This window comes from Agrobacterium sp. CG160-95 (assembly GCF_053521725.1).
Map to the genome: position 1 here is coordinate 936203 of NZ_JBNWDU010000001.1, position 56260 is coordinate 992462.

The following is a 56260-nucleotide window of genomic DNA, read 5'->3' on the forward strand; positions in this document are numbered from 1 at the left end:
CCGCTGCTCTCTCGCCCTTTTCGTTCTTCAGATTGGTGGTCATGCGAATATAATCGCCGGCCTTGGCTTCAAAAACCGTCGCGATGCCGCCATTACCGGCAGCCGTGCGGTCGACGAGATCATTGTCGCGCAGTGTCCCGATGCTGGCGCGGCCGATACTCTTGAGCTCTCCATCCACCATTTCAAGGGCCACGCCGCCGACCTTCATCTCGTAAAGGATCGCCATGCCGCGCATCGCGCTGTGCGTGTCACGCAGCGCAGTGGTGATGATATTGTCCTTCAGGCGAATGTATGTCGAAAAACCAACTGCCGCGACGCTGAGCGCAATCAGGCCGATCGTCAGCACGACGACCTTACCCGCAACGGACTTAAAGAGCCGGTTGTGCATGAAACAGTTCCCCAAAACCAAACTTATAAAAGTTCTAGTTGGCAACTGTTAAAAAAACGCGAAGTACCGATAGCAGCTTTTAGGGTGGATTATACAAGCGGCGCCAGCGCCTGCCGGCTTACAGGGACGGGAAAGCCCGCCCCCTCCCCCAATCAATGGATATAGCCGAGCCGGATGGCCTTTGCGATCGCCTGGATACGGTTGACGGAATCGAGCTTGATCGTCGCTGAACCCAGATAGGCGTTGACGGTGTGTACCGAAAGCCCGAGCTTCACCGCGATTTCTTCGCTGATACGGCCATCACCCGCCAGTTGCAGACAGGCGATTTCCCTTTCGCTCAACGCTTCAGACGGTGCCACCTTGCGCTCATCCAGCGCCAGCATATCGACCATGATCTCGCAGCATTTGATGTGCTGTTCGATGACGACCTCGTTGTCGAGAACGAGGTTGCTGCCACAGAAAACGATGTAGCCGTTGCCAATCGTGCCGAGCCGCACCGGCAAAGCCAGTCCCGCATAGGGCAATGTATCGTTCTCGATCCGGCGCATCAAAGCCGGCACGTCAGGAAGATCGGCAAAACCGCCGGCATTCTTGTTACGCCAGATGACCGGCAGCAGCGATGTCTCGATATGATCCAAAAGAATATCGCCGACCGCGCGGATGAACTGCGCGCTCTGTTCGGCGGCATTCATGCCCCAGTTCTCCAGCTCGCAGGTCAGCTTCTTCTTGTTGGGGAAGCCGGAGGCGGCAGCCTTCGTCACCACGAAATTACGTGCGCCGACCAGTTTCTGCATGGCGACCAGCTTCGGAAACAGATCCGACCGGCTTGTCACAACAGGGCTGCGGTAAAACATACCGCTGCTTTGACTCGTACCCTCATTATCTTTCGTCTGTACCATGGGTCCCGACCATCTATACGAGGTTGTTGCGCACGGCGTAGGCGATTGCCTCCGAGCGGGTTTTCGTCGCGGTTTTCCGCATCACGCTTGTAATGTAATTATTGATCGTATTGCGCGAAATGCCAAGTATCATCGCAATTTCGTCGCTTGTCTTGCCTTCCGCGATCCAGAACAGGCACTCAAGCTCACGTTCTGTGAGGTCGATGTCCCGCACGGCCTTTGCTTCGCTGGCAATGCCGAAGCTGACGCAATAGCCGGTCAGAAGCGCGATTTCGCGCAGACGGTCCGGCGAAGGAACCGAGTGTTCTGGAAACAGCAGCAGAAGCGAAAGACGAATGCGGCCCACACAGAAGGAAAGCGCCGAATATTGCCGGTCGATGCCGAAAGGGACAGAAACGTCGTCCGGAAGAACAAGCAATCGCGGCTGCAGAAGCGAAAGGCATTTTTCCATTTCGCTCGATCTGTTCTGGCTGTTGGCGAGTTCGGCACCAAGCCTGCGCACCAGATCGAAAGGCCAGTCGGATGTGATGATGAATTTCAGTCCGGTTTCTTCGAGAAGATCCTCCCGCGCCAGCAGATAATGCGAGGCGCCGGCGTAGGTTACGAGCAAATCCAGCGCGCCTGAAACGTTGCCGGCAGCGGCCGAGGCTGCGACGTTCTTGGCAAGCTGGTCGCGTGGCAAGGGCTTACCCATGCCCTCCATAGGCTTGGCAGACAGCCTGCGGATATCAACATCGACTTTCAATCGCCTACGCCCTCTTGCTCCCAATGGGGAGATTATACCTCGGGATGGAATCATTCCATTCGAGAAGCTTACCAAAATGGGATGGTGAGCCCCCGGAGACCGAATCACTTCATTTTATGGAACGGACTGGGATTTGCCATTACCTGACACCAGCCTTTCCACGTATTTCCTTGTTCGTCTATTCCTAAAAAACATACTGAAAAGCTGACCAATCCATAAACGGCATTCTCAGCCTATTCCCAGCAAACTGTATCGTTGCTGAATTTTTTGTAAACAGTGTCCCAAAGCGGGAATGCGACGGCGCGCGGCGCCAAGATACCAAAGAACCCGGAAATGCGCAAAAGGCCGGGATAACCCCGGCCTTTTTCAAAATCATGCAGCTTTTTCCACGGCCCATTTGCGAAGTATCTTGGCTGCGCGTTCTTCGCTGATTTCCACCATGCGGGAGAGCCTGCGCTCGGGTCCTTCGCGAACCCGGCGGTTGAAGGTGCCTTCGCTGTCGCCACCCGCCAGAAGATCGTCGGTGCTGTCGAAGCCGAAATCCGCCCCAAACCCTTCCATGAGACCACCAGCACCCGCATCCATGCCGGGAGAGAAATCCGGCAGTTCGAGGCCTGCGGTCTCCTGGCTGATCTGGCCTGCTGCCGCGCCGTTGCCGGTGACCGTACGAACCAGAGGGCGTACACCGAGCCAGACCACGAGGAAAGCAACAGCGACGAAGGCGAGCGAGTTGATGATGCCTGCCGAATTGCGGCTGAGCACTTCCATGATGCCCGGCCCGCTTGCGGCTTCGTCGAGCAGCTGCGTTTCGAGGAAGTCCATCGCCGTCAGCGTTACGATATCGCCGCGATCGGAGGAAACCCCCGCAGCCGAGGTGACGATCTTCTGCATTTCGGCAAGATAGGCGTCGATCTTGGCCTGGTCGACGGGTTCGCCGACCATCTTGGCGATGCGACCCTTGTTGACGACTACGGCGACCGAAATCTTCTCGACGGTATAGCCATTCTTGACGGTGGCGACCGTTTTGGAATTGATTTCGTAGTTGGTCTGCTCTTCCTTCTTGGCCGACTGGTCGGAAGACTGCGGGCCACCTGCGCCGCCCTGGGGCGCTGCCTGCGGTACGTTCTGTTCCACGGTCGCGGCCGTATCGGGCTGCGTTTCCTGGGATTTCTGGTCTTCCTTAACGGTGCGGACGGAGCGCTCGACGCGCGATTCCGGATCGTAGACGGTTTCCTGAATCTGCCGGCTGTCGGTATTGAGCTGCGCCGTCACGCTGGAGCGGAAATTGTCCATGCCGAGGAACGGCGCCAGCGCCTTGTCGATATTGGTGGTGATTTCCTGCTGAACGTTCTGCGCCAGCGTCAGCGAGCGGTTCATGGCGGCGTTGGTGACGTCGTCACCGGAAGCGAGGAGCTGGCCGGTGGAATCGAGCAGCGTCACGTCATCGACCTCGAGGCCGGGAACGGCCGAGGCGACGAGATGACGGATGGAAGCGGACGCCTTGCGCCCGGCGGTGGCATTGGCTCGAATCATGACCGATGCGGTGGGCTTCTGCTCACCGCGGCGGAAATTACCGACATCCGGCATGACGATATGGACGCGTGCGGCCGCAATTCCGTCGATCTGCTGAATGGAGCGACTGATCTCACCCTCAAGCGCGCGAACCCGGGTCACTTCCTGCATGAAGGAAGTCAGGCCGAGAGAACCGACATTGTCGAAAAGCTCATAACCGGCATTGGCACTGTCAGGCAGGCCGCGCTCGGCCAGAAGCAGCCTTGCCTTGCTGGTGAGGCCGACCGGAACCTGGAGGCTGGCGCCATCCGTTCCAACCTGAAAGTCCAGCCCCGCTTCGGCGAGTGCAATGCTGATCTTGTTGAGGTCGCTTTTTTCAAGTCCCACATAAAGGGTCTCGTAAGCGGGACGGTTCACGTAAAGTGCTGCTGCAAGGATAATGGCCATGGACAAAATGCCCACGCCGCCCAGCATCAACAACCGTGTCTGACCCAGCGCCGCGAAATTCTTCAAGACCTGAGGGATTTGATTTAACAGATTCATTCTGTTCCGCACCGTCATTCATAGAGTCCGAGACCTTTTGGCCCCGTAATGACAATAGGGTGCGAAGCTTGCGCGAGCGTTGCCTTTATCCGCAATCCGCGAAAGGAAGGGAACGGCCAGATGAATGCTGTCTAGAACAGATCGAAGTCTCCGGCGACCTTGTCCAGCGGCTGCGAATGGCCATGGCGGATGGCTGCGCCCAGCGCCTTTTGCATTTCTGCCAGCTTGACGAGGCTGAGCGCGGTCGAGACATCCACGATCCAATCACCGGGAATAGAGCCGGTGACGGTATCGATGAACTCGGCAAGGCCGCGGGTTTTCTGGACGGCAAGGTCGATGCCCTGCAAGAGCTTGACGCCATCGCTGGACAATTCGCCGCTTGTCGCTTCCAGCAGTTGCGGCTCGATGCGCTCGATCAGATAGGCGACATCGTGCAGTTCCGATACCACGCGCATCAGAACGTCGGGCAAGGCTTCTTCGAACGGAGTGGTGCCGGTGTTGTTTGCAATCTGCATTGGAAACTCCGTGACTAGAAAAATTCGATGTCGTTGGCGACGGGCTTGGGGGCCGGCACCGGACGCGTTTCCATGGCGACCGTCTTCTGGGTTTCCGCGCCGCTCAGCGGATGCTGTCGTGCACGGCCCGAAACCGGCCAGAACTCGATCTTGCGGCCATGATCCCCGCCCGTGGAGGAGCTGATGACCGGTATGCCTTCATCCTTCAGAAACTGCATGGCAAAGATGGCGTTCTGCTCACCGACATTGGAGAAGCTGGCAATCGTTTTTGCGCCGCCGAAAACCTTCGCCTCCAGCCGGTCGCGGCGTGCGCCCTTCTTCAGAAGACCGTTGATCAGCAGTTCCATAAGATGCACGCCATAACGCGTCGCATCCCCACCGGTCACGTTGCCCGTTCCCGGCAGCAGGAAGTGGTTCATTCCTCCAATGCCGGCAACGGGGTCTCTCAGACAGGCGGCCACGCACGAACCGAGTATCGTCGTCATGACCACGTCGGGATCGCTGACAACCTTGTACTCGCCCTGAATGATATGTACGCGCTTGGCCGCAGCTTCAATCATTTCAGCGATCCGAAAACCGCTTCGATGGCTGCGCGCATCTTGTCGATGGTGAAGGGCTTGGCCAGCACGTTGTTTGCGCCGAGCTGCGCTGCCTTCTGCACCAGCGCACGGTCGCCCTGTGCGGTGAGGATGATGAAGGCCGCCTTTTTGAGGGTCGGGTTGGCCCGCACGGCGTGCAGGAAACCGAGACCGTCCATCTTGGGCATGTTGAAGTCGGAGATAACGAGATGATGGGGCTGCTGCTCCATGATCTTCAATCCCTGCTCGCCGTCGCCAGCGGCAGTGATCTGCTTGAAGCCGAGCTGTGTCAGCGCATCGCTGAGCAGCAGCCGGCTGGTCACCTGATCGTCGACGATCAGAACTTTGATCTTTTCTGCGAGAGACATTAGTCAGCACCTTCTTTGCGGGCAGTGGTTAGTTTCAGGATTTCTTCGCCGATTGAGGCCAGCGGCAATTGCAGTTCAACGGCGCCAAGTTCAAAGGCCACTCTGGGCATGCCGTAGACGACACATGTTTTTTCGTTCTGGCCGACGGTTCGCGCACCGGCATGCCGCATTTTCAGCAGCCCGGCCGCGCCATCGCGGCCCATGCCGGTGAGAATGACGCCGACGGCGTTGCGTCCGGCAAGCTCGGCGACCGAATCGAACAGCACATCAACTGAAGGGCGATGGCCGTTGACGGGATCGCGCTCGATAAGCCGGCAGCAGGGCGCGTTACGATTGGAAATCTGCAAATGGCGTTCACCGCCCGGCGCAAGGTAGATCTTGCCGGTCTGCAGGCGCGCGCCATCCGTCGCCTCTTCCACGACGGGTGCGCAGATGCGGTTCAGCCGTTCCGCGAAACTCTTGGTGAAAGTAGGCGGCATGTGCTGGGTGATGACCGTCGGCGGACAATTGGCCGGAAACTTCTGGAGCACGGCAATCAGTGCCTCGACACCGCCGGTGGAGGACCCGATGGCGACGACTTTGCGGCCGGCACGATAATCGCTGACCGGGGTCGGCTGGGCTGCGACAACGGGTTCCGGGCGCGCCGCGCGGTAGGCTGCGTGTTGCGACCGTGCGGCGGCCTTGACCTTGTCGGCCAAGTCGCCGAAGGGGCGCGCATCGCCTGGAGCCGGCTTGCCGACACAGTCGAAAGCACCGATTTCAAGCGCGGCGAGCGAGGCATCCGCGCCGCGGTGCGTCAGGGACGAGACCATGATGACCGGCATCGGCCGCAGTCGCATGATCTTTTCGAGAAACTCGAGGCCGTTCATTTCCGGCATCTCGATGTCGAGCGTCACGACATCGGGATTGAGCTGCTTGATGGCGGCGCGCGCTTCCATGGCATTGCCGGCCTGCCCAACCACCTCAACCTCCGGATCGGCCTTGAGGACGGCGGAAATCAGGCCACGCATGGTGGGGGAATCATCGACGACGAGGACCCGTGCGAGTGCGCTCATGCCTTCCTCCCGGACGTGTGACCAATGTAGCGGTAGGTGGTAATGCCGGTATTATCGAACAGGTTCTTGGCGTCGCCGGACACTCTTTCGGAATGACCGATGTAAAGATGACCGCCTTCCGGCAGCAGGCCTGCAAAACGCGTCCAGATACGCATCTGGGTCGGCTCGTCGAAATAGATGACGACGTTGCGGCAGAAGATGACGTCGAAATTGCCCTTGAAGGGCCATTGCGTCATCAGGTTCAGTTCATTGAACGTGATGAGGCGCTTGACCTTGTCATCGATGCGGAACTTGCGGCGACCGCCGGCATCAACTTCCGTGAACCATTGCTTGCGCATCGCGGGAGACACGGTTTCGAGAGCGTTGTCATCGTAAACGCCTGCACGGGCCTGCGCCAGGATCTTCGGATCGATGTCCGTCGCCAGGATCTTGAAATCGTAGTCCGCCGCATTGGGAAACATGGCGAGCACGGTGAGCGCAATCGAATAGGGCTCCTGCCCGTCTGAGCAGGCGGCCGACCAGATGCGGACGCGCCCGCCGGTCTTTGCCCTTGCAATGAGGCCCGGCAGGACCTCGTCGCGCAGGTGTTCGAAATGGTGGTTCTCGCGGAAGAAGCGCGTGAAATTCGTCGTCAGGTGCGACAGCATTTCGCGGCGTGCAGCCGCTCCATCGGGCGATGACACCAGTGCGCAATATTCCCGAAACCCGGCCAGTCCGAGATTGCGGATATGCTTGGACAAACGCGAATAGACCAGCGACGCCTTGGTGTCGTTGAGATAGATGCCCGCATCCGCGTAGATCATCGCAGCGATCTCCGACAAATCGCGTCTTGTCAGCGGATATTCGCCGCTGGCAAGAACGTCATCGGGAGACTGTCGCTGATCGCTGAGATTAAGTGCTGCCATTGGATATCCGCCTTCAACCCGTCGCCGCGAGTGACATTTCCTGTTTCAGTGGCTGCCCGCGCGAAGCGCTGACGATGGCGTCGACATCCAGAATGAGCGCAACGCGTCCGTCACCCAGAATGGTGGCGGCGGCAATGCCTGGAACATGGGTATAGTTGGCTTCCAAAGACTTGATGACGACCTGGCGCTGTCCCTGGATCGCATCGACCATCAGGGCGCGCTGGCCGCCGCCTTCCGATTCCACCAGAAGCGCCACACCTTCCACAGGATCGGCCTGGGTCGGACGGAAGTTCAGAACGCGTCCGACATCGACCAGCGGGCAGAAAGAGTTGCGGATGGAAATCAGCCGCTGGTTGGCGCCGAAGGAGTGAATGTTCTTCGCTTCCGGCTGCAGGGTTTCCACGATTGCCGTCAACGGAACCACAAGCGTCTGCCCGGCCACGGTTACCACCATGCCGTCGAGAACGGCAAGCGTCAGCGGCAGGCTCATGGTGAAGGTCGAGCCAAGACCGGGGCGCGAGGAGATGTTGATGCGGCCGCCGAGCGCCTGAATGGAACGCTTGACCACATCCATGCCGACACCACGGCCGGAAATGTCGGAAATCTTGTCTGCGGTAGAGAAGCCCGGCGCGAAGATCAGATTGTCGATCTCCTCGTCCGTGAGGTTCGCATCGGCGGCGATGAGATCGTTGTCGATCGCCTTCTGGCGAACGCGCTCGCGGTTGATGCCCGCGCCATCGTCCTGAAGCTCGATCAGGATGCGGCCCGACCGGTGCTTGGCCGAAAGCTTGATGGTGCCTTCCGGGTTCTTGCCAGCGGCTTCGCGTTTTTCCGGCGTTTCGATGCCGTGGTCCACCGCATTGCGGATCATGTGCGTCAGGGGTTCGGCCAGCTTGTCGATGACCGTCTTGTCGACTTCCGTGTTCTCGCCTTCGGTAACGAGGCGGATCTGCTTGCCGATCATGTCGGCAACTTCGCGAACGATACGCGACATGCGCTGGAAGACAGGCTTCACCGGCTGCGCACGGATCGCCATGACGCTGTCCTGGATTTCGCGCGTCAATTGCTGGAGTTCGTCGAGACCCATGTTGACGGCAGACGTGCCGCTCGCATCGTTTTCGATGACGCTCTGCGACAGCATCGCCTGATTGATGACAAGCTCGCCGACGAGGTTGATCAGGCGGTCAACACGGTCGAGATCGACACGGATGGTCTGGCCGGCGCTTGCATTGGCCGCGGCATTGGCATTCGCCTGCGCTGCGGCCGGCGCTGCCGCAGCCTCACGCTTTTCGATGGCGGCGTTGACGCTCTGGGCGATCTGCGTCGTTGCGACGGCAGCCTCGACGACTGCGGCAACGTAGGGCTCTTCCGCCCCGGCGGTCACAACGGCCGGTTCCCCTTCCGCATCACCGTCGAGAGCCGACAGGTCGAACGGAACCGGGATCATCGGCAGCTCTTCCGCATCCGCGGCAGTTTCCGAAAGAATCGGGGTGATTTCGAGATCGCAATCCCATTCGGCGAATTCGAAGACGCTGCGGATACCCTCTTCACCCTTGTCGGTCGAGATCGAAACCGTCCAGGAGAAATAGGACGCTTCTGGATCGAGCTTGTCGAGCGAGGGCAGTTCCGACAGGTCGCAATTGACGCTCATCTCACCGATGCGCGAGAGATCGCGCAGGAGAAGGGCTGCTTCATTGCCTTTCGAATAAAGCGATGCGTGCGGCTTGAAGGTTATCTGGAAAGACGGCGTCTCCATCAGCGGCGTCGTTTCATCGGCAAAGTCCGAGAAGGAGAACGGGATCGGCTCGAAACCGCTATCGTCCGTCGGCTTTGGCGCAACGGGTTCCGGCATCTTTGCGACAACCGGCGCTGCCACCGGCGCGGATGCGTGGACGGTTTCGCCGTTGGCCAGGGCTTCCAGTTCCTTGACGAGGCCACGGGTGCGGCTTTCGTCGACGCTGCCGCCGTCTCTTGCCGCATTGGTCAGGTCCGCCAGCACGTCGGCGGAACGCAGCATGACTTTCAGGACGTCCTGTGTCGGTTCCAGCTTGTTGGAGCGAACGCAGTCGAGGGTCGTTTCAAAAACGTGGGCGAAGGCCACGAGATCATCCAGACCGAAGGCACCCGCCCCGCCCTTGATGGAATGAACGGCACGGAAAACGGCGTTGACGGTTTCCGGATCACGGTCACCGTCATTCAATTTAAGAAGCCCCGATTCCAGTTCCGCGAGTTGTTCCTCGCATTCCTGGAAAAAGATTTCCTTGATTTCGTTCATATCCATCGTGAAATGTCCCGTATCAGGCAGTTACGCGTTCAATGGCATCGATGAGCTTCGCAGGATCGAACGGCTTGACGATCCAGCCGGTCGCACCGGCCTGACGGGCGCGGTTCTTCTTCTCTGCGTCGCTTTCGGTCGTCAGAACGAGGATCGGTATGGCCCGGTACTTCTCGTTGCGACGCACACCCTCGATGAAGCCGAAACCGTCAAGACGGGGCATGTTGATATCGGTCACGATAACGTCGGGGTTGCTCTGCTCCAGCACTTCGAGACCCTCAATGCCGTCTTCGGCCTGAATTGTCTCGAAACCGGCATTGTTGAGCGTGACCAGGAGCATGTTCCTGATCGTTCTGGAATCATCCACGGTAAGAACTTTTTTCTTCACTTCTTGATCTCCTTCAGGAGCAAATGATCGATTTCGACGCCTATCAGTTTCATGGTCTTGTCGAATGCATCGGACACTCTGGCAAAACCGAACGGCTTGCCGTCCTCTTCCCAGGACTTCGCACCGGCCATCAGGACCTGGGCGCAAAGCGCACCGATACGTTCCACCTCGGACGCATCCACCGACAAAGGTGCTCCTCTCAGCGTCATCAGCTTGCCGTGCAGCGCCGATGCCTCGTTGAGATCCAGCACCGGTGACAGTTTCAGCGTCGCCTCAGCTGCTTTTCTGGCTGCCATTACATGACTCCTTGGCGTCTGAATTGTTGGTAATCCTGGCCGTAATCCGTGCGGTTATCCGCACGGGCCACAAATGATGTGTCCTGCCGAGCCGTAGCGGCGACAGCTGCCGCGTGTCCCTGACGGGCAATGCGGAATTCGCGAATGGTGCGGCCGAGTTCCAGAATGACAGTGTGAAGCGTATCGGCCTCCGAGGAGCCATTGCCCATATCGGCAAGGTTCCGGTCAGCCTGTCTTTGCTGTTCACCGATGTCGGCAGCGACTGATTGCAATTCGCCGGCGTGCTCTGCCGCGTGCCGGGAGACCTCAGTGATCATGTCGTTGATGCCGGATACCTGCCGGACAACACCGCCGATTGCGTCCTGCGTGCGGTTGACCATGTGCACGCCGCCTTCGACCTGCTTTTTCGTGGAGCCAACGAGGCTTTTGATCTCTCTTGCAGCGTCTGCGGAACGCTGGGCCAATGCCCGGACCTCCTGCGCGACAACGGCAAAACCGCGTCCGCTGTCACCGGCGCGTGCTGCCTCGATGCCGGCGTTGAGGGCGAGAAGGTTCGTCTGGAAAGCGATCTCGTCAATCGTGCCGATGATCCGTCCGATCTGCTCGGCGGATTGCTCGATATCCGACATGGCGTTTATCGCCTCGCCGATTGCCTTGCCGCTTTCGACCGCCGCCTCACGGGCATGGGAAACCGCCGTCTCCGCCGCCGAAATGCGGGCGCCGTTTTCGGCCACATCCCCGATCATCGTCTGGATCGCACGGGAGGTGTCGGCAAGGGCTGCGGCCTGCTGGCGGGAGCGCTCCGCCATGGAACGGCCAATGTCGGCAAACCGCGCGCTCAGCGCCTCGGCTTCACCGATGCTGTTTTGCGCCGATGTCAGTGACGCGCCAATCGTCTCGAGTGCCGCATTGAAAGTGGCAGCAACGTCGCGGTAGGCGTCGGGCACGTCGCCGCCGATGCGGGCCTGCAAATCGCCTGCGGCAAATGCCGTCAACGCTTCGCCCAGCAACCTTGCGGCTTCAGAGCGGTCATTGTCGCGCTGTTCTGCCAGTTCCCGGCCATGGCGCAGGCGCAATTCATTGAAGCGCAACGATACGGCAATCTCGGTATCGACCATCACCAGACGGACGACGTTCTTGACGGCTTCCGCCAGTTCGCGGCTCTTTTTGCGGTTGCCGGGCAGGATGGAGCGCGGCGCGTGCTCAGTCACCAGACCGCCCAGCAGATGTTCCAGAACGACGGCGTGGCTGGCGATCTGCCAGCGCGGATCGAGACCCATGCGACCGGCATTGTCGGAAAGCACTTTCACCCGCTCGGCATAAAGCCCATCGAAACGCGCATCGGTCAGAACGCTCCAGTGCGAGGATTGCAAATCGTGCAGGCGGTCGAGCTGGTTTTCGCTTTCGAAAGACGGCGAACAGTCCGGCATGGACTGGAAACGGTTCATCACATCGCGCAGGCCGGCCTTAACGTAAGGCTCCAGCATGCTGCGATAATTGCGCAGGAAATCGGATTGCGTCTCGTCGAGGCCGGCAAAGCGCAACCGCCCCGCCAGGCTTGCGCCTGCCGATCTCCGCGCTTGTTCTGATGGCAAGTCCTGCCCCAACCGACGACCCCAATAATATGACGGCCGGTAAAACCCGGCCAAATGGCAAGGTTCAGAACGCCAGCACCCTTAAGGGGGATTTTTGAACGAACATACCCATCGCGGACGATGCGGTATCGACGCTTGCCTGACCTTCTTGAACCAAGAAACGAAATACCGGATCGGGCCCGGTACGGCAGTGCGGCGTCATGCCTGGAAGGGGAGATAACCCCATTCCGCCGTGGAAATACCATCAATCTTTATGGTTAATTCCTTGCTTGAAAGTTAAGAAACATCAGCACCGGCGTCAAACGGTAAAATTTGTAAAAGCTTTTAGCCATTGTCGCCCCTACTTTGCCGCAAACGGGCAAAAACGAAAAGGAATCGGACGCGACGGGCGGTTTTTCCAGCCTGTGCGCTGGACAAGCGTGTCCGCCTTCCCCTAAAACAAATCAACGGGATATTCGCTCAGCGGTGATGCTTTAGAGAGACCTTTACGATCAAGGAGACGCCAACTTGTTACGGATGGAGAAATGCCGCTGTTCAAGGCGCCATCCGCAAGTGTTGATCGGTCTTGTGGTTGCGAGCCTGCTCGTCATCATCGGCTTTCAGGCGCCATCCGGCATCAAGGCAATCTCAAAGATCAGCCGTCTGGAACGATTGCAGACGGCTGACCTAAGCCACTCCCCCTCGCCTCGCGATAAGGACTGCACCACCGGCGACGATCACGGCTGCAAGGCTCACAACGGTGCTTCGGGGCTTCGCCCCGTCGGTTTTCCCTCGACCATCCTGCGGATCGTGGCTGACGCCAAACCGGCCGTCACGCCTGTTGCCATCGCGCCACAAACTTTCCGAGACTTTGCGAACGTGGTTCCAAGAGCACCTCCGCATATTATCTCTTAGTCATTCCGGCGGTCCTCATCATTCGGTTCCTTGCGAACCTTGAGGGATCGGAGTCGTCGGAAACCCGCCGTAGGCTCCAATTCCAGAGAGAAAACCGCCGCCGCATATGACACTTGCAACCGTTCTACCATTTATTATCGCATTGCCGTTCGTCGGCGCTCTCATAACGGCCTTCATGCCGCGCGAAGGCGCGGCCGCAAGCGCGGCCTACGTAGCAAGCGCCGTAGCCCTCTTCGGCCTGGTCGGCAGCATCCTTCTTTATCCAAATGTCAGTGGCGGTGGCGTGCTGAAATACGATGTGGAATGGCTGCCGCAGCTGGGGCTTAATTTTACCCTGCGGCTGGATGGCTTCGCCTGGATTTTCGCGATCCTCATTACCGGCATCGGCCTGCTCGTGGTTCTCTACGCCCGATATTACATGTCGGCCCAGGACCCTATTCCACGGTTTTTTGCCTTTCTGCTCGCCTTCATGGGCTCGATGCTCGGCATAGTGCTGTCCGGCAACGTCATTCTGCTGTCGATCTTCTGGGAAATGACCAGCATCTTCTCGTTCCTGCTGATCGGCTACTGGCACCAGAACGCCGGCGCGCGCGATGGCGCCCGCATGGCGCTGACCGTGACCGGCATCGGCGGCTTCAGCCTGCTCGCCGGGCTTCTGATACTCGGCCACATGGCGGGAAGCTACGATCTGGACAAGATCATCGCGGCCGGTGCCGATATCCGCGCCCATTCCCTTTATCTGCCGGCACTTATTCTCATCCTTGGCGGCGCGCTGACGAAAAGCGCACAGTTTCCGTTTCATTTCTGGCTGCCCAATGCAATGGCGGCGCCCACGCCCGTTTCCGCCTATCTGCACTCGGCCACCATGGTGAAGGCCGGGGTTTTCCTGCTGGCGCGGTTCTGGCCGGTGCTGGCAGGCACGCCGGAATGGTTCTGGCTGGTGGGTGCTGCAGGCGTCATCACCCTGCTGCTCGGCGCCTATTTCGCCATGTTCCAGCAGGACCTGAAAGGCTTGCTCGCCTATTCCACCATCAGCCATCTGGGGCTCATCACCACGCTTTTGAGCCTGGGCAGCCCGCTTGCGGCGGTTGCGGCGATTTTCCACATGGTCAACCACGCCACCTTCAAGGCATCGCTGTTCATGGCGGCCGGCATCATCGACCATGAAACCGGCACGCGCGACATGCGGCGGCTGAGCGGGCTTTACACCTATATGCCAGCAACAGCGACGCTCGCCATGGCGGCCAGCGCTGCAATGGCCGGCGTGCCCCTGTTCAACGGCTTCCTCTCCAAGGAAATGTTCTTTGCCGAGGCCGTCGAAACCCACGCAGACTCGCTGCTGGACCGGGCTTTGCCATACGTCGCGACGTTGTCAGGTGCCTTCGCCGTTGCCTACTCGCTACGCTTCATCCACACGGTCTTCTTCGGCCCCAAGCCGGTTGACCTGCCGAACCCCAATCCGCATGAGCCGCCGCGCTGGATGCGTTTCCCGATCGAGTTCCTGGTTTTCGCCTGCCTGATCGTCGGCATCGTTCCAAGCCTGTCGATCGGCCCGTTCCTGCATTCGGCCGTGCTTTCCGTTCTCGGTCCGCAAACGCCCGTCTACAGCCTGTCGATCTGGCACGGTTTCAACCTGCCGCTCATCATGAGTATTGCGGCACTCGGCGGCGGCGTTGCCATCTATGCCCTGCTCGGCGGCTATTTCTCCCGCTGCGACGACGGCCCGCCGATCTTCCGGCATCTTCGGGGACAGCGCATCTTCGAGCGCATTCTCGTCACCGTGTCCTGGAAGTGGGCGCGGTGGCTGGAAAGCACGCTCGGCACCCGGCGCCTGCAGCCGCAGCTGAGGCTTCTGATCCTCGTGGCGATTCTTGCCGGTTTCTCGCCGCTTTTCCTCTCGGAATTTTCATTGTCGCTGCCGCGCGTGACGTCCTTCGATCCGATCTTTGCCATTCTGTGGCTGATCGGCATGATCGCCGCGCTGGGTGCCGCCTGGCAGGCGAAATATCATCGTCTCGCCGCACTCATCATGCTCGGCGTCTCCGGCCTTGTCACCTGCCTCACATTCGTCTGGCTTTCTGCACCCGATCTCGCGATCACCCAGTTGCTGGTCGAAATCGTCACCACCGTTCTGATCCTGCTCGGTCTCAGATGGCTGCCGAAACGCTTCGAGAAGGTGGACAGCAGCGATGAATTGCCGGCGCAGCTTCGCCGCGCCCGTGACTTCCTGCTGGCCGCAGCAAGCGGCATTGGCATGTCCGTCATCGCCTATGCGGTCATGACCCTGCCCGTGCCGAACGCCATCGCGACCTATTTCCTCGAGCGCGCTTATTCGGAAGGCGGCGGCACCAATGTCGTCAACGTCATCCTCGTCGATTTCCGCGGCTTCGACACGTTCGGCGAAATCGCGGTGCTGGCGATCGTGGCGCTGACGGTCTTTGCGCTGCTTCGCCGTTTCCGCCCTGCGCATGAAAGCATCGGGGTGCCGGAACAGCAGCAGATGCAAAACGCCTTCGATGCGGAGCGGCCCGACCGCAGCAAGGGCGATACGGTGCGCGATTATCTCTATGTACCGTCCATCGTCATGCAATGGATGTTCCCGGTTATCGTCACCTTTTCGATCTTCCTGTTCATACGCGGCCACGATCTGCCCGGCGGCGGCTTTGCGGCCGGCATCACCATGGCAATCGCGTTCCTGCTGCAATATCTCGCCGGCGGCGCGCGCTGGGCGGAGGATCGCATCCGCATCCTGCCGCTGCGCTGGATGGGCTTCGGCCTTCTGATGGCGGCGGCAACCGGCATGGGGTCATGGTACTTCGGCTATCCGTTCCTGACCTCTTATTTCCAGTACACGGAGATACCCTATATCGGCAAAATGCCGACAGCATCCGCCTTGCTGTTCGACCTCGGCGTCTTCTCGCTGGTCGTCGGCTCCACCGTTCTTATTCTTATAGCACTGGCACACCAATCGTTGCGTAACTACCGCGTTCGCACGCCTGAAGCCGCAAAAGCGGAGGACGTGTAATGGAACTCATTCTTTCAATCGGCATCGGCATCATGACCGGCTCCGGCGTCTGGCTGATCCTGCGCCCACGCACTTATCAGGTCATCGTCGGGCTTTCGCTGCTGTCCTATGCCGTCAACCTGTTCATCTTCGGCGTCGGCGGCATCAAGACCAATGCGCCGCCGGTGCTGGTGAACGGCGTCGACAGTTCCACGCTTGCCGACCCCGTGCCGCAGGCGCTGGTGTTGACGGCAATCGTCATCGGCTTTGCGACGACTGCGCTGTTCCTCGTCGTGCTTTTGGCCGCCCGGGGGCTTACCGGCACCGACCATGTGGACGGAAGGGAATCGAAATGATGTCGTTCCCCTTCCACATCGTCATCGCGCCCATTCTGGTGCCGCTGATCACCGCAGCCCTCCTGTTGTTCTTCGACGAGCGCCAGCGCGTGGCGAAGGCCGCCATCAGCCTTGCCTCGACCGTGATATTGCTTGTTGTCGCCATCCTGCTGTTCCGCGAGGTGAACTCGACGGTCAATACCGAGATCGCGGCGGTGGTTTCGAGCGGGGTCTATCTGCTCGGCAACTGGCCGGCGCCCTTCGGCATCGTGCTCGTTGCCGATCGCCTCTCCGGGCTGATGGTACTTTTGACGGCACTGCTTGCCATTCCCTCGCTGATCTATTCGCTGGCGAAATGGCATAAGGCAGGCGCGCATTTCCATTCGCTGTTCCAGATGATGCTGATGGGCGTCAACGGTGCTTTCCTGACCGGTGACCTCTTCAACCTCTTCGTTTTCTTCGAGGTTATGCTCGCGGCATCCTATGGTTTGCTGTTGCATGGCTCCGGTCAGCAGCGCGTCAAGGCCGGGCTGCATTACATCGCCATCAACCTCGTCGCCGCATTGTTCTTCCTGATCGGCGTCAGCCTCATCTATGGCGTCACCGGCACGCTGAACATGGGTGACCTTGCCCACCGCATCGACGGCCTCAACCCGGACCAGCGCATGCTGCTTGAAACCGGCGCTGCGGTTCTCGGCATCGCGTTCCTGGTCAAGGCTGGAATGTGGCCGCTGAATTTCTGGCTGCCTTCCGCCTATGGCTCGGCTTCAGCACCTGTCGGCGGGCTGTTTGCTATCATGAGCAAGGTCGGCATCTACGTCATTGCCCGCCTGTCCTTCCTGCTTTTCGGGCAGACGGCCGGGGAATCGGCCGGTTTTGGCCATGATGCCCTGCTTGTCGGCGGCATCGCCACCATCATCTTCGGCGCCATCGGCGTTCTTGCCTCGCAGGCGCTTGGGCGGCTGGCCGGGTTTTCGGTTCTGGTGTCCTCAGGAACACTTCTCGCGGCCATGGGCACCGGCAATCCCACGGTTGCAGCCGGCGCGCTCTATTATCTCGTCAGTTCCACACTCACCATCAGCGCTTTCTTCATGCTGATCGAACTGGTGGAACGCGGGCAGGATGCCGGCGCGAACGTTCTTGCCGTAACCATGGAAGCCTATGGCGAGGGCGAAGAGGAGGAAGAGGAAGAAGAAGTCGGCGTGACCATGCCCGGCACCATGGCAGTGCTCGGGGCGTGTTTTGCAGCCTGCGGCATTCTCCTCGCCGGTCTGCCGCCGCTCTCGGGCTTCATCGCCAAATTCTCCATGCTTACCGCCATTCTCAACCCTTCAGGGCTGGGGGCCAATGACACCGTCTCCACCCTTTCCTGGTGGCTGGTCTTCCTGATAGTATTTGCCGGTTTCGCCTCGCTGATCTCGATGACCCGCGCGGGCATCCGCACCTTCTGGGCCTCCCTCGAAGGCACAGTACCGCGTGTTCTCGTCATCGAAATAGCGCCCATCATGCTTCTGCTGGGACTGACACTCGCCATGACCGTGCAGGCGGGGCCGGTGATGCGCTACATGCAGGAGACGGCGCGTATTCTCGATCTGCCGGCCAGCTACATTCAGGGCGTCATTTCCGCCCCAAGAGCGGGAACCAATCCGGAGGGGCAGCCATGATAAGCCGTGTCCTGCCCTACCCGCTGCTGACGGTTTCGCTGATCATCTTCTGGATGACGATCAACAGCTTTTCAGCCGGACATCTGCTGCTAGGCACCGGTGTGGCCCTCATCGCCTCCTGGGCTATGGCGTCGCTCCGGCCGGCAAAACCGCGCATCCGCAACTGGCACAAGCTCGTCAAGCTGATCGCGATCGTGCTTTACGACATCGTCCTGTCCAATATTTCCGTCGTGAAGATTATTCTGTTCCAGCGCGAGAGAGATCGCAAATCCGGTTTCCTCGCGGTGCCGCTCGATATTCGCGATCCGATGGGATTGGCCGTTCTGGCGACAATCCTCACCTCGACACCGGGAAGCGCCTGGCTCGAATATAATTCCAGCCAGGGCACGCTTCTGCTTCATGTTCTCGACGATGAGGATGAGGCGGCCTGGATAAGCCTCATCAAGAACCGATATGAAAAACTTTTGATGGAGATATTCGAATGAGTTCGATTATCCTTTTCTGGTCCTTTTCGCTCGCGCAGCTGATGCTCGCCATTGCCATGACGATTTCCGTTTACCGCATCGCCATCGGCCCACGCGCCCAGGACCGGGTGCTCGGCGTCGACACGCTCTATGTCAACGCCATGCTGCTTCTCTTGACCTTCGGCCTGCGCACCGGCAACGACATCTATTTCGAGGCCTCGTTGCTCATTGCGATCCTCGGCTTCGTCTCCACCGTTGCCCTTTCCAAATTCATGATGCGTGGCGAGGTGATTGAATGAACAATGCAGCAGAATTTCCGCTCTGGGCCGCCATTCTGGTGGCGTTCTTCGTCCTTCTGGGCGCCTCGCTGACGCTGATCGGCACCATCGGCTTCGCCAAGCTCAACAGCTTCTACGAGCGCCTGCACGCACCGACGCTCGGCACCAGCTGGGGCACCGGCGGCATCGTCATGGCCTCCATCATCTATTTCTCCGTCTCCGGCGACCGTTTCGCCTTCCACGAGATCTTCATCGGCATCTTCGTGACGGTGACGACACCAGTGTCGCTGATGCTGCTGGGGCGTGCCGCGCTTTATCGGGACCGGGCGGAGCAGAACTCGGATAATCGGGAGCATCTTTAGCACCGCGGACTCAGACAAGTTTTGCGTGAATTACCTTCCTGAAGGTCAAGGAAACTCTCCTGCGACGGGTCTTATCCGATGATCCACTTGCGGGCGGCTTTCCGATTGTTGGACAAGTAGGCAGACGTAACGCATCGAGTTACATCGTCCGCGCTAAAAAACTGATGACAACGGAAGCAATCTGATCTCGCCAGCGCGGGGAGGCAACACGCATTCAATTCAGGAAAAAATGAAATTAAGAAGAATGGTGCCCGGAGGCGGATTTGAACCACCGACACGCGGATTTTCAATCCGCTGCTCTACCAACTGAGCTATCCGGGCACTTCAGGTCCTTGAAGAACCTCCGCTTTTGGCGGGCGGGGCTGTTTGGTGCCCCGAAAGTGAGCGGGGTTATAACATCTTGTTCGGACATGGCAAGCGCCATAGCGAAGTTTTTTGACAGTTTTTTCACGGCGCCTGTGGATGGCTGGAATAAGTGCGCTGTGAAGGCCTTATCGTGGCTGGAAACGCGCTATCGGCAAACCGCCAGACCTGATCAACATAAGTCAGGTGGCGGGTTCAGGCGCGGCTGATCCGGGCGAGCGGCGGTTGGGCGGCTTGGGGCAATTATGCCCCTTCCCTGCGCCGTGCGGCAAGTCCAAGCGCAAAAGGCACCACAGCCACCAGAGCTGCCATGACGGGTGAGGACGCGAAGATGCGGCTGGCAAGCGAGGTAACGGCAACGGAGCGCACAACCATCATCAGGCGCGAATTCTCGTGGTCTTTCTCGTGCCTGAGATCTGCGGGTTTGTGGCGGGTTGGATGGGACGCCGATTCCAGCTTTTTCACATCGCGGCGCAGCTTTTCCAACTGTTTGCGGAGTTCGTCCAGTTCCGCGCGTATCGACTGGTCCACCGTAGCGGAAGCACGCGCCTCTCGGACAGCGGGCTTTTCTGCCTCTTTCTCCGCAGCTTCTTCATCAAGTTCAGCCAAGTGGTCGTCAAGGTCCGATGGTTTGTCGAAACCATGGGATCGCAGCGATGTCTTCATTGCAGTCTCCTGAAGTGTCCTGAATTGCGGCACCGGGCGCGCATCGCCCGTTCACGCCTTCTCAACGCCCCAGCCGGGCAAAGGATGCACATAAAGCGACGGTATCGGCACGATAGGCCGATAAAAAAACAGGCCCCGAAGGGCCTGTTCATTTGTGTGTCTTGAAGGCTTATGCCGCTTTCGCGGTGCTGCCATAGGGATCGAAGCGACCGTAGAAGGTCTCGCCCTTGGCCGCCATGTCCTTCAGAAGCGGCGTCGGCTTGAAGCGTGGGCCATAGGTCTCGCTCAGCTTCTCGGCCAGCGCCACGAAGGTCTTCACGCCCATGCCGTCGATATAGGAGAGGGCGCCGCCGGTGTAGGGCGCAAAGCCGAAACCGAGGATGGAGCCGACATCGGCCTCACGCGGGTCGGTGACGATGCCTTCTTCCACGGTGCGGGCGGCTTCCAGCGCCACGGTGACCAGAAAGCGCTGTTTCAGCACTTCCATATCCACATCCTCCGGCTTCTGCTGAGGATAGAGATCCTTCAGGCCGGGCCAGAGGGACTTCTTGGCAGGCTTTGGCGGGTAGTCGTAAAAGCCCTTGGCGTTCTTGCGGCCAAAACGGCCCTCGCCTTCCACCAGCTTCTTCACCAGTTCCATATGGCGCGGATCGACAGCCTTTTCACCGAGATCGGCAACGGTTGCTTTCAGGATCTTGTAGGAAAGATCGATTGCCACTTCGTCGTTCAGCGCCAGCGGGCCGACCGGCATGCCGGCGAATTTCGCGGCATTCTCGATCATGGCGGGCGGCACACCCTCGATCAGCATGTCGTAGCTTTCCGCCATGTAACGCAGCACGCAGCGATTGACGAAGAAGCCGCGCGTATCGTTGACGACAATCGGCGTCTTCCTGATCTTGGCCACATAATCCAGCGCGACCGCCAGCGCCTTGTCACCCGTTTCCTTGCCGAGGATGACTTCCGTCAGCATCATCTTCTCGACCGGCGAGAAGAAGTGGATGCCGATGAAATCCACCGGGCGCTTGGAGTTCTTCGCAAGCCCGGTAATCGGCAAGGTGGAGGTGTTGGAGGCGAAAATTGCGCCTTGCGGCAACACGGCTTCCACGGCCTCGATGACGGCCTTTTTCACGTCGCGGTCTTCGAAGACGGCCTCGATGACGAGATCGGCGTCGGAGAGCGCCGCGTAATCCGCTGTCGGGGTTACGAGGTCGAGCAAGGCCTTGCCTTCATCCTGCGTCAGCCTGCCCTTGCCAATGGCGGCCTTGACGCTTTCCTCGCAATGGCCCTTGCCCTTGTCGGCGGCTTCCTGATCGCGGTCCACCAGCGTGACGGGGATACCGGCTGCGGCAGTGACATAAGCAACGGCGGCGCCCATGAAGCCCGCGCCGACGACGCCGACCTTTCTGAACTCCGTCTTCGGCTGACCGGCCGGGCGGCGCGCGCCCTTGCCCAGTTCCTGCATGGAAACGAACAGCGAGCGGATCATGCCGAAGGCTTCCTTCGAGCGAAGGATTTCGGTGAAATAACGCTGCTCCACCTTCAACGCCGTATCGAACGGCAATTGCAGACCCTCATAGACGCATTTCAGGATAGCAAGTGCTGCCGGATAGTTGCCGGCGCTTTCACGGCGCAGGATCGCCGGAGCGGCCGGCCAGAGCTGGGCAGCGGCCGGCGTCCAGATGCCGCCGCCGGGGGCCTTGAAGCCTTTTTCATCCCAGGGGGCAACCGGCTTCAGGCCGTCCTTGATCATTTGCTTGGCAGCGGAAATGAGCTGATCCGGCTCCACCACCTGATGAACCAGCCCCATGGCCTTGGCGCGCGCACCGGTCAGCGACTGACCGGTGGTCATCATCTGCAAGGCGGATTGCGCATCGGTCAGGCGCGGCACGCGCTGGGTGCCGCCGGCACCAGGGAAGATGCCGACCTTGACTTCAGGAAGGGCTATCTTGAGGCTCTTGGCATTCGACGCGACGCGACCGTGGCAGGCAAGCGACAGCTCGAAAGCGCCGCCCATGCAGGTGCCGTTGATGGCTGAGACCCAGGGCTTGCCGTTGGTCTCCAGCTTGCGGAACAAGCCGGTCATGCGGCCGACCAGTTCGAACAGCTTGGCGGCTGCCTGATCCGGGTCCTTCGCCTTCTCGTCATTGTAGAAGGAGAACATCGACTTGATCATCGAAAGATCGGCACCGCCGGAAAACGTGCTCTTGCCGGAGGTGAAGACAACACCCTTGACGGCAGCGTCGGCGACAGTTGCGTCAACGATGGCGTTCAGTTCGTCCATCACCTCGGAAGTGAAGACATTCATGGACTTTTCCGGCATGTCCCAGGTGACAAGGGCAATGCCGTCTGCGTCCGTCTCGATGGTGAAATTGGTATAAGTGCTCATTTTGGGATTCCTCTTCCCTGAATTTCGTTTCGCCGGACTTCCCGATCCCTCATTCCCGTGACTGTCACAGGAACCCAGTCAGCCCAAGTCTTTGGGCTGGAAGACTCTCGCGCGCCGCAGACGCGGCGCTGCTGGAATCCCTGTGACGAGCACAGGGTGAGGAGCCTGGGGTTAGCCCTCCGTAACTCAAACCCGCTCGATAACGGTCGCTGTGCCCATGCCCGCGCCGATGCAGAGCGTGACGAGCGCGGTGTTCAGATCGCGCCGCTCCAACTCGTCAAGCACCGTGCCGAGGATCATCGCGCCTGTCGCACCCAGCGGATGGCCCATGGCGATTGCGCCGCCATTGACGTTCATCCTGTCGTGGCTAATGTCGAAAGCCTGCATGTAACGCAGCACGACGGCGGCGAAGGCCTCGTTGAGTTCGAAAAGATCGATATCGGCAAGCGACATCCCGGTCTTTTTCAGAAGCTTCTCGGTCACATCCACCGGGCCGGTCAGCATCAGCGCCGGATCGGAACCGATATTGGCGAAAGCCCTGATGCGGGCACGCGGTTTCATGCCCATAGCCTCGCCGCCCGCCTTGGAACCAACCAGAACGGCGGCCGCGCCATCGACGATACCGGACGAATTGCCCGCATGGTGCACGTAGTTGATACGCTCCACTTCCGGGTGCGCCATGATGCCAACGGCTTCGAAGCCGCCCATTTCACCCGGCATCTGGAAAGAGGGGTTGAGGGAAGCCAGCGCCTGCATGTCCGTACCGGGGCGCATATGTTCGTCGCGGTCGAGGATCGTCAGGCCGTTGCGGTCCTTCACGGGGATAACGGACTTGTTGAAATAGCCCTTTTCCCAGGCATGCGCGGCGCGCTTCTGGCTTTCGACAGCATAGGCGTCGACATCGTCCCTGGAGAAACCGTATTTGGTGGCGATGAGATCTGCCGACACGCCCTGCGGCATGAAGAAGGCGGGGAAGTTGACCGAAGGGTCCATGTACCAGGCGCCACCAGACATGCCCATGCCGACGCGCGACATGCTTTCCACGCCGCCGGCAATGACGATATCGTCGGAGCCTGCCTTGACCTTGCCGGCCGCGAAGTTGATGGCATCGAGACCTGAAGCGCAGAAGCGCGAGATCTGCATTCCCGGTGCCTTGTTGGAATAACCGGCCTCGAAGGCGGCGGCTTTCGGGATAACTGCACCGGCATCCATGACGGGATCGACACAGCCCATGATGATGTCATCGACAGCAGACGTATCGAGCCCGTTGCGGTCGCGGATGGCTTCCAGCGTCTTGGCGGCAAGGCGAACGGAGGGCACCTCATGCAGGCTGCCATCCTTCTTGCCGCGTCCGCGCGGGGTGCGGACATGGTCATAAATGTAAACGTCGGTCATTAACTCTCTCCCTCGGCGCGTGACACGCCCTGTCAGAATGCTTCCGCAGCCAGTTCCATCATGGTGTCCGCGCCGGTTTCGATGCGGGCCTTGCGTAGCGCCGTTTCCGGCATGATGCGCTCCATATAAAACTTCGCCGTGACAAGCTTGGTCTTGAGGAAATCCTCGTCCGAAGTGCTACCTGCCGCAAGGGCTTCGCTCGCCGCCTTCGCCATGCGGGCCTGCATGTAACCCAGCACCACGATGCCGAAGAGGTGCATGTAATCGGTCGAACCGGCACCGGCATTGTCTGGCTTGGCCATGGCGTTCTGCATGAACCACATGGTTGCGGCCTGTAGATCGTTCAAGCCCTTCTTCAGGCCCTTTGTGTAAAGGCTGAGCTTTTCGTCGGCGCGGTTTTCCTCGCAGAAATCGCCGATTTCCTTGAACAGCGCCATGACGGCACGGCCGCCATTCATGCCGAGCTTGCGGCCGACCAGATCGAGCGCCTGAATGCCGTTCGCACCCTCATAGATCATGGTGATGCGGGCATCGCGGACATATTGGCTCATGCCATGTTCCTCGATATAGCCGTGACCGCCGAAGACCTGCTGCGCCATCACGGCATGGTCGAAGCCCTTGTCGGTCAGCACGCCTTTGAGGATCGGCGTGACGAGACCGAGCAGGTCATCTGCCGTCTGACGCTCTTTCTCATCGGTCGACCGATGGGCAATATCGGATTGCAGCGCGGTCCACAGAAGGAAGGCGCGACCAGCCTCGTTATAGGCCTTGATAGTCATCAGCGTACGGCGGATATCCGGGTGCACGATGATCGGATCGGCCTTTTTATCGGGGAATTTCGCACCGGAAAGTGAACGGCCCTGAATGCGCTCGCGGGCATATTCGACCGCATTCTGATAGGCGATCTCACCCACGGACAGGCCCTGAAGGCCGACGCCGAGGCGGGCTTCGTTCATCATCACGAACATGGCGGAGAGACCCTTGTTCTCCGCACCCAAGAGATACCCCGTCGCATCGTCATAGTTCATGACGCAGGTGGCGTTGCCGTGGATGCCCATCTTGTGTTCGATAGCGCCGCAGGTGACGCCGTTGCGCTCGCCGAGCGAACCGTCCTCCTTCACGAGGAATTTCGGCACGATGAACAGCGAAATACCCTTGGTGCCTTCCGGCGCGCCCTCGATGCGGGCAATCACCAGATGGACGATATTATCAGTCATGGAATGTTCGCCGGCCGAAATGAAGATCTTCTGGCCGGAAATCTTGTAGCTGCCGTCGCCCTGCGGAACTGCTTTTGTGCGCAGCAGGCCGAGATCGGTGCCGCAATGGGGTTCCGTCAGGTTCATGGTGCCGGACCATGTTCCCTCGACCATCTTCGGCAGATAGGTTTCTTTCTGCTCCTGCGTGCCATGGACGAGGACGGCAGCGATGGCGCCCTGCGTCAGGCCGGGATACATCATCAGCGACAGGTTGGCGGACGACATATACTCGCCAATCGCCGCATGCAGCGTATAGGGCAGGCCCTGCCCGCCGAATTCCGGCGGTACGGCGAGGCCGATCCAGCCGCCTTCACAATAGGCGTCGTAAGCCTCCTTGAAACCATCAGGAACGGAAACCGAACCATCATCTGCACGCTTGCAGCCCTGTTGATCGCCAGACAGGTTCAGCGGGAAAAGCCGCTCCTCGGCAAGTTTCGCCGCCTCGCCGGTAATAGCCTCGATCATGTCGGGGGTTGCATCCTCGAAGCCGGGCAGGTTGTTATACCGCTCGAGGCCAAGAACGTCGTTCAGAATAAAAAGCGTGTCTTTAACTGGGGCCTTGTAAACAGGCATTACCGATGTTCCTCCGCATCGTGAAAGCCGGAGCCGATCCGGCCGATATGGGATGACAATATTTGACGTGCGCGTAAACGTCAAATAAATTCCGGTCGAATGTCATTGCCCTTTTTCCGCGCAATGCTTGGCCAGCCCCACGCGAAAGCGTCACGCGCCGCAAAAGTTAAAAAATTCCAACCATAGTTAACCACTTCTTTACCACGTTTCGTGAATTCTCCGACACGAGGTAACTGCTTCGTCAATCGAAGCATTTTCCTCCATTGGGGGCAAATACCGGCTCTAGAATTGCTGCATGTTGTGCGACGGCATTATCAGGCGGGTAGCCGTTGCAACAAACACCGGGCACGCCGGACGGAAGCGAAGCGAGCGAGAAGATGAACGGATTGCGATCGAAAAACCAAAGCCCGAGCGACAGGTCGTCTCTTGATGCTCTCAATCGCACCATTGAAGGCCTTGAAGCCCGCATCGAAGGGCTGATGAGCCAGAAATTTCCGCGCGACCACCGCGCCACGACAACTGAGCCGAAAAACGAGGCCCATGCCGCGCCGCGCGAGCCACGCGCCACCGTCACCCCGCCGCAACTCGACCCGGTCAACGAAATCCGCCAGCGCCAGCGCCTGCTTGAGGCAAGCTTCCAGCGCCCGCAGGAGCCCGTTGCGCGCCCGGAACGAACCATCACCAGACCGCTTGCGCCTGAATACCGGCCGAACGACGTGCAGAACGCGGCGGTGAACCCCGCACCGCGCGCGCGCTCCATCCCGCCCTACCAGGAGCAGCAGCGAAACGACGCAGCATTGCAGGAGATCGCGCAGGCGCTCGTCAACCTGCGGCATGAGCTGAAGCACGATATCTCAGAGGGCGTGGCGCGCGAAGCGCAAGGGCTGCGAGCCGAAATCCGAAACATTCGCGCGATCGCGGAAGACCAGCAGTTCATCGGCGACCTGCGCGACGATATTGCAAGGCTTGCCGGCAGCATCGACCAGCTCGGCAATCTGGCCTCTCCCGATGCCTACGGGCTGCGCAATGAATTCGATGACCTGCGCCTCACCATCGACCAGCTTGCGCGTGAAGACAGCGTACATCGGATCGAAAGCCGCTGGAACACCGTGGAAGACACGTTGCGCGGTTTCGACACGGCCTCGCTGCAGGACGAAATCGTCTCGCTCGCCTATCGTCTCGACGACATCAAAACCCAGCTCGGCGGCATGAGCAACAATCCCGCCGTGCGCGTGCTTGAGGAAAAGCTGATCACCATCGCAAGCGCGGTGGAGCAGCTCGGCAAGCATATGCAGCCGAACGAGGCTGCCTTTACCGAACAGTTTTCCGGTCTGGACCAGCGACTGGATGAAATCAGCCGCGCCATTGCCGCTACTGGCGCCCGCTCAAACAATGCACAGGCCACCGACAACGCACTGGCACAGCGGCTGGAAACCCGCCTGAACGGCCTTGCCGAACAGCTCGGTGATATCAATCGTATTGCCGCCGCAAAGCCCGATCCTGCTGTGGATCTCACCGCCCGTCTTGAAAAGCTGGCCGCCAAGATCGACGAATTGAGCACGGCGCGCGACGCGGCACAGCTGCACGAGCGACTGGACCAGCTTTCCCTGCTTCTGGAGCGTTCGCAGCGTCCCTCACAGCAGGCGGAACTGACATCGTTCCTCAGCGACATTTCCCGCAAGATCGACGCGCTGGATCACGGCACCGTCAATGACGGCCTGGCGGAACGGCTCGACACGCTTTCCCGGCGCATCGAAGACCTTGACTATCGCTACAGCCAGCCGCAGCCCGTTGCTGGTTTCAACGAAGGCACTTTTTCGCGCCTGGAAGAACGGCTTGGCGATATCGCGGCCCGTCTGGACGAGACCGCCCATGCCGCACCCGCCGACAGCGGCGCTTTGCTCAGCCTCGAAAATCAGATCGCCCATCTCTCCTCGCTAATCAGCCAGCCGGGTCATCACCAGCCGGCGGGCATGTCGCCGGAACTCGATGCCCGCATGTCGGCGATCGAGGACTACATGGCGTCCAACGATGAATATATCATCGAAGCGGCTCGACAGGCGGCCGAGGCCGTTCTGGACGCCTTTACGCGCAACAATGTCTCCTCCGGCGCAAACCTCGCCGATATGACGATGCTGACCGATCTTGCCACCGATCTGCGCAGCCTCGAGGCGCTGAGCCGCAACACGGAAGAACGCACGCACCGCACCTTCGAGGCGCTGCACGAAACGCTGGTGCAGATTGCCGGTCGACTGGACAGCCTTGATAATCGCGCACCCGCTCCCGCCTATCGGGAAGAGGCAGCGCCACGCAACGTCGCGCAGCATATGATTACGCCCGCCCGCGAAGAAGTGGCCATGCCGGCCGCCATCTTCCCGCAAGAGGGCTACATCGCCGAAGAACAGCTTATTCTCGAAGACACGCGCGATGCCGGCGAAAACGGCGCGGGTGCGATGGCAATCGTGCCGCCCGCCGCTGCAAAACCCGCAAAAGCAGAGAAAAGGAGCCTGCTTGCCGGCCTGACCAAGCGTTTCAAAACCGGCACGGCGAAGACCGCCAAATCGGCAGAAGAACCCGTATCGGCAACCACCACCCGCACGCAGGTGGAACCCGCCCCTTCGCTCGATCCGATCGACGTGCTGCCCGCGGGCCAGGAGAACGAACTTCTGGAGCCCGGCTCTGGCGCACCTGATATCAAGAAAATACTGGAACGGGTGCGCGCCAGCCAGGTCGCTTCCAGCGGCAAGGCGGCGGATGCAGAAGGCCGCACGGATTTCATCGCCGCCGCCCGTCGCGCAGCGCAGGCTGCCGCCATGGAAACCTCACCGGAGAAGCTTGAGACCGGCAAGAAAAATCGCAAGCCCGACGCTTCGGCGCTTTCACGTTATCGTCGCCCGCTGCTGCTCGGCATCGGCGCCATTCTTCTTGCGATGATGGCCATGCCGCTCGTCAAGACGATGATGGGCGGCGCGGAAGCCCCGGCACCGGTCATCGAAGAGAAGATGGGCGATGCCCCGGTCTCCGCACTTCCCGAGACCGGCGACAAGGCCGTGACCATTCCGTCCGAACTGGCTATCGATCCGCAGGAGGCGGCATCCGCCGACAGCATCGAAAACGCAGCACCATCGGAAAACACCATCGATCCGCGTACCATTGGCGGCGCGCCGCTTGCCAATGAACCGCCTGTTGCCGATGCGCCCGCCGTGGATGCGGCGACATCAGGCACTGTCGCACAGAGTGAGCCGCAGGCACCGGTGCAGGCCGCTACCACGGCTGCCGCCGCCCAGGGCGCGATTGCGGTTCCCGCCGGTATCGAGCCAGCATCGCTGGCAGAAGCCGCAGCGAAAGGCGACACGCAGGCGCTGTACGAGATCGCAGCACGCTACACAGAAGGTCGCGGCCTTGCCGCCGATCGCGCGGAAGCCGCCAAATGGTACAAGCTGGCTGCGGATCGCGGCCTTGCTCCCGCACAATATCGTCTCGCCAACCTTTACGAGAAGGCGAACGGCGTCGAGCGCAACCTTTCCGAAGCGAAGCGCTATTACACGCTGGCAGCCGAACAGGGCAATGCAGGCGCCATGCACAATCTCGCCGTCCTGCTCGCCTCCGATGCGGCCGGCCAGCCGGATTTCACCACCGCCGCGCAATGGTTCATCAAGGCTTCCGAACTCGGCGTCCGCGACAGCCAGTTCAACCTTGCCATTCTCTACGCGCGCGGAAGCGGCGTGAAGCAGGATATCGAGGAATCCTACAAGTGGTTCTCCATTGCGGCCAAGGATGGCGACACGGACGCTGCCCAGAAGCGTGACGAGGTTGCGGGAGCGATGAACCCGCAGCAGCTTCAGAGCGCACGTGCGAAAGCCGACGCATGGAAGGTCAAGCCGCTTTCGGAAGACGCCAACAGTGTCAACCCGCCCGAGGAATGGGCCGGCAAGGACGGCGTGAAGACTGCCTCCGTGGACATGGAAAAGGCGATCCGCAACATTCAGGCGATCCTGAACAAGAACGGTTTCGATGCCGGCCAGCCCGACGGCAAGCTTGGCAAGAACACGGTTACCGCCATCAAGGATTTCCAGAAATCCGTTGGCCAGACACCCGACGGGCGCATCACCAACGAGCTGGTGACAGCGCTGCTCGCCCGCAACAAATAACCGTTTCGCAACGGACGAGGCGGCCTCCCCGGCCGCTTCCCCGCAGTTTGGCGCCGGAATGTGGCGCTGCTCCCACGCCTGATCGCTATCTTTCCAAATTATCAACGTATTTACCGTTGAATGTTGACACGTCGGACCCTCGCGGGCATGACGGATGAAGGCTGGGCATGCCCGGTCTTTTCAGACAGAAAATGTAAATCGCGGCGCGGCCCCACACCCGGACAAGCCCTGCCGCCCGGAACCATTTGCCCGAGGTCCGAGCCGTGACTGTCTATCTGCCGATTGCAGAACTGTCGGTGAACATTTTCATCATTCTCGGCATGGGCGCGGCCGTCGGTTTTCTTTCCGGCATGTTCGGCGTGGGCGGCGGTTTTCTCATCACCCCCTTGTTGATTTTTTACAATATTCCGCCCGTAGTGGCTGTGGCGACGGGCGCAAACCAGGTGGTGGCCTCTTCCGTCTCCGGCTCGATCACGCATTTCCGGCGCGGAACGCTGGATGTGAAGCTTGGGAGCGTCCTGCTGGTCGGCGGTCTTGTAGGCGCTACGGTGGGCGTGTGGATATTCTCCTTCCTGCGCAGCATCGGCCAGCTCGATCTCATCGTTTCGCTGCTTTACGTCATCCTGCTCGGCACTGTCGGCACCTTGATGCTGAAGGAGAGCATTTCCGCCCTGCGCCGTGCTGCCCGTAATGAGACGGTGACGCTGCGCCGCCCCGGCCATCACAACTGGGTTCACCGCCTGCCGCTGAAAATGCGGTTCAAGAAGTCGAAGATCTATCTCAGCATCATTCCCGTCGTCACGCTGGGTTTCGGTATCGGCATCCTGACCTCGATCATGGGTGTCGGCGGCGGCTTCATCATGGTGCCGGCCATGATCTATCTTCTGCGTATTCCGACCAACGTCGTTGTCGGGACCTCACTGTTCCAGATCATTTTCGTTACCGCCTATACGACCATCGTTCAGGCCGCGACGAACTATTCCGTCGATGTTGTGCTGGCCTTCATCCTGATGGTCGCGGGCGTCATCGGCGCGCAATACGGCGTGCGCGTCGGGCAGAAACTGCGCGGCGAACAGCTGCGCGCGCTTCTGGCGCTTCTGGTGCTTGCAGTCGCCCTTCGCCTTGCCGTGGCACTGGTTGTTCGCCCCGAAGACCTGTTTTCGGTCGCCGTCGGGGGGTTAGGTTATTGACTCACCGCCTGCTGCTTTGCGCCTTTCTGCTTATCGGTTCCTGCCTTGCCTTTACCGCTTCGGCGCAGACACCGCCGCTTGCCCTGCCTCCCGGCACACAGCAGCGGTCCTTGCAGGAAAATATCGAAATCGGCGCATCGACGACGGAGATTCCGATCACCTCCGATTTTCGCGGGGCGGATTTCACGCTTTTCGGCGCTCTTAACAACACCGACCAGTTGCTGCTCGCTATCGGCCAATATGATATCGTCGTCACCCTTGAAGGCCCCAGCGACTACATGACGGTGCGCAAGAAGGAGCGCGTGGCCGGTATCTGGATCAATACCAGCGCCATCACCTTCACGCCGCTGCCGGAATCCTATTCCATGGCCAGCACGCGCGATATCAGCGCCGTCGCTTCGCCTGGCACCTTGCGGGCAATGGGGCTTGGTGTCGAACATCTGTCGCTCAAAAGTGCGGTGTTTTCCGGCGTGCCCGACAATGTCTTCGATTTTCAGGAGGCCTATCGGCGCCTGCGGCTTTCAAGCGGCATCTATCGCAACGACACGACCGGCGTGCGGCTTGAACGCACCGGCCTGTTCTGGGCAACCCTGCGCCTGCCCGCCAACGTCCCGAACGGCGTACATACCGCCCGTGCCTATCTCTTCAAGAGCGGCAATTTCATCGCCCAGCGCGAGCTGAAACTGCGCGTCGTCAAGACCGGCATGGAACAGGCAATCACCGATGCCGCGCATCAGACACCGCTTGCCTATGGCGCGCTGTGCGTTCTCCTCGCCGTCGTCACGGGCTGGAGTGCCAGTATTATTTTCCGCAAGGACTGAGTGTTTTTCATTCCCGTAAAAGAGCGCGTCTTTCGCCTTCGGCGTAAAAGATAGCGTTCGCTTCCTTCAATGGTTTGCGGTAAAATTCAAGACGTTACAACCACGTACGCAGCTTATGGCGGCAAGTGCGGTTGTGACCGGGATGAAAAGGAGAAATGTCATGTTCAAGCACATTCTCATTCCCACCGATGGCTCGCCGCTGGCGCAGATCGCAATCGACCAAGGGTTCGCTCTCGCCAGAGAGGCAGGCGCAAAGGTGACCGTCGTGACGGTGTCCGAACCCTTTCACGTGATTGCCAGCGATGTCGAGGACATTGCCGCCATTGCCGAAGAGGAATTCCACCGTTGCGAGGAGGCGGAGCATTTTCTGAGAGATACGCAGGCGCACGCCGCATCGATGGGGCTGGATTGCGAAGCCCTGCTGGCGCGGGCGGGACGGCCGGATGAGGCGATTGTCGAAATCGCCAACAGGACAGGCTGCGACCTCATCGCCATGGCTTCGCACCGGCGCAGAAGCTTCGTCGAGATGCTTGTCGGCAGCGTTACGGCCAAGGTGCTGAAAAACTCGAAGATACCGGTGCTGGTATACCGCCAATAGACGGGCGGAGCGATGCGCTCAGCCGAGCAGATTTGAAAACCGTACCGAATAGATGCGGTCCCGCCCCATCAGATGCGCGACGAGTGCAGCGTGGTCAAAGAGACCGCGCACGGCCTTGTGTCGCAAATCCAGTCCGCCGCTCATCACTCCGAAGGCCGGCATCAACAGGCGGGAACCATCGGTGGCGAAACAGGGGCGCCGCACCGTTTTTTCGCGACGGCGAACAGTGGCGGAGGGATGCAGATGGCCTGCGATTTCACCCGCGGCGTCTCCTACCTTAGGCTCGTGGCGGAAAACGAGATTGCCGTAAAACATCTCATCTACCGAAGACCCAGGCAGATCGACCGTGCCATCCGGATCGTGATTGCCGTTGATCCATATCCAGTCACGGCCACGGGCCATCTCGCGGATCAGTTCGCGCAGCATAAGCGGCAGATGCTCGGACCCGACCCGATCGTGGAAATTGTCGCCGAGGCTGACGACGATCTTCGGATCGTAACGGCTGACAAGGGAAGACAGGATTTTGAGGGTAGCGATCGTGTCGTAAGGCGGCAGCATGCGCCCGCGCCGGGCAAAGGCCGCACCTTTTTCCAGATGCAGGTCCGAGACAACCAGCAGCGATAGATCGGGCAGGTAAAGCCCACCCAACGGGTCACACCAGGCGGCGACGCCGTTGATGGCAGTTTCGCTGCCAAGGCATTCGAAGCCATTGGAAAACCTGTCGCTCAATGTCAGTCGGCTTAGCACTTTTGTGGTCGTTCCTTCATTCCAGTTTGATGCTTCAGGACATGGCTTCGGCGATAAGCTCGTCTGCGGCCTCGGCCAGCACCTGATCCATCGCCTCGCCCGCCACCGTCTCGCGGCCGATTTCCAGCATGACGGGAACGGCAAGCGGCGAGACGTGCTCCAGTGCACGATGGGTGGTGTGACCCTTGATTCGCTTCAGCATATCGCCAAGACGGCCAATGTCCAAAAGTCCCGCCGCCGCATCACGTCTGGTTGCCTCCAGCAGAATATGATCCGGCTCATGGCTGCGAAGAACGTCATAAATAAGATCGGCGGAGACCGTGACCTGACGGCCCGTCTTTTCCTTTCCGGGATGGCGGCGCTCGATGAGGCCGGAAATGACGGCACAGTTGCGGAAGGTCCGCTTCAGCATGAAGGATTCGTCCAGCCACGCCTCGAGATCGTCGCCCAGCATGTCCTCGTCGAGAAGTTCCGCCAACGACAGGCGGCGGGATTTCAGCCGCCTGCCAATATCCTCCATGGCCCAGATGGCGAGCGAATAATCGGTAGCAACGAAGCCCATGGGCTTTGCGCCCGCCCGTTCCAGCCGCCGTGTCAGAAGCATGCCGAGGGTCTGGTGGGCCAGACGCCCTTCAAAAGGATACATGACCATGAAGAAGCGTTTGCGGAAGGGAAATGTCTCGACCAGCAGCTCGTCGCGCTTGGGAATGATCGATTTTTCCTTCTGGATTGCCAGCCAGTCGCGCACCTGATCCGGCAGCGACTGCCAGCGGGCGGGATCGGACAGCATGGAGCGCACCTGGTCCGCAAGGTAGGTGGAAAGCGGAAACTTGCCGCCGGCATAGGAGGGTATCTTCGGGTCCATCGAAAAGGCCTGCGACACCAGGCATTCATTCTCCCGGATGCCTTCGAAGCGCAGAACCTTGCCGGCAAACAGGAAGGTATCGCCCTGCACCAGCTGCTCGAGGAAATATTCCTCGACCTTGCCGAGCGACATGCCGCCGCGTCCGACCGAGCCCTTGGCATTGCGCTTGACCATGCGGACATTGAGTTCCGCAGCCTCGACGATGGTGCCGAGGTTGAGGCGATATTGCTGCGCGACCGCAGGATTGGAGACACGCCAGCGGCCGTCCTTCATCTGGCGGATGCGGGCGTAACGTTCATAGGTGCGCAGTGCGTATCCACCGGTAGCGGTAAAATCCACGACGCGGTCGAAGGTAGAACGCGGTAGATCTGCATAGGGTGAAGCGCTTGTCACTTCACGATAGAGATCATCCGCATCGAAAGGTTCGGCGCAGGCCATACCGAGCACATGCTGGGCAAGAACATCCAGTGCGCCTTGCGCGATGGGGGGCGTATCCTGCGCGCCGATATAGTTCGCATCGAGTGCGGCCCGGCACTCCATCACCTCGAAACGGTTGGCGGGAACGAGGATTGCCTTTGACGGCTCATCCATGCGGTGATTGGCGCGGCCGATGCGCTGGGCAAGGCGGCTCGCCCCCTTTGGCGCGCCGACATGCACGACGAGATCGACATCGCCCCAGTCTATGCCGAGATCGAGCGTGGAGGTGGCGACGACCGCGCGCAATTTATTTTCAGCCATTGCGGCCTCCACCCGGCGGCGCTGTCCGGCATCCAGCGAACCGTGATGCAAGGCGATCGGAAGATTATCGTCGTTTACATTCCAGAGTTCCTGAAAAATCCGTTCCGCCTGCGAACGGGTGTTAACGAAGATGAGCGTCGTCTGGTGCGCCTTCAGAGCGGGATACAAATCCTTCATGGCGTAGCGCGCGGAATGGCCGGACCATGGAATACGCTCCTCCGTCTGCAGAATGGCGATGTTTGGCTTGGCTCCGCCTTCCACTGTTATAAGACCTGCGGGCGGTTCTCCCTGCCCCTGCGGTGCCAGGTAACGGCGCAAATCCATCGGCTCCGCCACCGTGGCGGAAAGGCCAATGAAGCGGACATGCGGCGCGTGCCTGCGCACCCGCGCGAGCGCGAGCGACAGCAGATGGCCACGCTTGGAGGTGACGAGCGAGTGCAGCTCATCCAGCACCACATATTTCAGGTCGCGGAAAAAGCGCTCGGCTTCCTTGTTGGCAAGCAGCAGCGACACCTGTTCCGGCGTCGTCAGGAGAATATCGGGCGGTTTGACCTTCTGGCGCTGGCGTTTTGCCTGCGGCGTATCGCCGGTGCGGGTTTCGATTGAGATCGGCAGGCCCATTTCCGTGACAGGCTTGGTGAGATTGCGTTCGATATCCACCGCAAGTGCCTTGAGCGGCGAGATGTAAAGCGTGTGCACGCCGACAAAGGCGGAGCCCGGCGGCACCTTGCCGCGTTCAGCAAGATCGGTGAGCGACGCCATGAAGCCGCCCAGCGTCTTGCCGGCACCCGTCGGTGCAATCAGCAGCATGTTTTCGCCGCCACGCGCCCGAGCCATCAGCTCCAATTGATGCGCGCGCGGGGACCACCCTTTTTCGGCAAACCATTTCTGGAATGAAAGGGGCAAGGTGCCGACATGCGTGCCGGAAATGGGAGACTCAGCGTGTTTCACGCCTTCAAGGTAGTGAGAAACCTTGAAAAAAGAAGAGCGGAACAGAGCTGCTTGACAGGAATGCATAATCATGGATAAATAATATCCACGATACTAAAGCAAACCAAACGTGAGCAAATCGAATGAAACTCGGCGACGGCGTTGAACAGGCCATTCACAGCGTAGGCATGTTAGCGGGACTTTCCGAAGGCGGCGTGCTTTCGGCGGCGGCGCTGGCAGAATTCCATGGCGTTTCCACGAGTTATCTCTTGAAGCACCTGCAATTGCTTTCCGGTGCCGGAATAGTTTCCACCGTACCAGGGCCGAAGGGCGGTTATCGTCTGGCCCGGACAACCGACAAGATTACCCTGCTTGATATTGTTCTGGCCGTGGAGGGACCACAGCCTGCCTTTCGCTGCGCGGAAATTCGCCAGCGCGGGCCGAACCCCTTGCCGGGACGTTATTTCACCAAGCCCTGCGGCATCAACGCCGCGATGCTGAAGGCGGAGAAAGCCTATCGGGCGGAACTCGCTAAAACCAGCATTGCCGACATTCTGGGCGACCTTGCCGCCACTGACGACGGCGGCATTGCGGCACGCGGTTGCGCCTTTCTGGAGCTGAACGAGCGCAGGACGGCGACGCGCTAGAACCTAAAAGACCCAACCATCTGAAATACCGGAGAGCTTCGCAGCTTCCCGGAACGATGACACATGCCCCTCAAACTGAACCACGAATGGAGAGAGACACATGAAAACCCGTTTGAACTATGCCAAGGCATCCCCTGAAGCCTTCAAAGCCGTGATGGCGCTCGAAACCTACGTCCAGAGCAGCGGCCTCGAGCGCCGCTTCGTTCATCTCATCAAGCTGCGCGCATCAATCATCAATGGCTGCGCGTTCTGTGTGGACATGCATGTGAAGGAAAGCCGTCACGACGGTCTTTCCGAACAGTGGATCAACCTGATGAGCGTTTGGCGGGAATCCCCGGTATATACCGAACAGGAACGGGCGTTGCTCGGCTGGGTGGATGCGGTAACGAAGATTGCCGAAACCGGCGCTCCGGATGACGCCTTCGAGGCCCTGAAGGCGCATTTCTCCGATGAGGACATCGTGAAGATCACCGTTGCCATCGGTGCCATCAACACCTGGAACCGCATCGCCGTCGGCTTCCGTTCGCAGCACCCGGTCGAAACGGCAGCAAAAGCAGCCTGATCCGCTTTACCTGCACCGGACGACCGTTACATGGCGATGTAGCGGTCGTTTCTATGATTGATGGCGAGCGCGAGATTCATGACCAGCGCGCCGAGGATGGAGCAGAGGATGACGAAGGGTGTCGCCACGAAGAATGAGCACGCCAGCACCATGCCATCGAAGGCGAGCTGGACGAGACCGGCGCGCCAGCCAAAACGGTCCTGGAGATAAAGCGCCAATATGCCGAAGCCGCCGAGGCTGGTGCGATGGCGGAACAGTGCCAGCATGCCTGCCGCGACCGTCAACCCGCCGAAAAGGGCGGCCGCGACGGGATTGATGCTTTCGAACGCGAAGAAGCCCGGCATATATTCCGAAAGCAGCGCCGTCATGGCAATGGCGCAAAAGGTCTTGACCGTGAAGGCAAGGCCGAGACGGCGGAAGGCGAGATAATAAAACGGCAGATTGACGAGGAAGAACACCGCGCCGAAGCTGAAGCCGATCGAATAGTGCACCAGAAAGGCAATACCCACCACACCCCCGGTGAGGAGGCCCGCAGCGGAAAGCAGCGTCACGCCGAGCGAGACCAGCATGCTGCCCGCCAGAACGCCCTGGGCATCTTCCAGCAGCGAATGGCGATCGGGCGCGGAAGCCCAGATATTCACGCGCTTTCGCGTAGTCGTATCGCCCATGCCTGTTCCCCTGATTTTCCCGCCTTGATCGAGCTATTGCGCCCAAGCGCGAGAGATTTCAAGCGTACTTTATTCAGCGCACAACGATGTATCTGTCCGAGCGGTGGTTGATGGCGAGAAACATGTTGAGGACGAAAGCGCCGACAATCGAATAGACGACGGTGGCCGGATCGATGACGAGGAAGGCGCAGAGCATCACGAATGCATCGAAGGCAAGCTGGATCAGGCCGGCGCGGATGCCGAAGCGGTCCTGAATATAGATGGCCAGAATGCCGATGCCGCCGAGGCTGGCGCGATGGCGATAAAGCGCCAGCAACCCGTAACCGAGGAGCAGGCCACCGAGCAGCGCCGCCCAGAGCGGGTTGATGCTGTCAATGACCATCCAGCGCGCTTCCACTTCCGTCAGCACCGAAACAAGACCGATGGCAATGAAGGTCTTGATGGAAAAGGCAAGACCGAGGCGGCGGAACGAGAGGTAATAGAAGGGCAGATTGACGAGGAAGAACAGGAGGCCGAAGCTGATGCCGAAGGCATAGTGAATGAGGAAGGCGACGCCGGCGGTGCCACCGGTCAAAAGGCCGACCTTGTTCAGCAGATAAAAACCGAGCGCCGATACGATAGCTCCGGTAACGATGCCCTGCACGTCTTCCACCGGCGCATGTTTGGCCGGATCCGAACTCCACATGCTGTAAACGCTTCTCGTTCTGCTCACGCTTTTTCCCTCAGGTTTCCGCGCATTTTGCACTGCAACAAACACGCGATCAAGATGGATACGTAAGGACGACTGACCTATCGTGAAAAAGGCAAGAAACGAAATGTTCAGGCTTTGGCGCGGGCAAGAAAAAGAATGCCGGAAAGGGGTTTTCCGGCATCCTTGCGAATGGTGGTTTTGCGGATTTCGATAAGAGAATAGCCCGCCCGCTCAAGAAGGCCGCTCACATAGCTTTTCGAATGTGCGTAACGCAGCGATTCTCGCAGCACGAAACCATCTTCATCCCCTGCGTCCTCCACCGAAAATGCGAAGAAGCCGGAGGGCGCAAGCAGGGCCGAAACGAGGGGCATGACGGTTTCGAGACTGCCGAGATACATCATCACGTCGGCGGCGGCGACGAGGTCCGCGCGGTGGTGCGGCATTGCCGGCGCGAACAGTCCCGAGGCGTCAGCTTCCAGCGATAGATCGGCCTGGCCGAGACGGTCGTAAAGTCCCTTTTCCTCCGCCTTGGCGAGCATGTTCTGGGAAATGTCGAAACCTTCCAGCCGCTTCGCCAGGGAGTGGATTTCAACGCCGAGAAGGCCGGTGCCGCAGCCAATATCGACAATGGTGTCGAAGACGCCGCCTCCCGCCGCCTTGCCGATCAGTTCCGCCAGCTTCTGCGGTACGCTGTAATCCAGTTTCTCGACGAGCGACGTTTCGAAACGGTCGGCATAATCGTCGAACAGCCCTTCTACATAACGGCTCGGCGGCTGCTCCGGTGTGTCCGCGGCGCCGAGAACCGCGAGTTTCAGTTCGGCTGCAAACAGCCCTTCCGTATCCAGTTCGGCGACTTTTTCGTAAGCCGCCACGGCTTTGTCCGTTTCCCCCGCCTTTTCATGATATTCCCCGAAGCGAAACCAGCCCGCCGTCCACCGTGGCGCAAGTTCAAGCGCCTGCTCCATGAGTTCGGCGGCGGCGGGATAATCACCGCTCTCCGCCAACATGCGGGCATAGTCCGCCCGGCGGTCGGCAATGACGTCACCGGAAGAAAACTGGTTTGGGGCCATTCAAGATTTCCTGAGAAGATGTCGGCTGTCATTTATCAAGCCATAAAAAAACTCAAGTCCTATTTCATGGCGCACTCATGGAATTGCGAATATGACGCGATATAGTGCACCGAAACTTGCATCGAAGCAGCGTGCTTCATATGTCAGGACAAAACAGGAGACTTGCTGATGGCCGGTGAGGTCAACAAAATGCTGGGTGATACGGTGGCCCGCACCGTAGTGAAGCTGCTGGTGGTTTCATTGCTCGTCGGCTTTCTGATGGCGATCTTCGGATTGACGCCATGGAATATCATCTATGGCGCACGCGACTTCGTGGTCGATCTGTGGCGCAGCGGTTTCCACGCGCTTGGCGCAATCGGCGACTATCTGATCCTTGGCGCGACGATCGTCATACCCATTTTCATCATCCTGCGCCTCCTGAGCTATCGCCGCTGACATGACCGACACATCTTTCCAGACGCTTACGCGGCGCGGCTTCGTGCTGATTTCCGCCGGTTCCGTTCTTTCCGCCTGTGTTTCCGTGCCTACAAACAAGGGCATGCCGTCAGGCACCCGCGATGAGACCGCGGCAGCGCTTCCAATGGTCAACGAGTTGCGCCGCTCGAAAGGGCTTTCGGCACTCTCCTTCAGTAGTGCGGCAAGTGGTGCGGCCGCTTATCAGGCCGGACGCATGGTCAAGGCGCAGAAGATGGCGCATCTGATCGGCCTGACCGACAGTTTCCTCATCCGCATGAAGGACGGCAATGTGCCGCTACCAGCAGCGGAAAACGTGGCGGCCGGGCAGGACAGCGTGGAGCGTGTCGTCAAGGCCTGGATCGGCTCGAAACATCATCTCGAAAACATGCTCGGACCATATAATGGCCTTGGCGTCGCGGTTGCCTATGATGCCGCAAGCCGCAACCGGCCCTATTGGGCGATGGTGCTCTGCGCGTGAGATAACGGGGAGCGCCCCCTCCACCCTCATTCCTGTCCCTGTCACAGGGATGAGGCAGGAGAGCACACCACCACGATAAGCACTTATCTTAACCGACGCAGCGTCTCGACCGTTCAGGTCATCGTCATCCAAGCTTGCGGTCGGCCCAGCGGTCGACCGTGCTGTCGCGTAGGTCACGAATGGACTGCACACCTTCGCGAGAGACCAGCTTCGACAGGCCTTTGACGATGGACGACGGCAGGCCGGGGCCTTCATAGACCATGCAGGAATAGAGCTGAACCAGATCGGCCCCTGCCCTTATCTTTTCCAATGCCGTTTCCGGCGAAGAAACGCCACCCACGCCGATGATGGGCAGATTGCTGCCGACGCGCCGGCGCATCTTGGCGAGAACAGTGGTCGACAGCTCGAATAGCGGCTTGCCGGACAATCCACCCGCCTCACCCTTATGCGGACCGGGCCGCAGGCCTTCACGCGAGAGCGTGGTGTTGGAGACGATCAGGCCATCGAGATCATGGGCCAGCGCCTCTTCCGCCACGTCATCCAGCCCTTCCTCGGTCAGATCGGGCGCGATCTTCAGGAAGATCGGAATGCGTTTGCCAAAGCGTTCGGCTTCTGCCCTGCGGCGCTCCAGCACGGCGCCAAGAAGTGCCGCGAGGCTTTCGCGCGCCTGCAAGTCACGCAGACCCGGCGTATTGGGCGAAGAGATGTTGACGGTGAAATAGGATGCGACCGAATAAAAGGCCTCGATGCCCTGCACATAATCGGCGATGCGGTCTTCACTGTCCTTGTTGGCACCGATATTGACGCCGACGATGCCGCGTAGCTGCGCCTGCTTCAGGCGCTCCAGCGCCGCGGCATGGCCTTCATTGTTGAAACCGAGGCGGTTGATGACGCCTTCATCCTCAACCAGACGGAAGATGCGCGGTTTGGGATTGCCGGATTGCCCACGCGGCGTGACGGTGCCGATTTCAGTAAAGCCGAAACCGAGCCTCAGAAGTGGTCCCGGGACTTCCGCATTCTTGTCGTAACCCGCCGCCATGCCGAGCGGATTGGGGAAAACGAGGCCTGCAACGGTCTGCTGCAGCCGCGGATCGTGCGGCACCATGCAGGTGGGCAGAAAGCCGCTTTTCAGCGCCGCCACGGACAGGCCATGTGCCTTTTCCGGATCGACAAGAAACAGGCCCTTGCGGCCGATTGAGGAAAATAATCCGCTCATCACAAAATCTCCGGAAACTGGTGCTGGCCATCATGGCCAAGTGAAAGCGGCGTTTCCCAAAGCACGGCGGTCAAGGGAAGAGACGCATAGAGATGGGGGAAAAGATCGCCGCCTCTCGAGGGTTCATAAACCAGCTTGTCGCCAAGTGCTGCACCATCAACAGCGATCAGAAGCAGGTCGGTCTGGCCGGAAAAATGCCGGGCGGCAGTCTCGGCCGCCTGCTTTGCCGTTGAAAAATGAATGAACCCATCCGTCAGATCGATGGCGGCGCCTTCAAAGACGCCTTGTGCCCTGGCTGCATTCCACAACGTCTCCGGCACGATTTTGTAAATGATCGCGGGCGTTTCGTGCATGGGGCTCTCCGAAGGCTTTCCAAGGCTTTTCAGTCTGGGCGGTTTGCCGCAAAGCGGGTCGATTGTCCACAGTTTCCACGGCATTTTTATTGCCGCGACGGCTGTTCCCAAGCTTTTTCTTGTAATACGCAACCGATTAGAGCAACCTTTCAGCAGAGGAGCCGGAAGCAGTCTAGACTGCCGGCAAACGGGAGTGCGCCATACCTTTCAAAGAACCGCATAACGCCCTTGGGAGGGGGCCAGAATGTCGGAACTTGTCATTATCATCGCAGACGACCACCCGCTTTTTCGCGGTGCCCTCAAACAGGCCGTATCCGGTCTCGACGGGCAGCAGACAATCATGGAAGCCGGGGATTTCGAGGCTGCCAGAAGTGCCGCGACGGCATGCAACGACGCCGATCTGATGCTTCTGGACCTCGCCATGCCGGGTGTCAGCGGATTTTCAGGCCTGATGGCGCTGCGGGCGGAATTTTCCAGCCTGCCCATCGTCATCGTTTCGGCAACGGACGACGCGACCACTGTTCGCCGGTCCATCGAACTCGGCGCTTCCGGTTTTATTTCCAAATCCTCGGGCATCGACGATATCAGGGATGGCATTCGCGCGGTTCTTGAAGGCGATGTGTGGATACCGGCAAGCTGTCAGGGCGAAAAGGAGCATGATCCTGACGTGGCTGATCTCATCGGCCGGCTCAGAACGCTGACGCCGCAACAGAGCCGGGTTCTGGGCATGCTGGCGGAAGGCCTGCTGAACAAGCAGATCGCCTATGCGCTGAATGTTTCGGAAGCCACCATCAAGGCGCATGTCTCCGCTATTCTGTTGAAGCTCAAGGTCGATAGCCGTACACAGGCGGTGATACAGCTCAGCAAGATAAACACATCGGCCATGGTGGCATAATCGAGGATTTTATTCCTTTCTTTTCTTTACTCCTGACGGGATATGGTCTAGATTCCGCGGAGTAAACGACAGGAGCTTTTCCGCCACGGGCTCCACCTGCGGGCTTTCATCATGCTTTCACACGAGACGATCTGGAGCGCCATCGATACGCTTGCCAAGCGTCACCAGCTGACGCCCTCGGCATTGGCGAAGCGTGCCGGTCTCGATCCTACCTCGTTCAACAAATCGAAGCGTTTCGGCCCGGATGGCCGCAAACGCTGGCCTTCGACGGAATCGGTATCCAAGGTGCTGGAGGCGACGGGGGCAAGCGTCGACCAGTTTTTTGGTTATGCTTTCGGCAGGACGCAGACAATGCAGCCTTCCGGTGCGGACAATGCCATCCCCCTGCTCGGTTTTGCGCAGGCGGGCTCCGGCGGCTTTTTCGACGATGGCGGTTTTCCGGCCGGCCAAGGCTGGGATGTGGTGGAGTTCCCCTCTTCTCCCGAACGCAAGCAGGGCGTCTACGCGCTGGAAGTACAGGGCGAAAGCATGATGCCGCTTTACCGCGACGGCGATATCCTGATCGTGGAGCCGGGCGCGCAGGTGCGGCGCGGCGACCGCGTGGTGCTGAAAAGCCGAGACGGCGAAGTGATGGCCAAGGTGCTGGCGCGGCAAAGCCCCAAGAATATCGAGCTTCTTTCGCTCAATCCCGAACATCCGAACCGCAGTTTCGACATGGCCGATGTGGAATGGATCGCCCGCATCATCTGGGCCAGCCAATAGACACCCGCCATTGCGAAGACAGGCGTCCTACTTGCCCGGGCCCAACTCAGAGAGCAGGCGTCGATACTATCCCTTTACAGACCGAGTGACGTTGCCGCGGCATCAACCGTCATGATCTTCGCACCGCCGGAGGCTGCCCTGCGGACAAGGCTCTGAAGTTTGTCTTCCGGGCAACCGTAAAAGCTCGGTGTCTGCGAAACATCGTGGGTGAAAATGATGAGCCAGCCGCCATTTTGCAAAACATCCTCGAGCCAACGATCGGCGGCATCGAGATAGTTTTGGTCCGCGCGCAACTCCACCCCGGCAAGATTGTACGGATCGATGCTGCCCCGGTTGATGCCAGGCATGATGCCGCGAGCGGTCTTGAACCTTCGTCGTAACAGGGGCTGCATGACGGGCGAGGCCATGCCGAAAGGAACGGAGAAATTCCGCCTGCCTCGGTTTTTGGCGAACGATCCCAGCACGGTTTCGTTGTGATCAAGATCCTCTTCAAGCCCGCGCCGTGAAAAGCTCGAGAGTTTGCGATGGGAAAAAGTATGGCAGGCAAGCTCGTGGCCGGCCGCTGCAAGTTCCGAACAGCCTTCGGTTGAAATCATGTCCTGCTGTTCATAGTGCTTGTCGATAAAAGTACCTGCGAGATAAAATGTCCCGCGAACACCCTCGCTTTCCAGAATGCGCGCGCCCTTTGTCCAGGCGGTCGCCGGCACATCATCGAATGTGAAGGAGACGATTGGTTCGGACGTTTTGATCAGCGCCGCCGGTCCTGGAAAGTACTGCACCAGCCGGTTATTGATCCTGTCTGCAAATGTCCCGATTTTTTGTGTCATGCATAAGCCCCCCGGCCTGTCTGCAAATTACTGCCCCTGCTCAAGTATGTCGTACGCCTGATGCCTCAAACAATAGATTGCAATCAGTAGAGAAGACCAGATAGGCCCGGTTCCGGTAAAGAAATTACTCTCAAGACACGAAGAAAGCAGTGCATACACCCAAATTCGTGCAAAAAGCCGCGTTAATGCCGGATCGGTACCCTTGTTCACAGCTATACGAAAATCGTTTGCGGGTATGATGACGAGCCATATGACGATGAGAACAAAGGCCGGCAGGCCGCCATTCAGCAGGCTTTCTACAAAGCCGTTATGGGCATGGAAGGCGGTGACCGCCCAGGTGCCGGCAGTATCGGCCTGCGCCAGAAGCCGGTCACTCGTCCAGAATGCCTGAAAACCCTGCCCGAAGATCGGCGATTGCGCAAACGTGTCGAAGGACAGGCGCCATATATCCGTTCGGCCGGTAAAGGTGGAATCGATCCCCAGACTATCGACCACATGCCGTATGCTCGGAAAATAGGTGGAGCCGACCGCGAGGATGTTGAGGAAAGCCAGAAGACCTCCGATCATCAGCAATGTCCGACCGGCATGTCTTTCCATGACCCAGACCAGCGCGACAGTGACGGGCAACAGCATCGCTGCGGTTTTCCCGTTGGTTTTCCAGAGGAAGAACCCTGCCAGAAGCGTGATGACAATGCCCCCAACCGTCGACCAGCTATTGCGCAGATAAAGCCCGATCATGACGAGAATGATCATGGCCGGAGCGGCGGCATTCTTGTGATTGAAGATACCGCGCCAATCGCCCGCGAGCGCCGTTTCATCGAGATCGTAGGGCTGGTGGATCGAGCGCGAGCGCAAGAAGATCACCCCGAAGTAGCAGAGCGCCAGCAGGATCACGGCGAAGATGGCCATCATCCGGTCAAACTGCCGCCTGTCGCGCGGCATGACGACGAGGACGCTGGTGATGAAGCACAGAAGGCCCGTAAAGAGCAAACGTTGCAGCGAAGTGCCAGGCTGGGAGCCAAGCACCGAACAAATCACCAGCCAGGAAAACAACAGCAGAATTGGCAGACGCGGCCGCAACAAAAGCCCCGTCAGCCGATGACGCAGGGCAAAAACACCCAGCATCAGCGCAATCACCAGCCCGGTCAGCTGGTTTGCGGCGGCGTGCGGCACGGGTGCAGCCGCAAGATTTTCGAAAGGCGCAACGGAAATCCAGATATAAAGCATCGTGACGACGAAAAAAATCGCGTCGCGACGGCCGCCCGTAAGCGACATGCTGTTGCTTTGTACAGGAATGGACTGCGTATCAGTAAAAGGCGGCATCGTCGGCCACATCGAAAAAGGATAATCGGATCATTGGCCTGCCTTGTGACGAACAACGAAACCCTTTTTTAAACCGGGCCATGTCCAAATAACCATAACAGTCATTATCATCATTATTATACAATTGCTTTAACCCTCTCTTACCTCAAGAAGGCTAAGACTGGGCAACTGCCATTCATAGAGGTCAACGGCCTTCGAATTATTGCCCCCTTGCCGGGTTTTTCAGTTCATCAATTTTAAGAACACGGCAGTTATCTTGAATTCGCCCGGCGACGCCGGAAAGCACGGAGAATAAGGTGTCGTTGAATACGCCGCGGTTCAGCCATCTAGTCAGACTGGGATTGACCTATATGGCATCCGGCGGGGCGCTTTTGATGTCCAGCGCCGCCCAGCTTTTGACCTTCGCCCTGCTTGCCCGCCATCTCGGCGTGGAACAATTCGCGCTCTATGCCTCGATCACGGCCGTGACCAATCTCGGCGTACAGATTTGTGGTTTCGGTTCGCAGGAATCGCTGATCCGCCGCGTGGCGCAGGATCGCAGCATGTTTCCCGTGATGCTCGGCCACAGCTATCTCTTGAGCGCCGCTACCGGCATTGTGCTGACCATCATCGGCATGGTCACGATCCCGGTGTTTTTCCCGACGTCGGAAACATTGCTGCATACCCTCATCACCACTTTCGTGATCCTGGTGACGAACCTCATCCTTCTGAAAGTCATTTCGCTTTCGACCCAAAGCTTCATCGCCCATTCCGACTTCGCCTCCGCCAACAAGCTGGAAGTGATGTTCGCCGTTGCCCGCACAATTGCCGCCGTGGTCGCCTGTCTCATCTTCAAGGTGGAGACGGTGGAGGCCTGGGCCCTGTGGAACCTGGCTGCCCATACGATTGCGGCAGTGATTTCGCTGAAGGCGATCGGCAGGCTCGGTCGGCCGGTCTTCCGGATCGTTCGCGATGAAATCCGCATCGGCATCCTGTTTTCCACCCAGTTCCTGTTCAAGGCCGTGCGTGGCAATGCCGATATTCTCGTTCTCGGTGCCGTCGCCAGCGCCGAGGTTCTGGGCAGCTACTCCATTGCCCGGCGAATTCTCGACAGCTCCTACCTCTCCGTCGAGGCTCTGAACCGGCTGATCTATCCGGGGTCGGCCTCAGCCGCCCTGCAGGGTATCGGAAAGACCATAGAGCGCGCTTATAATGTGCTGAAGGCAGCGCTTGTCATCGCAGTCGGCAGCGCGCTGGTCATCTTCATCATCGCACCCTTCCTGCCGCTACTGTTCGGCGACGAATACGTCTCGCTGCCGATCATCACCCGTATCCTTTGCTGGGTCGTGCTGCCGATGGCCGTTGCGGCGACCGCGCTTGAGGCGCTTGGCGCATCCGGACGGCAGGATATCCGCGCCAAGATATGGAACAGCGGCAATCTCATCGGCTCCGTTATCGTCGCCTTCCTCACCTGGTCGTTCAGCATTTCCGGAACGATCGGCAGCTATTTCTTCGTGGAAGCCGCCATCGCCGCCGCCGTTTGGATCGCGCTTTTGCGATTGCGGCGCAACGAAGAAGCCTTTGCGACCGCCAAATAGAACGTCATCCGGGCGCAGATCCGAGTAAAACCGGATTTCTCTAGTAAAGCCCGTAGGGGAAATAGCGCCGGTAGATTTCTTCCAGCCGGCCATTGCGCGAAAGTGCGGCAAGCGCCTGATCAAAGGCCGGTACAAGCACATCGTCCGGATCAACTGCCATGATGGAAAGGCCTTCGCCAAGAAATCTGTCGGATAAATAAGGTCCGCCGAAAAGCGCACAGCAAGCACCGGACGCGCTTCCCGAAACCCAGAAAGGCAGGCGCAGCCCATCCGCAAAAACCGCGTCCACCTTGCCCGTCTTCAACGCCTCATACATGGGTTCGTAACCGTTAAAGCCTTCGGCCGAGGCTTTGGGAAAAAATGCCTTGAGCATCTGTTCGTGCCGCGAGCCCGTGACCACACCCACCTTCTTTCCCGACAGGGCATCTGCGCCGGAGCCAGTGAATTTCGCCGCCTTGTTGACGGCAACACGGGCGGGCAACAGCAGATAGGGTCGCGAGAAGGTGAAACTCTTGCGCAGATCGGCGGTGGTGGCAATGCCGGAAATCACCGCTTCGCCCTCTCCCATTTCCAGCGCTGCCTCCAGCTCGTCAAACGGCAGTGCCTGCACCTGGCATTTGCTCTCAACCTTCAGCTGGGCGCAGATTTCGCGCACCAGATCGACATGAAAACCGGCAAGCCGGCCTTCCTGATCGGTAAAATTGAAGGGTGGGAAATCGACCGACATCAAAAACCTGATCCGGGGCACGGAGGACAGATCGCCACCCGGAAACCGCTCCTGCGCATCAAACAGCACCGGCATGCGGTTTCTGTCCGAGAGACCTTCCGCGTGAAGTTCTCCCAAATTACCACCGAATTGTAAAGCGATAGCTAAAGTAAAACCAATAACTATATTTCGCGTTACATTCATCATTCTCATCTATACTGTCCGTAGCAAGAAGCAGGGCGTTACCATGGCGGCGGCGGCGATGCATGGATTATTTTAGACACTATACACGAGAATCGTTCCGCACGACGTCAGCGGGGCGAAAAATTGCGTTTTCGCTCATCGGCGACAATCCGCTTTGGACAGCGCCCGAACCGGACGAGCACGGACCAACACGCTTTCTCTCTTCGCTGGGGTTCGGCAAGCCTTACATCGCTGCATTCGAAGAGCAAGCTCTCAAAAACGGCTCAACCGTGGAAGACGAATTGCTGGCGAGCGGCCTAGTCGATGCGGATGCGTATTACGGTGCTTTTGCCAGATTGTTGCGATTGCCGTTTCGACCGGAAATCGATCCGGGTCGTGTGGCAGACATCAATTACCTGGACGCGCAACTAGCCGAACCACGGCTCCTGCGGTTGACACCGCTGAATGGTAAGCCAGTGCTGCTGATCGTGCCGGAACTGGCAAGAATGGAATTGCTGAAAGGTATCCTCGATCAGCGTCCGTATCTTCTCGAAGAACTTGCCGTGACCACGCCACAGGCCATGCGCAGCGCGATCTGGAAGGCGGGCGAAGCACGCCGCTGCCGAGACACGCGACATCAGCTTTTCAACGCGGCGCCACAGCATTCCGCAAGGATCACGCTGCATGGCGAGCAGGGTTTTGTCAGCGGCATTTTCGTTACCGTGCTCGTTCTGTCGCTACTGTTTTATACGCAGGCGGCCCTGGCCTATATTCACGTCACCCTCACGATGCTTTATCTCTCCACCTTGCTTTTCAGGTTGTTTGCACTCGTCCATACGCCAAAAGGAAACGATGCGAAAACCGTCATACCACTCCAGCAGGACGGGGAGCTGCCGGTCTACACTATTCTTATGCCGCTTTATCGCGAAGAGGCGGTCGTTGAGCAGCTCATTCATGCGCTGGAGCGGCTGGACTGGCCCAAATCCCGGCTCGATATCAAGCTCGTATGCGAGGCAGACGACGTAGCGACGATCGAGGCCATCCAGCGGATAAATCCCGGTCCGCATATCGAGATCGTCAAGGTGCCGCCATCCATGCCACGCACGAAGCCCAAGGCCCTGACCTATGCGCTTTCCGGCGCGCGTGGCACTTTCGTTGCCGTTTACGACGCCGAGGACCGGCCGCATCCGCTGCAATTGCGCGAAGCCTACGCCGCCTTCCGCGGCCAGCCGGACGAGGTGGCCTGTGTGCAGGCGCCGCTTATTATCAGCAATGCCAGCTCCTCCTGGCTCAGCGCCTGTTTCGCACTGGAATATTCCGGCCTTTTCCGCTGCATGTTGCCCGTTCTTGCAGCGTGCAAGCTGCCGCTGCCGCTTGGCGGCACCTCCAACCATTTTCGCACCGCCGTGTTACGCCGGGTGGGAGGATGGGACCCGTATAATGTGACGGAAGATGCCGATATGGGCCTCCGGCTGCACAGGCTGGGTTATCGCTGCGGTGTCATCCGGCGGCAGACACTGGAGGATGCTCCGACCTCCCTTTCCGTCTGGCTGAACCAGCGCGCGCGTTGGTACAAGGGCTGGCTGCAAAGCTGGCTGGTCATGACCCGCTCGCCCTTCACGACCGCGCGCCGCATGGGATGGATCGCCTATATCGTCTTTCAGCTGCTGATCGGCGGCATGCTTCTGTCGTCGCTGGCCCATCCCTTGCTGTTTGTTTCCTTCGCCTTCATGGCCATAGCAATCCGGGAAAACGGCGCGGATATGCTGCTTTCCTGGCAGGGCATTCTGTTTTTCATCGATACGCTGAATATTTTCGGAAGCTACGCGATCTTCGTACTGATGGGCAGAAACAGGATGATAGCTCATGAGAAACAACAGGTCGGACGGCGCTGGTTGGCGATACCGCTTTACTGGCTGATGCTGTCACTCGCCGCATGGCGCGCCGTGGTGGAATTGAAAACCAAGCCGTTCGTCTGGAACAAGACGCCGCATATGCCGGTCATCAGGAACAAGGCCTGACGACCAGATTTCATAAACGAATTCCGGTTCCGTCAGCGCCGCCACTGCGGATATGGCACAAACCAAAACGCCTTGCCGATCGAGGTTTCTCCATCGGCAAGCTTTATCGCTTCGCAAAAGATCGGCCGAGCAGCTCTACTTGGTAACGAGCTTGTTCTTGATAAGGCCCACAATGATCTGGACAATCAGGCCGCCGACGCCGCCGCCAACAAGCTGGCCGGCAAGAGCGCCTATATCCATGCCGCCGGCGGCAGCAGTTCCCGCCGTCCCGAGCAGCGATCCGAGCACGGTTCCTCCGCCGATGCCGCCAATAGCGCCGGCAATCAGGTTGCCGAGCGCACCGAGATCAGAATCCTTGAGTATTTTTCCGCCGGCCGAACCGCCAACCGCACCGCCGACAATTTGGGCCAATATCGAAGTAAGATCCATGTCATCCTCCTCACAGGTTTCCCCGACCATTCGGAGAAACAATGCTTCCCATTCATGTCTGTGCGGGCCGGAGAAAGCGGGCCTTGAGCCTTAGTCTTTCTCGCCGAAAAGTTTCCAGACCACGGCGCCGATTGCGCCTCCGAGGATCGGAGCGAGCCAGAACAGCCAGAGCTGTTGCAGCGCCCATCCACCAACAAACAATGCCTGTCCCGTCGAGCGGGCCGGATTGACGGATGTATTGGTGACCGGAATGGAGATCAGATGAATAAGTGTGAGAGCAAGGCCGATTGCGATCGGCGCAAAACCAATGGGAACCCTGCCATGCGTCGATCCCAGAATGACGATCAGGAAAAATGCCGTCAAAATGACTTCGATCAGCAGCGCCGACACGAGCGAATATCCACCCGGTGAATGTTCCCCGTAACCATTTGCGGCAAAACCGCCAATATCGGCACCGGCTTTGCCGGTAAGGATGACATAAAGCGCCCCCGCCGCGACAATCGCCCCTAAAACCTGCGCCACTATGTAAGGAACGAGGTTCGATGCCGGAAATTTGCCAGCAACGGACAGACCGACGGAAACGGCCGGATTAAAATGACCGCCCGAAATGCCGCCGACCGCATAGGCCATGGTCAAAACCGTGAGACCGAAAGCGAAAGCGACACCGAGAAAGCCAATGCCGAGTTCAGGAAAAGCAGCGGCAAAAACCGCACTGCCGCAACCTCCGAACACGAGCCAGAAAGTGCCAAGAAATTCCGAAAGAAGCTTGCGACTCATAACACTCCCCCAATAATGTTACGACCGCATCAACTATTACGTGCAATTTAATTGTAGTCAAGCTAAATCGCATAGTCGCACGTTTGCCGCAGCGATGGCGGTGACATGCGCGCTTTTGGCTGGCCAGGAAGTTGTTTGGATTGCCTTGAAAATATGGAGCGGGTGAAGGGAATCGAACCCTCGTATTCAGCTTGGGAAGCTGCTGCTCTACCATTGAGCTACACCCGCGCCGCGCACAAGACATCGGACAGTTCTTATCGGGTGTCAAGCACCCGACAGGATCATTACTCGGTGCGGAAATGCTTGGAGAGCTTCAGGCCCTGTGCCTGATAGTTGGAGCCAAGGCCGCTGCCGTAGAGGCCATCAGGTTTTTGCAACATGTGCTCGTAAACAAGCCGGCCGACGATCTGGCCGTGTTCGAGGATGAAGGGCACCTCGTGGCTGCGCACCTCGAGAACGGCGCGGCTGCCCGTGCCGCCCGCCTGCGCATGGCCGAAGCCTGGATCGAAGAAGCCCGCATAATGCACGCGGAACTCGCCCACCAAGGGATCAAAGGGCGTCATTTCGGCCGCATAAAGTGGCGGTACATGCACGGCTTCACGCGAAACGAGAATATAGAACTCATCCGGATCGAGGATCAGTTCGGCACGGCCGCGGGCGTATAGAGGTTCCCAGAAATCGAGAACATCGTGCTGAGCCTTCTTGTCGACATCTACCACCGCTGTGTGATGCTTGCCGCGATAGCCGATCAGCCCTTTTTCGCCAAACCCCTTTAGGTCGATGGAAAGCGCGATGCCGCCGCCGGTCACATTAGGGGTTTCGCTGGCGACCAGCATCTCCGTCTCGTGCAATTTCAGAAGCTCGGCTTCGTTGAGCAACGAGTGGCCGATGCGGAAACGGATTTGCGAGAGGCGCGAGCCACGGCGCACGACGACCGGGAAGGTGCGCGGGCTGATTTCCAGATAGAGCGGGCCGGCATAGCCCGCAGGTATCTTGTCGAATTCCTGCGCATTGTCGGTCATGACACGGGTGAAGATATCAAGACGCCCCGTCGAGCTTTTCGGATTGGCCGAAGCCGACATATCCGCCGGCAGCTCGAGGCTCTCCATCAAGGGCACGATGTAGACGCAACCGGTTTCCAGCACCGCCCCCTCGCTCAGATCGACCTCGTGCAGGCTGAAGCGGTTGAGCTTGTCGATGACTCGGGTTCCGGGGCCGGGCATGAAACTGGCGCGCACGCGATAGGCTTTGGAGCCCAGTCTCAGATCGAGGCTCGCGGGTTGCACCTGATCGACATCGAGATCAGCCTCGCTTTTCAGCTTGCCGCCCGCAAACAGCGCCCTGATCGCGCCATCCGCCAAAATGCCCGTGGTTCTGGTCATGATCATCATTCCTTTTTACGGCGACAAAACCAAAAGGAAAGCATTGACGCAAGCCGGTCACGGCAGTATGGCAAGCTTATCCCGTGGTGATTTGGCCGGTCGGCTTGCAGCCACGTTAAACAAGTGGCTAAAAAGACCGGGTGCTAGGAACCGGTCTGCTTTTGCGACCGGTTTTTTTGTTTTGAGGTGATCACATGAGCAATAAATGGCGCCCGGCAACCCAGCTCGTTCACGGTGGTACGCTACGCTCACCCTATGGTGAAACGTCGGAAGCGATCTATCTGACCCAGGGTTTCGTTTACGAAAACTCCGAAGCCGCCGAAGCGCGCTTCAAGGGCGAAACGGATGGCTTCATCTATGCCCGCTATGCAAGCCCGACCAATGACATGTTCGAAAAGCGCATGTGCCTGCTGGAAGGTGCGGAAGACGCCCGTGCGCTTGCCTCCGGCATGGCCGCCGTGACAGCCGCCATCATGTGCCAGCTGCGTGCCGGCGATCACATCGTTGCTGCCCGCGCGCTTTTTGGCTCCTGCCGTTGGGTGGTAGAAACGCTTGCACCCAAATACGGCATCGAGTGCACGCTGATCGACGGACGCGATCTCAACAATTGGGAAAAGGCGATCCAGCCGAACACCAAGCTGTTTTTCCTCGAAAGCCCGACCAACCCAACGCTCGAAGTGGTGGATATTGCCGGCGTGGCGAAGCTCGCCAACCAGATCGGCGCGAAAGTGGTTGTCGACAATGTTTTCGCCACACCGCTTTTCCAGAAGCCACTCGAACTCGGCGCCCATATCGTCGTTTATTCGGCGACGAAGCATATTGACGGTCAGGGCCGTTGCCTTGGCGGCGTGATCCTTTCCGACAAGAAGTGGATTGAGGAAGAGCTGCAGGACTATTTCCGCCACACCGGCCCAGCCATGTCGCCGTTCAATGCCTGGACGCTGCTGAAGGGCATCGAAACCCTGCCGCTGCGTGTCAAGCAACAGACGGCCAATGCCTCGAAGATCGCCGATTTCCTCGCCGACAGCGGCAAGGTTGCCAAAGTGATCTATCCTGGTCGCGCCGACCATCCGCAGGCAGACATCATCGCGCGGCAGATGTCGGGCGGCTCGACGCTCGTGGCTTTCGAACTGAAGGGCGGCAAGGAAGCGGCATTCGCACTGCAGAACGCGCTTGATATCGTGAAGATTTCCAACAATCTCGGCGATGCCAAGAGCCTCATTACCCACCCTGGCACCACGACGCACAAGAACCTGACCGACGAGGCGCGTGCCGAACTGGGTATTTCCGGCGGGACCTTGCGTCTTTCCTGCGGTATCGAAGATACGGACGATCTGCTGGAAGATCTGGCGAAGGGTCTTGCGGCCGTTTCAGTTTAAGGATTCAATCGACATACCGCCATGGCCCGACTTCGCCGTCGGGCCATGGCACGCATCCCGCCTGGGTGAGAGCCCGCGTCGGGCAACCAATATTTACCTTTACCGTTATCCCTAACGGTGAAAAAACGGCGCAACAGAAGATGCACGTGGTCGTCAAGTCATTCATTTTCTTGACGATAGCCAGAACCTGTAGTGTAGGATGATGGCAGCAGGGAAAATATCGAGGTGTGGCGCGTATGTATCGTGCTCTGACAAGGGATATCGAGGTAACGGTCGATCCGTATTATCTCGAGGAGCAGTCCGACCCGGATGACGATCGTTATGTCTGGGGCTATAAAGTCGTGATCTCGAACAATTCCGATGTTCCGATAACACTCGTCAACCGCTATTGGCACATCACCGACCAGAACGGACAGGTGGATGAGGTCTACGGGCCGGGTGTCGTCGGCGAAAAACCGCATCTGAACCCCGGCGACAGTTACGAATATTCATCCGGCTGCCCGCTGGATACGCCGTCAGGCCTTATGTTTGGCCACTATGAAATGGAAACGGACAAAGGCGAGGTGTTCAACGTCACCATCCCCGCCTTTTCACTGGATTCACCCGGCCTGTTGCGGGTGCTGAACTGACAAAAAAGCCGCGCCATTCACAAGCGCGGCTCTCCTCGTCAGACGTTTTCAAACTCGCTGACATCGTAACGATAGGTCGTGGAGCAGAACTCGCACGTCACGGCAATCGCACCGTCTTCCTCACTCGCCTTGATCTCCTCAGCGGTGAAACCGGACAGCACACCCTTGATCTTGTCCCGTGAACAGCTGCAACGGTCGAAAATGACCTGCGGATCGTAGATGCGAACGCCGCTCTCGTGGAAAAGCCTGTAAAGCAGACGCTCCACTGGCACCTGCGGATCGGTCAGCTCGTCGGTATCCACCGTATTCAGCAGCGACACTGCCTCTGTCCAGGCATCGTCCTCCGCCACTTCATAATCGCCCTCGTCGCCGTCACCGCCATGGAGATCGCGCATGCGCAAACGCTCGGGCGCCTGCGGCAGGAACTGGGCAATCACGCCGCCTGCACGCCAGCTATGGCGCGGCTTGCCTTCGCCGTCACGGTCGAAGAACTGGGCAACGCCGAGGCGCACGCGGGTGGGAAGCTGTTCCGACTGACGGAAATAAACCCCGGCGATTTCTTCCAGCGAAGAACCGTCCAGCGGCACGATGCCCTGATAAGGCTGCATGCCGACGCCCTGATCGATGGTGAAGGCCAGAATGCCGGTTCCGAGCAGTTGTTCGGGCGAGGTTTGCCCCGCAGCGACAGCTTCCGCCAGCCGCTCCTCATCGAAACGAGCATAAGCGCGCATGCTCTCGGGCGCGGTGAAATCCGCCACCAGAAGGTCAACCGGGCCGTCGCCCTTGGTCTGCACAGTCAGCTTGCCGGAAAATTTCAGGGATGTGCCGATCAGCGCCGTCAGAACCGTTGCTTCCGCCAGCAGGCGGGCGACAATCTCGGGATATTCGTGACGTTCGAGGATGGCATTCAACAGCGGCCCGACCTGTACGGCGCGACCGCGCACGTCCAGACCTTCGACCTGAAAGGGCACAACCTTGTCGTCGCCAGCTAAATCGAGATTGTCCAGTTCAACCGTTACATCTGCCATGTCATAACTCCTTGGCGCAGCCGTTGCGCCGCTACCGTCCAAAAGTCCGGCTTTTAAAATGTACTTTTTCAGCTTGTCGCACAGAGATCCGGGAAGCGAAACCGCCTCCGGGGAAAATCGTGCAAATCGTGAGGTGGCCCGCCAGCGAAAAGCCGACGAGCGTCTTCGAAGCCCCACAGATGGGAATGTGCATCGCCGAGTTCAAGCACCCGGCCGATAGCGGTCAGATGACGCCCATGCACCATGCAATAATGGACTTCTGAGCATGGAGCCGGTTTTCCGCCTCGTCGAAGACCACCGATTGCGGCCCGTCGATCACTGCATCCGTTACTTCCTCGCCGCGATGCGCCGGCAGGCAGTGCATGAACAGCGCTTCCTTGTTGGCCTTCGCCATCAGCGCTTCATTGACCTGATAAGGCTGGAAGATATTGTGGCCGCGCGCCTTGTGTTCCTGGTTCA

General features: G+C 59.2%; 54 protein-coding genes, 2 tRNA genes and 1 riboswitch (2 of these 57 cut by a window edge). Of the genes, 21 read left to right on the forward strand and 35 right to left on the reverse strand.

What is annotated here, in order from left to right:
* From ACQZ63_RS04670 to ACQZ63_RS04730, 13 genes are all read right to left on the reverse strand, one after another.
* Positions 1–388, reverse strand: the beginning of a protein-coding gene (locus ACQZ63_RS04670; protein WP_025592442.1) for a methyl-accepting chemotaxis protein. The gene continues 1460 nt to the left of window position 1, outside the view; 388 of the gene's 1848 nt are visible here — the first part of the coding sequence; it begins with the start codon at positions 386–388; its stop codon lies beyond the left edge, outside the window.
* 152 nt (positions 389–540) lie between these two features.
* On the reverse strand, positions 541–1242 hold the full coding sequence (gene visR, locus ACQZ63_RS04675) for a transcriptional regulator VisR (protein WP_003515015.1): 702 nt from the start codon (positions 1240–1242) through the stop codon (positions 541–543).
* A gap of 58 nt (positions 1243–1300) precedes the next feature.
* Positions 1301–2032, reverse strand: a complete 732-nt coding sequence (gene visN, locus ACQZ63_RS04680) for a transcriptional regulator VisN (RefSeq protein WP_003515014.1) — start codon at positions 2030–2032, stop codon at positions 1301–1303.
* A 372-nt stretch (positions 2033–2404) separates the two neighbouring features.
* Positions 2405–4087: a flagellar basal-body MS-ring/collar protein FliF gene (gene fliF, locus ACQZ63_RS04685; RefSeq protein WP_003515013.1), complete on the reverse strand. Its 1683-nt coding sequence runs from the start codon at positions 4085–4087 to the stop codon at positions 2405–2407.
* A gap of 131 nt (positions 4088–4218) precedes the next feature.
* Positions 4219–4602 (reverse strand): chemotaxis protein CheT, encoded by a 384-nt coding sequence (gene cheT / locus ACQZ63_RS04690; protein ID WP_003515012.1) that lies wholly within the window; start codon positions 4600–4602, stop codon positions 4219–4221.
* Positions 4603–4616: 14 nt separating this feature from the next.
* A complete protein-coding gene (cheD, locus tag ACQZ63_RS04695; RefSeq protein ID WP_003515010.1) occupies positions 4617–5162 on the reverse strand; it encodes a chemoreceptor glutamine deamidase CheD in 546 nt (181 codons plus the stop codon).
* Positions 5159–5548: a chemotaxis response regulator CheY2 gene (gene cheY2 / locus ACQZ63_RS04700; protein ID WP_003515008.1), complete on the reverse strand. Its 390-nt coding sequence runs from the start codon at positions 5546–5548 to the stop codon at positions 5159–5161. The genes cheD and cheY2 overlap by 4 nt, the downstream gene beginning before the upstream one ends.
* Positions 5548–6603: a protein-glutamate O-methylesterase CheB gene (cheB, locus tag ACQZ63_RS04705; RefSeq protein WP_013635453.1), complete on the reverse strand. Its 1056-nt coding sequence runs from the start codon at positions 6601–6603 to the stop codon at positions 5548–5550. Before cheB ends, cheY2 begins: the two co-directional genes overlap by 1 nt.
* The gene (gene cheR, locus ACQZ63_RS04710) at positions 6600–7508 is read right to left on the reverse strand and encodes a protein-glutamate O-methyltransferase CheR (RefSeq protein ID WP_019564320.1); all 909 of its coding nucleotides are present in this window, start codon (positions 7506–7508) and stop codon (positions 6600–6602) included. The genes cheB and cheR overlap by 4 nt, the downstream gene beginning before the upstream one ends.
* 13 nt (positions 7509–7521) lie before the next feature.
* Positions 7522–9789, reverse strand: coding sequence for a chemotaxis protein CheA (locus ACQZ63_RS04715; RefSeq protein WP_025592437.1), 2268 nt, complete (start codon positions 9787–9789; stop codon positions 7522–7524).
* A 16-nt stretch (positions 9790–9805) separates the two neighbouring features.
* Complete coding sequence (gene cheY1 / locus ACQZ63_RS04720; RefSeq protein WP_003493773.1) at positions 9806–10171, reverse strand: chemotaxis response regulator CheY1; 366 nt, start codon at positions 10169–10171, stop codon at positions 9806–9808.
* Positions 10168–10467, reverse strand: coding sequence for an STAS domain-containing protein (locus tag ACQZ63_RS04725; RefSeq protein ID WP_013635450.1), 300 nt, complete (start codon positions 10465–10467; stop codon positions 10168–10170). The genes cheY1 and ACQZ63_RS04725 overlap by 4 nt, the downstream gene beginning before the upstream one ends.
* Complete coding sequence (locus ACQZ63_RS04730) at positions 10467–12074, reverse strand: globin-coupled sensor protein (RefSeq protein ID WP_111782823.1); 1608 nt, start codon at positions 12072–12074, stop codon at positions 10467–10469. Before ACQZ63_RS04730 ends, ACQZ63_RS04725 begins: the two co-directional genes overlap by 1 nt.
* 504 nt (positions 12075–12578) lie before the next feature.
* Here ACQZ63_RS04730 and ACQZ63_RS04735 point away from each other — a divergent pair.
* The 7 genes from ACQZ63_RS04735 to mnhG all read left to right on the forward strand — a co-directional run bounded on the left by ACQZ63_RS04735 (position 12579) and on the right by mnhG (position 19063).
* Complete coding sequence (locus ACQZ63_RS04735) at positions 12579–12956, forward strand: hypothetical protein (RefSeq protein ID WP_111804381.1); 378 nt, start codon at positions 12579–12581, stop codon at positions 12954–12956.
* A gap of 106 nt (positions 12957–13062) precedes the next feature.
* Positions 13063–15981 carry a monovalent cation/H+ antiporter subunit A gene (locus ACQZ63_RS04740; protein WP_065658358.1) on the forward strand — a complete coding sequence of 973 codons (2919 nt, stop codon included), beginning with the start codon at positions 13063–13065 and terminating at the stop codon, positions 15979–15981.
* Complete coding sequence (locus ACQZ63_RS04745; RefSeq protein WP_003514993.1) at positions 15981–16316, forward strand: Na+/H+ antiporter subunit C; 336 nt, start codon at positions 15981–15983, stop codon at positions 16314–16316. Before ACQZ63_RS04740 ends, ACQZ63_RS04745 begins: the two co-directional genes overlap by 1 nt.
* Positions 16313–17959, forward strand: a complete 1647-nt coding sequence (locus ACQZ63_RS04750; protein WP_162731096.1) for a monovalent cation/H+ antiporter subunit D — start codon at positions 16313–16315, stop codon at positions 17957–17959. The genes ACQZ63_RS04745 and ACQZ63_RS04750 overlap by 4 nt, the downstream gene beginning before the upstream one ends.
* Positions 17956–18444 (forward strand): Na+/H+ antiporter subunit E, encoded by a 489-nt coding sequence (locus tag ACQZ63_RS04755; RefSeq protein WP_003514990.1) that lies wholly within the window; start codon positions 17956–17958, stop codon positions 18442–18444. The genes ACQZ63_RS04750 and ACQZ63_RS04755 overlap by 4 nt, the downstream gene beginning before the upstream one ends.
* Positions 18441–18722 (forward strand): K+/H+ antiporter subunit F, encoded by a 282-nt coding sequence (locus ACQZ63_RS04760; protein ID WP_003514989.1) that lies wholly within the window; start codon positions 18441–18443, stop codon positions 18720–18722. The genes ACQZ63_RS04755 and ACQZ63_RS04760 overlap by 4 nt, the downstream gene beginning before the upstream one ends.
* A complete protein-coding gene (mnhG, locus tag ACQZ63_RS04765; RefSeq protein ID WP_025592428.1) occupies positions 18719–19063 on the forward strand; it encodes a monovalent cation/H(+) antiporter subunit G in 345 nt (114 codons plus the stop codon). Before ACQZ63_RS04760 ends, mnhG begins: the two co-directional genes overlap by 4 nt.
* A gap of 245 nt (positions 19064–19308) precedes the next feature.
* Here the strand turns inward: mnhG and ACQZ63_RS04770 are convergent.
* From ACQZ63_RS04770 to ACQZ63_RS04795, 6 genes are all read right to left on the reverse strand, one after another.
* Positions 19309–19384, reverse strand: a tRNA-Phe gene (locus ACQZ63_RS04770).
* Between the two features lie 285 nt (positions 19385–19669).
* Positions 19670–20092 carry a hypothetical protein gene (locus ACQZ63_RS04775; RefSeq protein WP_112154773.1) on the reverse strand — a complete coding sequence of 141 codons (423 nt, stop codon included), beginning with the start codon at positions 20090–20092 and terminating at the stop codon, positions 19670–19672.
* Positions 20093–20261: 169 nt separating this feature from the next.
* Positions 20262–22478 (reverse strand): 3-hydroxyacyl-CoA dehydrogenase NAD-binding domain-containing protein, encoded by a 2217-nt coding sequence (locus ACQZ63_RS04780; RefSeq protein WP_112154774.1) that lies wholly within the window; start codon positions 22476–22478, stop codon positions 20262–20264.
* A gap of 186 nt (positions 22479–22664) precedes the next feature.
* Positions 22665–23873, reverse strand: coding sequence for an acetyl-CoA C-acetyltransferase (locus tag ACQZ63_RS04785; RefSeq protein ID WP_065658361.1), 1209 nt, complete (start codon positions 23871–23873; stop codon positions 22665–22667).
* Positions 23874–23905: 32 nt separating this feature from the next.
* Positions 23906–25702, reverse strand: a complete 1797-nt coding sequence (locus tag ACQZ63_RS04790) for an acyl-CoA dehydrogenase C-terminal domain-containing protein (RefSeq protein WP_065658363.1) — start codon at positions 25700–25702, stop codon at positions 23906–23908.
* An 80-nt stretch (positions 25703–25782) separates the two neighbouring features.
* Positions 25783–25947 (reverse strand): hypothetical protein, encoded by a 165-nt coding sequence (locus tag ACQZ63_RS04795; protein ID WP_162633644.1) that lies wholly within the window; start codon positions 25945–25947, stop codon positions 25783–25785.
* Between the two features lie 132 nt (positions 25948–26079).
* Between ACQZ63_RS04795 and podJ the strand changes: the two genes are divergently transcribed.
* From podJ to ACQZ63_RS04815, 4 genes are all read left to right on the forward strand, one after another.
* Positions 26080–29853: a cell division protein PodJ gene (podJ, locus tag ACQZ63_RS04800; protein ID WP_448799109.1), complete on the forward strand. Its 3774-nt coding sequence runs from the start codon at positions 26080–26082 to the stop codon at positions 29851–29853.
* A 263-nt stretch (positions 29854–30116) separates the two neighbouring features.
* Positions 30117–31043, forward strand: coding sequence for a sulfite exporter TauE/SafE family protein (locus ACQZ63_RS04805; RefSeq protein WP_003514964.1), 927 nt, complete (start codon positions 30117–30119; stop codon positions 31041–31043).
* The gene (locus ACQZ63_RS04810; protein ID WP_013635439.1) at positions 31040–31864 is read left to right on the forward strand and encodes a TIGR02186 family protein; all 825 of its coding nucleotides are present in this window, start codon (positions 31040–31042) and stop codon (positions 31862–31864) included. The genes ACQZ63_RS04805 and ACQZ63_RS04810 overlap by 4 nt, the downstream gene beginning before the upstream one ends.
* Positions 31865–32024: 160 nt before the next feature.
* Complete coding sequence (locus ACQZ63_RS04815) at positions 32025–32462, forward strand: universal stress protein (protein WP_003514961.1); 438 nt, start codon at positions 32025–32027, stop codon at positions 32460–32462.
* A gap of 18 nt (positions 32463–32480) precedes the next feature.
* Here ACQZ63_RS04815 and pdeM read toward each other — a convergent pair whose 3' ends face one another.
* Entirely contained in the window at positions 32481–33209 is a 729-nt protein-coding gene (gene pdeM / locus ACQZ63_RS04820) for a ligase-associated DNA damage response endonuclease PdeM (RefSeq protein ID WP_113555522.1), read from the reverse strand.
* A 34-nt stretch (positions 33210–33243) separates the two neighbouring features.
* Positions 33244–35835: a ligase-associated DNA damage response DEXH box helicase gene (locus tag ACQZ63_RS04825; RefSeq protein WP_246662313.1), complete on the reverse strand. Its 2592-nt coding sequence runs from the start codon at positions 35833–35835 to the stop codon at positions 33244–33246.
* Positions 35836–35885: 50 nt separating this feature from the next.
* Here ACQZ63_RS04825 and ACQZ63_RS04830 point away from each other — a divergent pair, with 50 nt between their 5' ends.
* Both ACQZ63_RS04830 and ACQZ63_RS04835 read left to right on the forward strand, forming a co-directional pair.
* Positions 35886–36389, forward strand: a complete 504-nt coding sequence (locus ACQZ63_RS04830) for an RrF2 family transcriptional regulator (protein WP_013635435.1) — start codon at positions 35886–35888, stop codon at positions 36387–36389.
* A gap of 100 nt (positions 36390–36489) precedes the next feature.
* On the forward strand, positions 36490–36951 hold the full coding sequence (locus ACQZ63_RS04835; RefSeq protein ID WP_003514954.1) for a carboxymuconolactone decarboxylase family protein: 462 nt from the start codon (positions 36490–36492) through the stop codon (positions 36949–36951).
* Positions 36952–36977: 26 nt separating this feature from the next.
* Here ACQZ63_RS04835 and ACQZ63_RS04840 read toward each other — a convergent pair whose 3' ends face one another.
* The 3 genes from ACQZ63_RS04840 to ACQZ63_RS04850 all read right to left on the reverse strand — a co-directional run bounded on the left by ACQZ63_RS04840 (position 36978) and on the right by ACQZ63_RS04850 (position 39380).
* On the reverse strand, positions 36978–37619 hold the full coding sequence (locus tag ACQZ63_RS04840; protein WP_003514952.1) for a YitT family protein: 642 nt from the start codon (positions 37617–37619) through the stop codon (positions 36978–36980).
* Between the two features lie 73 nt (positions 37620–37692).
* The gene (locus ACQZ63_RS04845; protein WP_003514951.1) at positions 37693–38304 is read right to left on the reverse strand and encodes a YitT family protein; all 612 of its coding nucleotides are present in this window, start codon (positions 38302–38304) and stop codon (positions 37693–37695) included.
* Between the two features lie 134 nt (positions 38305–38438).
* A complete protein-coding gene (locus ACQZ63_RS04850; protein ID WP_162763589.1) occupies positions 38439–39380 on the reverse strand; it encodes a class I SAM-dependent DNA methyltransferase in 942 nt (313 codons plus the stop codon).
* 168 nt (positions 39381–39548) lie between these two features.
* Between ACQZ63_RS04850 and ACQZ63_RS04855 the strand changes: the two genes are divergently transcribed.
* Together ACQZ63_RS04855 and ACQZ63_RS04860 are read left to right on the forward strand one after the other, a co-directional pair.
* Positions 39549–39815 carry a DUF6460 domain-containing protein gene (locus tag ACQZ63_RS04855; protein ID WP_003514949.1) on the forward strand — a complete coding sequence of 89 codons (267 nt, stop codon included), beginning with the start codon at positions 39549–39551 and terminating at the stop codon, positions 39813–39815.
* 1 nt (position 39816) lies between these two features.
* Positions 39817–40314, forward strand: coding sequence for a CAP domain-containing protein (locus ACQZ63_RS04860; protein WP_113555523.1), 498 nt, complete (start codon positions 39817–39819; stop codon positions 40312–40314).
* Between the two features lie 124 nt (positions 40315–40438).
* Here the strand turns inward: ACQZ63_RS04860 and ACQZ63_RS04865 are convergent, their stop codons facing one another.
* Together ACQZ63_RS04865 and ACQZ63_RS04870 are read right to left on the reverse strand one after the other, a co-directional pair.
* Entirely contained in the window at positions 40439–41530 is a 1092-nt protein-coding gene (locus ACQZ63_RS04865) for a quinone-dependent dihydroorotate dehydrogenase (protein WP_113555524.1), read from the reverse strand.
* Positions 41530–41883, reverse strand: a complete 354-nt coding sequence (locus tag ACQZ63_RS04870; RefSeq protein WP_003514946.1) for a DUF952 domain-containing protein — start codon at positions 41881–41883, stop codon at positions 41530–41532. The genes ACQZ63_RS04865 and ACQZ63_RS04870 overlap by 1 nt, the downstream gene beginning before the upstream one ends.
* Positions 41884–42127: 244 nt before the next feature.
* Here ACQZ63_RS04870 and ACQZ63_RS04875 point away from each other — a divergent pair, with 244 nt between their 5' ends.
* Together ACQZ63_RS04875 and ACQZ63_RS04880 are read left to right on the forward strand one after the other, a co-directional pair.
* On the forward strand, positions 42128–42778 hold the full coding sequence (locus tag ACQZ63_RS04875) for a response regulator (RefSeq protein WP_003514945.1): 651 nt from the start codon (positions 42128–42130) through the stop codon (positions 42776–42778).
* A 111-nt stretch (positions 42779–42889) separates the two neighbouring features.
* Positions 42890–43540 (forward strand): S24 family peptidase, encoded by a 651-nt coding sequence (locus tag ACQZ63_RS04880; RefSeq protein WP_003514944.1) that lies wholly within the window; start codon positions 42890–42892, stop codon positions 43538–43540.
* A 74-nt stretch (positions 43541–43614) separates the two neighbouring features.
* Here ACQZ63_RS04880 and ACQZ63_RS04885 read toward each other — a convergent pair whose 3' ends face one another.
* Together ACQZ63_RS04885 and uppY are read right to left on the reverse strand one after the other, a co-directional pair.
* On the reverse strand, positions 43615–44367 hold the full coding sequence (locus ACQZ63_RS04885; RefSeq protein ID WP_113555525.1) for a polysaccharide deacetylase family protein: 753 nt from the start codon (positions 44365–44367) through the stop codon (positions 43615–43617).
* A gap of 27 nt (positions 44368–44394) precedes the next feature.
* Positions 44395–45690, reverse strand: a complete 1296-nt coding sequence (gene uppY / locus ACQZ63_RS04890) for a Wzy-type polysaccharide biosynthesis protein UppY (RefSeq protein ID WP_025592405.1) — start codon at positions 45688–45690, stop codon at positions 44395–44397.
* Positions 45691–46040: 350 nt separating this feature from the next.
* Between uppY and uppX the strand changes: the two genes are divergently transcribed.
* Positions 46041–47267, forward strand: coding sequence for a Wzx-type polysaccharide biosynthesis protein UppX (uppX, locus tag ACQZ63_RS04895; protein ID WP_448799110.1), 1227 nt, complete (start codon positions 46041–46043; stop codon positions 47265–47267).
* Positions 47268–47307: 40 nt separating this feature from the next.
* Here the strand turns inward: uppX and ACQZ63_RS04900 are convergent, their stop codons facing one another.
* Positions 47308–48069, reverse strand: coding sequence for a transporter substrate-binding domain-containing protein (locus tag ACQZ63_RS04900; RefSeq protein ID WP_113555526.1), 762 nt, complete (start codon positions 48067–48069; stop codon positions 47308–47310).
* A 170-nt stretch (positions 48070–48239) separates the two neighbouring features.
* On the opposite strand from ACQZ63_RS04900, the gene ACQZ63_RS04905 reads away from it, so the two are divergent.
* Positions 48240–50177: a glycosyltransferase family 2 protein gene (locus ACQZ63_RS04905; RefSeq protein ID WP_448799095.1), complete on the forward strand. Its 1938-nt coding sequence runs from the start codon at positions 48240–48242 to the stop codon at positions 50175–50177.
* A 135-nt stretch (positions 50178–50312) separates the two neighbouring features.
* Here ACQZ63_RS04905 and ACQZ63_RS04910 read toward each other — a convergent pair whose 3' ends face one another.
* From ACQZ63_RS04910 to ACQZ63_RS04925, 4 genes are all read right to left on the reverse strand, one after another.
* Positions 50313–50606, reverse strand: a complete 294-nt coding sequence (locus ACQZ63_RS04910) for a hypothetical protein (protein WP_019564341.1) — start codon at positions 50604–50606, stop codon at positions 50313–50315.
* 90 nt (positions 50607–50696) lie between these two features.
* Complete coding sequence (gene aqpZ / locus ACQZ63_RS04915) at positions 50697–51383, reverse strand: aquaporin Z (protein WP_065703780.1); 687 nt, start codon at positions 51381–51383, stop codon at positions 50697–50699.
* 154 nt (positions 51384–51537) lie between these two features.
* A tRNA-Gly gene (locus ACQZ63_RS04920) sits at positions 51538–51611 on the reverse strand.
* A gap of 56 nt (positions 51612–51667) precedes the next feature.
* Positions 51668–52765 carry a 2'-deoxycytidine 5'-triphosphate deaminase gene (locus tag ACQZ63_RS04925; protein WP_111804437.1) on the reverse strand — a complete coding sequence of 366 codons (1098 nt, stop codon included), beginning with the start codon at positions 52763–52765 and terminating at the stop codon, positions 51668–51670.
* A gap of 73 nt (positions 52766–52838) precedes the next feature.
* Positions 52839–52917: riboswitch (SAM riboswitch) on the forward strand.
* Positions 52918–52959: 42 nt separating this feature from the next.
* On the opposite strand from ACQZ63_RS04925, the gene ACQZ63_RS04930 reads away from it, so the two are divergent.
* Both ACQZ63_RS04930 and apaG read left to right on the forward strand, forming a co-directional pair.
* Positions 52960–54144 carry an O-succinylhomoserine sulfhydrylase gene (locus ACQZ63_RS04930; RefSeq protein WP_003514934.1) on the forward strand — a complete coding sequence of 395 codons (1185 nt, stop codon included), beginning with the start codon at positions 52960–52962 and terminating at the stop codon, positions 54142–54144.
* A 236-nt stretch (positions 54145–54380) separates the two neighbouring features.
* Positions 54381–54773: a Co2+/Mg2+ efflux protein ApaG gene (gene apaG, locus ACQZ63_RS04935; RefSeq protein WP_003514932.1), complete on the forward strand. Its 393-nt coding sequence runs from the start codon at positions 54381–54383 to the stop codon at positions 54771–54773.
* 38 nt (positions 54774–54811) lie between these two features.
* On the opposite strand, the gene ACQZ63_RS04940 is transcribed toward apaG, so the two are convergent.
* On the reverse strand, positions 54812–55801 hold the full coding sequence (locus ACQZ63_RS04940) for an Hsp33 family molecular chaperone (RefSeq protein ID WP_003514930.1): 990 nt from the start codon (positions 55799–55801) through the stop codon (positions 54812–54814).
* Positions 55802–56024: 223 nt separating this feature from the next.
* Positions 56025–56260: the end of an ornithine carbamoyltransferase gene (argF, locus tag ACQZ63_RS04945; RefSeq protein WP_003514928.1), read on the reverse strand. 682 nt of this gene lie beyond the right edge of the window; 236 of the gene's 918 nt are visible here — the last part of the coding sequence; its start codon lies off the right edge, out of view; the stop codon is at positions 56025–56027.

Excerpts from the sequence above, each read along its gene's own strand:
- visR (WP_003515015.1), bottom strand. The coding sequence starts at position 1,242 with ATGTTTTACCGCAGCCCTGTTGTGACAAGCCGGTCGGATCTGTTTCCG.
- fliF (WP_003515013.1), bottom strand. The coding sequence starts at position 4,087 with ATGAATCTGTTAAATCAAATCCCTCAGGTCTTGAAGAATTTCGCGGCG.
- cheT (WP_003515012.1), bottom strand. The coding sequence starts at position 4,602 with ATGCAGATTGCAAACAACACCGGCACCACTCCGTTCGAAGAAGCCTTG.
- cheD (WP_003515010.1), bottom strand. The coding sequence starts at position 5,162 with ATGATTGAAGCTGCGGCCAAGCGCGTACATATCATTCAGGGCGAGTAC.
- cheY2 (WP_003515008.1), bottom strand. The coding sequence starts at position 5,548 with ATGTCTCTCGCAGAAAAGATCAAAGTTCTGATCGTCGACGATCAGGTG.
- cheB (WP_013635453.1), bottom strand. The coding sequence starts at position 6,603 with ATGAGCGCACTCGCACGGGTCCTCGTCGTCGATGATTCCCCCACCATG.
- cheR (WP_019564320.1), bottom strand. The coding sequence starts at position 7,508 with ATGGCAGCACTTAATCTCAGCGATCAGCGACAGTCTCCCGATGACGTT.
- ACQZ63_RS04715 (WP_025592437.1), bottom strand. The coding sequence starts at position 9,789 with ATGGATATGAACGAAATCAAGGAAATCTTTTTCCAGGAATGCGAGGAA.
- ACQZ63_RS04725 (WP_013635450.1), bottom strand. The coding sequence starts at position 10,467 with ATGGCAGCCAGAAAAGCAGCTGAGGCGACGCTGAAACTGTCACCGGTG.
- ACQZ63_RS04735 (WP_111804381.1), top strand. The coding sequence starts at position 12,579 with ATGGAGAAATGCCGCTGTTCAAGGCGCCATCCGCAAGTGTTGATCGGT.
- ACQZ63_RS04740 (WP_065658358.1), top strand. The coding sequence starts at position 13,063 with ATGACACTTGCAACCGTTCTACCATTTATTATCGCATTGCCGTTCGTC.
- ACQZ63_RS04745 (WP_003514993.1), top strand. The coding sequence starts at position 15,981 with ATGGAACTCATTCTTTCAATCGGCATCGGCATCATGACCGGCTCCGGC.
- ACQZ63_RS04750 (WP_162731096.1), top strand. The coding sequence starts at position 16,313 with ATGATGTCGTTCCCCTTCCACATCGTCATCGCGCCCATTCTGGTGCCG.
- ACQZ63_RS04755 (WP_003514990.1), top strand. The coding sequence starts at position 17,956 with ATGATAAGCCGTGTCCTGCCCTACCCGCTGCTGACGGTTTCGCTGATC.
- ACQZ63_RS04760 (WP_003514989.1), top strand. The coding sequence starts at position 18,441 with ATGAGTTCGATTATCCTTTTCTGGTCCTTTTCGCTCGCGCAGCTGATG.
- mnhG (WP_025592428.1), top strand. The coding sequence starts at position 18,719 with ATGAACAATGCAGCAGAATTTCCGCTCTGGGCCGCCATTCTGGTGGCG.
- ACQZ63_RS04775 (WP_112154773.1), bottom strand. The coding sequence starts at position 20,092 with ATGAAGACATCGCTGCGATCCCATGGTTTCGACAAACCATCGGACCTT.
- ACQZ63_RS04780 (WP_112154774.1), bottom strand. The coding sequence starts at position 22,478 with ATGAGCACTTATACCAATTTCACCATCGAGACGGACGCAGACGGCATT.
- ACQZ63_RS04785 (WP_065658361.1), bottom strand. The coding sequence starts at position 23,873 with ATGACCGACGTTTACATTTATGACCATGTCCGCACCCCGCGCGGACGC.
- ACQZ63_RS04790 (WP_065658363.1), bottom strand. The coding sequence starts at position 25,702 with ATGCCTGTTTACAAGGCCCCAGTTAAAGACACGCTTTTTATTCTGAAC.
- podJ (WP_448799109.1), top strand. The coding sequence starts at position 26,080 with ATGAACGGATTGCGATCGAAAAACCAAAGCCCGAGCGACAGGTCGTCT.
- ACQZ63_RS04815 (WP_003514961.1), top strand. The coding sequence starts at position 32,025 with ATGTTCAAGCACATTCTCATTCCCACCGATGGCTCGCCGCTGGCGCAG.
- ACQZ63_RS04825 (WP_246662313.1), bottom strand. The coding sequence starts at position 35,835 with ATGATTATGCATTCCTGTCAAGCAGCTCTGTTCCGCTCTTCTTTTTTC.
- ACQZ63_RS04830 (WP_013635435.1), top strand. The coding sequence starts at position 35,886 with ATGAAACTCGGCGACGGCGTTGAACAGGCCATTCACAGCGTAGGCATG.
- ACQZ63_RS04835 (WP_003514954.1), top strand. The coding sequence starts at position 36,490 with ATGAAAACCCGTTTGAACTATGCCAAGGCATCCCCTGAAGCCTTCAAA.
- ACQZ63_RS04840 (WP_003514952.1), bottom strand. The coding sequence starts at position 37,619 with ATGGGCGATACGACTACGCGAAAGCGCGTGAATATCTGGGCTTCCGCG.
- ACQZ63_RS04845 (WP_003514951.1), bottom strand. The coding sequence starts at position 38,304 with ATGTGGAGTTCGGATCCGGCCAAACATGCGCCGGTGGAAGACGTGCAG.
- ACQZ63_RS04850 (WP_162763589.1), bottom strand. The coding sequence starts at position 39,380 with ATGGCCCCAAACCAGTTTTCTTCCGGTGACGTCATTGCCGACCGCCGG.
- ACQZ63_RS04855 (WP_003514949.1), top strand. The coding sequence starts at position 39,549 with ATGGCCGGTGAGGTCAACAAAATGCTGGGTGATACGGTGGCCCGCACC.
- ACQZ63_RS04860 (WP_113555523.1), top strand. The coding sequence starts at position 39,817 with ATGACCGACACATCTTTCCAGACGCTTACGCGGCGCGGCTTCGTGCTG.
- ACQZ63_RS04865 (WP_113555524.1), bottom strand. The coding sequence starts at position 41,530 with ATGAGCGGATTATTTTCCTCAATCGGCCGCAAGGGCCTGTTTCTTGTC.
- ACQZ63_RS04870 (WP_003514946.1), bottom strand. The coding sequence starts at position 41,883 with ATGCACGAAACGCCCGCGATCATTTACAAAATCGTGCCGGAGACGTTG.
- ACQZ63_RS04875 (WP_003514945.1), top strand. The coding sequence starts at position 42,128 with ATGTCGGAACTTGTCATTATCATCGCAGACGACCACCCGCTTTTTCGC.
- ACQZ63_RS04880 (WP_003514944.1), top strand. The coding sequence starts at position 42,890 with ATGCTTTCACACGAGACGATCTGGAGCGCCATCGATACGCTTGCCAAG.
- ACQZ63_RS04885 (WP_113555525.1), bottom strand. The coding sequence starts at position 44,367 with ATGACACAAAAAATCGGGACATTTGCAGACAGGATCAATAACCGGCTG.
- uppY (WP_025592405.1), bottom strand. The coding sequence starts at position 45,690 with ATGCCGCCTTTTACTGATACGCAGTCCATTCCTGTACAAAGCAACAGC.
- uppX (WP_448799110.1), top strand. The coding sequence starts at position 46,041 with ATGGCATCCGGCGGGGCGCTTTTGATGTCCAGCGCCGCCCAGCTTTTG.
- ACQZ63_RS04900 (WP_113555526.1), bottom strand. The coding sequence starts at position 48,069 with ATGCCGGTGCTGTTTGATGCGCAGGAGCGGTTTCCGGGTGGCGATCTG.
- ACQZ63_RS04905 (WP_448799095.1), top strand. The coding sequence starts at position 48,240 with ATGGATTATTTTAGACACTATACACGAGAATCGTTCCGCACGACGTCA.
- ACQZ63_RS04910 (WP_019564341.1), bottom strand. The coding sequence starts at position 50,606 with ATGGATCTTACTTCGATATTGGCCCAAATTGTCGGCGGTGCGGTTGGC.
- aqpZ (WP_065703780.1), bottom strand. The coding sequence starts at position 51,383 with ATGAGTCGCAAGCTTCTTTCGGAATTTCTTGGCACTTTCTGGCTCGTG.
- ACQZ63_RS04925 (WP_111804437.1), bottom strand. The coding sequence starts at position 52,765 with ATGACCAGAACCACGGGCATTTTGGCGGATGGCGCGATCAGGGCGCTG.
- ACQZ63_RS04930 (WP_003514934.1), top strand. The coding sequence starts at position 52,960 with ATGAGCAATAAATGGCGCCCGGCAACCCAGCTCGTTCACGGTGGTACG.
- apaG (WP_003514932.1), top strand. The coding sequence starts at position 54,381 with ATGTATCGTGCTCTGACAAGGGATATCGAGGTAACGGTCGATCCGTAT.
- ACQZ63_RS04940 (WP_003514930.1), bottom strand. The coding sequence starts at position 55,801 with ATGGCAGATGTAACGGTTGAACTGGACAATCTCGATTTAGCTGGCGAC.